At 33.9% G+C, this 57,671-nt stretch carries 49 protein-coding genes and 1 pseudogene (2 of these 50 cut by a window edge); 23 read left to right on the forward strand and 27 right to left on the reverse strand.

What is annotated here, in order from left to right:
- The 9 genes and pseudogenes from JOD96_RS08995 to JOD96_RS09035 form a co-directional block, all read left to right on the forward strand.
- A protein-coding gene (locus JOD96_RS08995) for a LysR family transcriptional regulator (RefSeq protein ID WP_209563950.1) crosses the window boundary here: on the forward strand, positions 1 to 213 show its 3' portion. It extends 687 nt beyond the left edge of the window; the window shows 213 of its 900 coding nt (coding positions 688–900); the start codon falls outside the window, past its left edge; it ends in the stop codon at positions 211 to 213.
- A 72-nt stretch (positions 214 to 285) separates the two neighbouring features.
- Complete coding sequence (locus tag JOD96_RS09000) at positions 286 to 978, forward strand: NUDIX hydrolase (protein ID WP_209563951.1); 693 nt, start codon at positions 286 to 288, stop codon at positions 976 to 978.
- Between the two features lie 75 nt (positions 979 to 1,053).
- The gene (gene prs / locus JOD96_RS09005) at positions 1,054 to 1,887 is read left to right on the forward strand and encodes a ribose-phosphate diphosphokinase (protein WP_209563952.1); all 834 of its coding nucleotides are present in this window, start codon (positions 1,054 to 1,056) and stop codon (positions 1,885 to 1,887) included.
- Between the two features lie 93 nt (positions 1,888 to 1,980).
- A complete protein-coding gene (locus JOD96_RS09010) occupies positions 1,981 to 2,517 on the forward strand; it encodes an NADAR family protein (RefSeq protein WP_209563953.1) in 537 nt (178 codons plus the stop codon).
- A 7-nt stretch (positions 2,518 to 2,524) separates the two neighbouring features.
- Positions 2,525 to 3,463: an ADP-ribosylglycohydrolase family protein gene (locus tag JOD96_RS09015; RefSeq protein ID WP_209563954.1), complete on the forward strand. Its 939-nt coding sequence runs from the start codon at positions 2,525 to 2,527 to the stop codon at positions 3,461 to 3,463.
- A 7-nt stretch (positions 3,464 to 3,470) separates the two neighbouring features.
- On the forward strand, positions 3,471 to 3,941 hold the full coding sequence (locus JOD96_RS09020; protein ID WP_209563955.1) for a macro domain-containing protein: 471 nt from the start codon (positions 3,471 to 3,473) through the stop codon (positions 3,939 to 3,941).
- A gap of 15 nt (positions 3,942 to 3,956) precedes the next feature.
- Entirely contained in the window at positions 3,957 to 4,505 is a 549-nt protein-coding gene (locus JOD96_RS09025) for an RNA 2'-phosphotransferase (RefSeq protein ID WP_209563956.1), read from the forward strand.
- Positions 4,502 to 5,233 (forward strand): annotated as a pseudogene (locus JOD96_RS09030) (metallophosphoesterase family protein). The gene JOD96_RS09025 and the pseudogene JOD96_RS09030 overlap by 4 nt, the downstream one beginning before the upstream one ends.
- A gap of 158 nt (positions 5,234 to 5,391) precedes the next feature.
- The gene (locus JOD96_RS09035; protein WP_209563957.1) at positions 5,392 to 6,858 is read left to right on the forward strand and encodes a nicotinate phosphoribosyltransferase; all 1,467 of its coding nucleotides are present in this window, start codon (positions 5,392 to 5,394) and stop codon (positions 6,856 to 6,858) included.
- Positions 6,859 to 6,911: 53 nt separating this feature from the next.
- On the opposite strand, the gene nadD is transcribed toward JOD96_RS09035, so the two are convergent.
- From nadD to JOD96_RS09060, 5 genes are all read right to left on the reverse strand, one after another.
- On the reverse strand, positions 6,912 to 7,493 hold the full coding sequence (gene nadD, locus JOD96_RS09040) for a nicotinate (nicotinamide) nucleotide adenylyltransferase (RefSeq protein WP_209563958.1): 582 nt from the start codon (positions 7,491 to 7,493) through the stop codon (positions 6,912 to 6,914).
- Between the two features lie 88 nt (positions 7,494 to 7,581).
- Positions 7,582 to 8,154 (reverse strand): guanylate kinase, encoded by a 573-nt coding sequence (gmk, locus tag JOD96_RS09045; RefSeq protein ID WP_209563959.1) that lies wholly within the window; start codon positions 8,152 to 8,154, stop codon positions 7,582 to 7,584.
- Between the two features lie 17 nt (positions 8,155 to 8,171).
- Positions 8,172 to 8,777 carry a hypothetical protein gene (locus JOD96_RS09050; protein ID WP_209563960.1) on the reverse strand — a complete coding sequence of 202 codons (606 nt, stop codon included), beginning with the start codon at positions 8,775 to 8,777 and terminating at the stop codon, positions 8,172 to 8,174.
- Positions 8,778 to 8,780: 3 nt separating this feature from the next.
- The gene (locus JOD96_RS09055; RefSeq protein ID WP_209563961.1) at positions 8,781 to 9,641 is read right to left on the reverse strand and encodes a YicC/YloC family endoribonuclease; all 861 of its coding nucleotides are present in this window, start codon (positions 9,639 to 9,641) and stop codon (positions 8,781 to 8,783) included.
- Positions 9,642 to 9,885: 244 nt separating this feature from the next.
- On the reverse strand, positions 9,886 to 10,236 hold the full coding sequence (locus JOD96_RS09060; protein WP_209563962.1) for an arsenate reductase family protein: 351 nt from the start codon (positions 10,234 to 10,236) through the stop codon (positions 9,886 to 9,888).
- Between the two features lie 76 nt (positions 10,237 to 10,312).
- On the opposite strand from JOD96_RS09060, the gene JOD96_RS09065 reads away from it, so the two are divergent.
- Complete coding sequence (locus JOD96_RS09065; protein ID WP_209563963.1) at positions 10,313 to 10,768, forward strand: DinB family protein; 456 nt, start codon at positions 10,313 to 10,315, stop codon at positions 10,766 to 10,768.
- A 33-nt stretch (positions 10,769 to 10,801) separates the two neighbouring features.
- Here the strand turns inward: JOD96_RS09065 and JOD96_RS09070 are convergent, their stop codons facing one another.
- The 11 genes from JOD96_RS09070 to uvrC form a co-directional block, all read right to left on the reverse strand.
- Positions 10,802 to 11,296, reverse strand: a complete 495-nt coding sequence (locus JOD96_RS09070; protein WP_209563964.1) for a septal ring lytic transglycosylase RlpA family protein — start codon at positions 11,294 to 11,296, stop codon at positions 10,802 to 10,804.
- A gap of 82 nt (positions 11,297 to 11,378) precedes the next feature.
- Positions 11,379 to 11,804, reverse strand: a complete 426-nt coding sequence (locus JOD96_RS09075; RefSeq protein ID WP_209563965.1) for a hypothetical protein — start codon at positions 11,802 to 11,804, stop codon at positions 11,379 to 11,381.
- 105 nt (positions 11,805 to 11,909) lie between these two features.
- Complete coding sequence (locus JOD96_RS09080; RefSeq protein WP_245188381.1) at positions 11,910 to 14,528, reverse strand: TonB-dependent receptor; 2,619 nt, start codon at positions 14,526 to 14,528, stop codon at positions 11,910 to 11,912.
- A gap of 355 nt (positions 14,529 to 14,883) precedes the next feature.
- Positions 14,884 to 16,527 (reverse strand): glucose-6-phosphate isomerase, encoded by a 1,644-nt coding sequence (pgi, locus tag JOD96_RS09085; protein WP_209563967.1) that lies wholly within the window; start codon positions 16,525 to 16,527, stop codon positions 14,884 to 14,886.
- Between the two features lie 242 nt (positions 16,528 to 16,769).
- Positions 16,770 to 17,990 (reverse strand): M23 family metallopeptidase, encoded by a 1,221-nt coding sequence (locus JOD96_RS09090; protein ID WP_209563968.1) that lies wholly within the window; start codon positions 17,988 to 17,990, stop codon positions 16,770 to 16,772.
- 24 nt (positions 17,991 to 18,014) lie between these two features.
- On the reverse strand, positions 18,015 to 18,956 hold the full coding sequence (locus tag JOD96_RS09095; RefSeq protein WP_209563969.1) for a tryptophan 2,3-dioxygenase family protein: 942 nt from the start codon (positions 18,954 to 18,956) through the stop codon (positions 18,015 to 18,017).
- Positions 18,956 to 19,726, reverse strand: a complete 771-nt coding sequence (locus tag JOD96_RS09100; protein ID WP_209563970.1) for a DUF3108 domain-containing protein — start codon at positions 19,724 to 19,726, stop codon at positions 18,956 to 18,958. Before JOD96_RS09100 ends, JOD96_RS09095 begins: the two co-directional genes overlap by 1 nt.
- A 298-nt stretch (positions 19,727 to 20,024) precedes the next feature.
- Positions 20,025 to 21,185, reverse strand: coding sequence for a 4-hydroxyphenylpyruvate dioxygenase (hppD, locus tag JOD96_RS09105; protein WP_209563971.1), 1,161 nt, complete (start codon positions 21,183 to 21,185; stop codon positions 20,025 to 20,027).
- A 176-nt stretch (positions 21,186 to 21,361) separates the two neighbouring features.
- A complete protein-coding gene (locus JOD96_RS09110; RefSeq protein ID WP_110837013.1) occupies positions 21,362 to 22,519 on the reverse strand; it encodes a homogentisate 1,2-dioxygenase in 1,158 nt (385 codons plus the stop codon).
- A gap of 212 nt (positions 22,520 to 22,731) precedes the next feature.
- Positions 22,732 to 25,101, reverse strand: a complete 2,370-nt coding sequence (locus JOD96_RS09115) for a patatin-like phospholipase family protein (protein WP_209564141.1) — start codon at positions 25,099 to 25,101, stop codon at positions 22,732 to 22,734.
- A gap of 10 nt (positions 25,102 to 25,111) precedes the next feature.
- Positions 25,112 to 26,905, reverse strand: coding sequence for an excinuclease ABC subunit UvrC (gene uvrC, locus JOD96_RS09120; RefSeq protein ID WP_209563972.1), 1,794 nt, complete (start codon positions 26,903 to 26,905; stop codon positions 25,112 to 25,114).
- Between the two features lie 137 nt (positions 26,906 to 27,042).
- Here uvrC and JOD96_RS09125 point away from each other — a divergent pair, with 137 nt between their 5' ends.
- Complete coding sequence (locus JOD96_RS09125; RefSeq protein ID WP_209563973.1) at positions 27,043 to 28,026, forward strand: succinylglutamate desuccinylase/aspartoacylase family protein; 984 nt, start codon at positions 27,043 to 27,045, stop codon at positions 28,024 to 28,026.
- On the forward strand, positions 28,013 to 28,582 hold the full coding sequence (locus JOD96_RS09130) for a 5-formyltetrahydrofolate cyclo-ligase (RefSeq protein ID WP_209563974.1): 570 nt from the start codon (positions 28,013 to 28,015) through the stop codon (positions 28,580 to 28,582). The genes JOD96_RS09125 and JOD96_RS09130 overlap by 14 nt, the downstream gene beginning before the upstream one ends.
- A 147-nt stretch (positions 28,583 to 28,729) precedes the next feature.
- Here JOD96_RS09130 and JOD96_RS09135 read toward each other — a convergent pair whose 3' ends face one another.
- The 8 genes from JOD96_RS09135 to JOD96_RS09170 form a co-directional block, all read right to left on the reverse strand.
- Positions 28,730 to 29,476, reverse strand: a complete 747-nt coding sequence (locus JOD96_RS09135; protein ID WP_209563975.1) for a tetratricopeptide repeat protein — start codon at positions 29,474 to 29,476, stop codon at positions 28,730 to 28,732.
- Position 29,477: 1 nt separating this feature from the next.
- Positions 29,478 to 31,226: a BatD family protein gene (locus JOD96_RS09140; RefSeq protein WP_209563976.1), complete on the reverse strand. Its 1,749-nt coding sequence runs from the start codon at positions 31,224 to 31,226 to the stop codon at positions 29,478 to 29,480.
- Positions 31,227 to 31,262: 36 nt separating this feature from the next.
- Positions 31,263 to 32,027: a tetratricopeptide repeat protein gene (locus tag JOD96_RS09145; RefSeq protein WP_209563977.1), complete on the reverse strand. Its 765-nt coding sequence runs from the start codon at positions 32,025 to 32,027 to the stop codon at positions 31,263 to 31,265.
- Positions 32,028 to 32,158: 131 nt separating this feature from the next.
- Positions 32,159 to 33,193: a vWA domain-containing protein gene (locus JOD96_RS09150; protein WP_209563978.1), complete on the reverse strand. Its 1,035-nt coding sequence runs from the start codon at positions 33,191 to 33,193 to the stop codon at positions 32,159 to 32,161.
- Positions 33,194 to 33,322: 129 nt separating this feature from the next.
- Positions 33,323 to 34,324 carry a vWA domain-containing protein gene (locus JOD96_RS09155; protein WP_209563979.1) on the reverse strand — a complete coding sequence of 334 codons (1,002 nt, stop codon included), beginning with the start codon at positions 34,322 to 34,324 and terminating at the stop codon, positions 33,323 to 33,325.
- Positions 34,324 to 35,952, reverse strand: a complete 1,629-nt coding sequence (locus JOD96_RS09160; RefSeq protein WP_209563980.1) for a hypothetical protein — start codon at positions 35,950 to 35,952, stop codon at positions 34,324 to 34,326. The genes JOD96_RS09155 and JOD96_RS09160 overlap by 1 nt, the downstream gene beginning before the upstream one ends.
- A gap of 148 nt (positions 35,953 to 36,100) precedes the next feature.
- Positions 36,101 to 36,964, reverse strand: coding sequence for a DUF58 domain-containing protein (locus JOD96_RS09165; RefSeq protein WP_209563981.1), 864 nt, complete (start codon positions 36,962 to 36,964; stop codon positions 36,101 to 36,103).
- A gap of 80 nt (positions 36,965 to 37,044) precedes the next feature.
- Positions 37,045 to 38,049 (reverse strand): AAA family ATPase, encoded by a 1,005-nt coding sequence (locus JOD96_RS09170; RefSeq protein ID WP_115887541.1) that lies wholly within the window; start codon positions 38,047 to 38,049, stop codon positions 37,045 to 37,047.
- Positions 38,050 to 38,272: 223 nt separating this feature from the next.
- Here JOD96_RS09170 and JOD96_RS09175 point away from each other — a divergent pair, with 223 nt between their 5' ends.
- Positions 38,273 to 39,148, forward strand: a complete 876-nt coding sequence (locus JOD96_RS09175; protein ID WP_209563982.1) for an aldo/keto reductase family oxidoreductase — start codon at positions 38,273 to 38,275, stop codon at positions 39,146 to 39,148.
- Positions 39,149 to 39,225: 77 nt separating this feature from the next.
- On the opposite strand, the gene JOD96_RS09180 is transcribed toward JOD96_RS09175, so the two are convergent.
- Positions 39,226 to 40,032, reverse strand: a complete 807-nt coding sequence (locus JOD96_RS09180) for a DUF4382 domain-containing protein (protein ID WP_209563983.1) — start codon at positions 40,030 to 40,032, stop codon at positions 39,226 to 39,228.
- 140 nt (positions 40,033 to 40,172) lie between these two features.
- Here JOD96_RS09180 and JOD96_RS09185 point away from each other — a divergent pair, with 140 nt between their 5' ends.
- Positions 40,173 to 40,928, forward strand: coding sequence for an SDR family NAD(P)-dependent oxidoreductase (locus JOD96_RS09185; RefSeq protein ID WP_209563984.1), 756 nt, complete (start codon positions 40,173 to 40,175; stop codon positions 40,926 to 40,928).
- A gap of 96 nt (positions 40,929 to 41,024) precedes the next feature.
- Positions 41,025 to 42,176 carry an ATP-binding protein gene (locus JOD96_RS09190; RefSeq protein ID WP_209563985.1) on the forward strand — a complete coding sequence of 384 codons (1,152 nt, stop codon included), beginning with the start codon at positions 41,025 to 41,027 and terminating at the stop codon, positions 42,174 to 42,176.
- A 12-nt stretch (positions 42,177 to 42,188) separates the two neighbouring features.
- Here the strand turns inward: JOD96_RS09190 and JOD96_RS09195 are convergent, their stop codons facing one another.
- Positions 42,189 to 42,932, reverse strand: a complete 744-nt coding sequence (locus JOD96_RS09195) for a DUF3298 and DUF4163 domain-containing protein (protein ID WP_209563986.1) — start codon at positions 42,930 to 42,932, stop codon at positions 42,189 to 42,191.
- A gap of 105 nt (positions 42,933 to 43,037) precedes the next feature.
- Here JOD96_RS09195 and JOD96_RS09200 point away from each other — a divergent pair, with 105 nt between their 5' ends.
- The gene (locus JOD96_RS09200) at positions 43,038 to 44,180 is read left to right on the forward strand and encodes a cystathionine gamma-synthase (protein WP_209563987.1); all 1,143 of its coding nucleotides are present in this window, start codon (positions 43,038 to 43,040) and stop codon (positions 44,178 to 44,180) included.
- An 81-nt stretch (positions 44,181 to 44,261) separates the two neighbouring features.
- On the opposite strand, the gene JOD96_RS09205 is transcribed toward JOD96_RS09200, so the two are convergent.
- Complete coding sequence (locus JOD96_RS09205; protein WP_209563988.1) at positions 44,262 to 45,053, reverse strand: THC0290_0291 family protein; 792 nt, start codon at positions 45,051 to 45,053, stop codon at positions 44,262 to 44,264.
- A 323-nt stretch (positions 45,054 to 45,376) separates the two neighbouring features.
- On the opposite strand from JOD96_RS09205, the gene gdhA reads away from it, so the two are divergent.
- The 7 genes from gdhA to ileS form a co-directional block, all read left to right on the forward strand.
- The gene (gdhA, locus tag JOD96_RS09210) at positions 45,377 to 46,720 is read left to right on the forward strand and encodes an NADP-specific glutamate dehydrogenase (RefSeq protein WP_209563989.1); all 1,344 of its coding nucleotides are present in this window, start codon (positions 45,377 to 45,379) and stop codon (positions 46,718 to 46,720) included.
- 181 nt (positions 46,721 to 46,901) lie between these two features.
- Positions 46,902 to 49,172: a T9SS type A sorting domain-containing protein gene (locus tag JOD96_RS09215; protein ID WP_209563990.1), complete on the forward strand. Its 2,271-nt coding sequence runs from the start codon at positions 46,902 to 46,904 to the stop codon at positions 49,170 to 49,172.
- A gap of 22 nt (positions 49,173 to 49,194) precedes the next feature.
- Entirely contained in the window at positions 49,195 to 50,223 is a 1,029-nt protein-coding gene (locus JOD96_RS09220; protein WP_209563991.1) for an acyltransferase family protein, read from the forward strand.
- The gene (gene recO / locus JOD96_RS09225; protein ID WP_209563992.1) at positions 50,220 to 50,933 is read left to right on the forward strand and encodes a DNA repair protein RecO; all 714 of its coding nucleotides are present in this window, start codon (positions 50,220 to 50,222) and stop codon (positions 50,931 to 50,933) included. Before JOD96_RS09220 ends, recO begins: the two co-directional genes overlap by 4 nt.
- Before the next feature lie 81 nt (positions 50,934 to 51,014).
- Entirely contained in the window at positions 51,015 to 52,907 is a 1,893-nt protein-coding gene (locus JOD96_RS09230; protein ID WP_209563993.1) for a PQQ-binding-like beta-propeller repeat protein, read from the forward strand.
- A gap of 55 nt (positions 52,908 to 52,962) precedes the next feature.
- The gene (locus tag JOD96_RS09235) at positions 52,963 to 54,882 is read left to right on the forward strand and encodes a hypothetical protein (protein ID WP_209563994.1); all 1,920 of its coding nucleotides are present in this window, start codon (positions 52,963 to 52,965) and stop codon (positions 54,880 to 54,882) included.
- A gap of 203 nt (positions 54,883 to 55,085) precedes the next feature.
- Positions 55,086 to 57,671: the 5' portion of an isoleucine--tRNA ligase gene (gene ileS, locus JOD96_RS09240; RefSeq protein WP_209563995.1), read on the forward strand. The gene runs 816 nt beyond the window's last position; 2,586 of the gene's 3,402 nt are visible here — the first part of the coding sequence; its start codon is at positions 55,086 to 55,088; the stop codon falls past the right edge of the window.

The raw sequence follows: 57,671 nt of genomic DNA on the forward strand, positions 1-57,671 counted from the left end.
GAAATGCTGGAAATACTTTCTCAAAATTCAGGAATTGCGGTAACGTGGAATTGTAACGCAAGAAGGTTCATCCAGAAAAATAAATTGCAATTGGTTTGGAACAGTTTTTATGTTCCGGAAGAAAGTGTGTATTTATTGACGGGAAAACACAACAACTTAAGTTCCGTTTTTAAAATTATGTCTGAAGAATTAAGACAGGCTTTTCGAGTTTAATTAATCGAAGTTTAAACAGGAACTTCTAATTTATTTTTCAATTATGTTCTGATTTGAAAATGATTTAAGGGTATGGAAAAATTACAAAATATTAGAATCGCAGTTGATGCAATTGTTTTTGGATATAAAAATAGTCAATTATATGTGCTTTTGATTCAGCAGAAATTCGGCACAAGTGATTCATACTGGGCTTTACCAGGCGGACTGGTAAAAAACGATGAATCTTTAAAAGATGCCGTACAAAGAGAGTTAAGAGAAGAAACCAACGTCTCGGTAGATTATTTTGAACAATTATTTACGTTTGGCGATGATATCTTTCGGGATCCTCGCAACCGTGTAGTTTCAGTTGCCTATTTTGCTTTGGTAAATCCTTCAAAATTAGAGATCAAAGCCGATTCTGATGCAGAAAATGTGCAATGGTTTAAGATAAGTGAAGTTCCGACAATGGCATTTGATCACAATTCAATTCTCAAAAAAGCTCTGGAGCGTATAAAAGCAAAATTAACTTATGAACCAATTGGTTTTGATTTACTCCCAAAAGAGTTTCTTTTTTCGGAACTGGAAAACTTGTACTGTACCATTTTGGATAAAGAAATTGAGCGTAGAAATTTCAGAAAAAAAATCCTAAGTTTCGGAATTGTAGAAGAAACTGAAAATTATTCGCCGATAAAAACCGGGCGCCCAGCTAAATTATTTAGGTTTAATAAACAGAAATACAATGATTTAGCCAAAGAAGGTTTTCACTTCGAAATAAAGTTTGCGTAATTTTTACACAAAATAAATTGTTTAATAAAAATATTGATCTATATTTGCGTATAATTAACGCAAACTAAAAAAACTATGATACTTAATTTAGACCAAAATTTCAGACCATTTCCAAATCAAAAAGAGATAGAATTCAAAAATTTTACTTTTTCAGGAGGAGAACCACACATCAAAATTAATCCTGATTTTAATGTTAATCAAAAAATAACCATTACACACAGATTAAATTCTTTTAACGATTTCGGATTGCTGTGTCTTGCAGTAGATGCTTTAAGACGAATGGATGTTAAGATTATTGATCTTTTCATTCCGTACTTTCCGGCAGCGCGCCAGGACAGAGTTATGATAAAAGGAGAACCATTGTCTGTAAAAGTTTATGCAGATATTCTAAATGCGATGCAGTTAAATAAAGTTTATGTTTTTGACGCGCATTCTGAGGTGACGCCGGCTTTGGTAAATAACTGCGAAGTGATTCCTAATCATACTTTTATTGAGCAAGTAATAAAAAGCATTGGCAACGATGTAAAACTGATTTCTCCCGATGGTGGTGCTTTAAAGAAAATATACAAAGTTTCTGAATTTTTAGGAGGAGTAGAAGTAGTGGAATGCAGTAAAAGCCGTGATGTAAAAACCGGAAAATTATCTGGATTTAAAGTTTATGAAGAGGATCTAAACGGAATGGATTGTTTAATTGTAGATGACATCTGCGACGGAGGCGGTACATTTGTTGGCTTAGCCGAAGAATTGAAAAACAAAAATGCCGGAAAATTATTTTTGGCCGTAAGCCACGGAATTTTTAACAAAGGTTTTGAAGTTTTAGACTGTTTTGATAAAATATTTACTACGAATTCTTTTAAAGATTTTGATAATGAAAAAGTTGAGGTGGTTGGTTTGGACCGATTGATATGAGAAAATTTACCAATTGTTTGCAGGCGAAAAGGAATTTTGACTTTGAAACGTTTAGATGCTTTATTACAGCATTAAAAATTAAAATTAATTGAAATGAAATATAATATAGAAAAACTCACAACCGAAAAACAGGAAAATAAATACTTGTTTTTTTGGGGACACCAGCCCAATAAAGACGGAAGTATTTCCAAAACTTGTTTCAGTCAGTGGTGGTTAAGTTCTTTTGATGTTGACGGGATAACTTATAAAACAGCAGAACACTGGATGATGGCCAAAAAAGCATTATTATTTAATGACAAGGAAATTTTCGAAAAAATTATTCAGGCCAAATCTCCAGCTGAAGCCAAGAAGTTAGGACGAGAAGTTAAAAATTATGTCGATATGGTTTGGCTTGCAAATCGTTTTGAGATTGTAAAAGAAGGAAATCTGTATAAATTCGGCCAAAACAAAGATTTAAAAGAATTTTTGTTAAACACAAATGAAAGAATTTTGGTAGAAGCAAGTCCTGTAGATCCTATTTGGGGAATCGGAATGGCTGCAGATCATAAAGAGGTAAACAATCCCGAAAAATGGCAAGGGTTAAACCTTTTGGGTTTTGCTTTGATGGAGGTTAGGGATGAATTGAGATAAATTAATTATGGAAAACAAAATAAAGTCTGGATTATTTGGAGTTGCAATTGGTGACGCATTAGGTGTTCCGGTAGAGTTTAAAACCAGAGACTATTTAAGAAGTAATCCTGTTCAGGATATGATGGGATTTATGTGTTGGCATCAACCTCCTGGAACGTTTAGTGACGATAGTTCATTGGCTTTTTGTACTGCCGAAAGTTTATGCAAAGGTTTTGATATTGAAGATATGGCAATAACTTTTGTGAAATGGATGGAAGAAGGATATTGGGGAGCTCATCATAAAGTTTTTGATATCGGAGGGACAACTAGGCACTCTTTAGCAAGAGTTTTAAAAGGAGAACCCGCCAGAACTTCAGGTAATTTTTTTGAAGAAGATAATGGTAACGGATCTCTAATGAGAATTCTGCCTCTGGTTTTCCATCTTCATAAGGAAAAAGATGTTGAGGTTATTTACCAGAAAGTAAAAGAAGTATCATCAATTACTCACGCGCATTTTAGATCGGGATTTGCTTGCTTTATTTATGTTATTTATTGCTTAGAAATTTTAAATGAAGTGGACAAAATAGAGGCGTATAAGAATATGCAAAAGATTGTTTCTGATTTTTTAAGTGCTAAGAAATTTAATCCTGTTGAAATTCAGTTGTTTGATAGGATTTTAAAAAACAATATAGCTGAATATCCGGAAGAAAACATTCACTCGTCTGGGTATGTATTAGATAGTTTGCAGGCTAGTTTATGGTGTTTTTTGAATTGGAATACTTATGAAGGAACTGTTTTAAAGGCAGTGAATTTAGGCGGAGATACCGATACAACTGCAGCTATTACCGGAGGATTGGCAGGAGTATATTACGGAATGGACAATATTCCTGAAAAATGGATTGCCACATTGGCAAGAAAAAACGATATTGATGATTTGTGCGAGCGATTGTCATTAAAGGTAAAATAAAAAAGAAATGAAAGGCATTCAATATACAAAAGGCGATGCAACATCTCCTCAATCAGAAAATAATAAAGTAATTGTACATATCTGTAACGATATTGGAGGTTGGGGAAAAGGATTTGTAATGGCAATCTCGAAAAGATGGAAAAAACCAGAAAATCAATATAGAGAATGGTTCAAATCTAAAGATGGTTTTGAATTGGGGAAAGTTCAGTTTGTTCAGGTAGAAGAAGATCTTTGGATAGCAAATTTAATTGGTCAGCATAAAATCAATAAAGATGAAAACGGAAATGCGCCAATACGATATGATGCTGTTGAAGAAGGTTTGAAAGAAGTTGCTCTTTTTGCGATCAAAAATAATGCTAGTATTCATATGCCAAGGATTGGCTGTGGCTTAGCTGGCGGAAAGTGGGAGATGATGGAACCGATTATTCTCAAAACACTTTCAAATAATGATGTTGAAGTTGTTGTATATGACTTCTAGAAAATAATAATAATAATGAATGAGAAAATAACAAAAGATGTAAGTAAGTTCCTGAGTTTGATACTTAGACATTCACCAGAAAAAATCGGATTAAAATTAGACGAAAACGGTTGGGCAGATGTTGCGGAATTAATTGCAAAATGTAATAAGAAAGAAAAAACTTTAAATTCAGAACTTCTGGACTACGTAGTAGAAAACAACGATAAAAAGCGTTTTGCTTTTAACGAAGATAAAACAAAAATCAGAGCAAGTCAGGGACACTCTATTTCTGTTGAATTAGATTTAGCAGAAAGAGAACCTTCTGAGTTTTTATATCACGGAACGGTTGCCAAGTTTATGGAAAGCATTAAAAAAGAAGGTTTACAAAAAATGAGCCGTCAGCATGTGCATCTTTCTAAAGATCGTGAAACGGCGATTAAAGTAGGAAGTAGAAGAGGAGTTGCTCAAATTTTAACCGTAAGAAGCGGTCAAATGCATCGGGATGGATTTAAATTTTATTTGTCTGAAAATAACGTTTGGTTAACAGATGAAATTCCGGCAAAATATATAGAGTTTAAATCATGAAACGAACATTAGTTTTTGGCGACATCCATGGAGGTTTAAAAGCTTTGATTCAATTGCTTGAAAAAATTGTCCTTAACCAAAATGATAGACTTATTTTTCTGGGAGATTATGTAGATGGCTGGAGTGAATCGGCATAGGTTGTTGATTTTTTGATCAATTTGTCTCAAAAACAAGAATGCATTTTTATACGCGGAAATCATGATGTTTGGTGCCATGAATGGTTGAAGAATGATGTTGTAAATAATATTTGGTTTCTGCATGGCGGAAAATCAACTATAGAAAGTTATCAGAGCATTGATGCTTTCGAAAAAGAGAAACATCTTAATTTTTTTGTCAATATGAAAGATTATTTTGTAGATGAAAGTAACAATTTGTTTATTCATGCTGGTTTTTCTTCAATGCATGGTCCAGAGAAGGAGCATTATAAGACAAATTATTCTTGGGACAGAACACTTTGGGAAATGGCCTTAACAATGGACAAACGAATCAAAAAAGATTCACTTTCCTATCCTAAAAGATTATTGCTGTATAATGAAATTTACATCGGTCATACGCCAACACTTCATTACAATATCGAAATCCCTATGCAAGGCTGTAATGTTTGGAATATTGATACCGGAGCAGGTTTTCATGGAAAGTTAAGCTGTATTGATGTTACTACAAAAGTATTTTGGCAAAGTGATGTTGTGCAGACATTTTATATAAATGAAAAAGGAAGAAATAAGTAGTTCTAAATAGGATCGAGATATAAAGAATAATACACAAAGACACACGAAGAAAAAACACAAAACTGCACAAAGAAAATTAAAACTTTGTGAGTCTCTGTGATAACTTTGTGAATCTCTGTGAAACACAAAGTTTACGAGAATTTAAATAACTAAAATATATGAACCCACTTTTACTAACAGACGGTTACAAAGTTGACCACAGAAGACAATATCCAGACGGAACTACATTAGTGTACTCAAACTGGACGCCAAGAAAATCAAGAATCGAAGGAGTAAATGAAGTTGTATTTTTCGGATTGCAATATTTCATTAAAAAATATATTATTCAGGATTTTGAACTGCATTTTTTTAAACAGCCAAAAGAAGAAGTAGTAAAAAAATACGCCCGAAGAATCAATAATTATTTGGGAGAAAACCTTGTCGGAACAAAACATATCGAAGATCTACATGATTTAGGATATATTCCGATGGTTTTTAAAGCTTTGCCAGAAGGAACAAGCGTGCCAATCCGAGTACCGATGTTTACGATGTACAATACGCTTCCGGAGTTTTTCTGGCTGACCAATTATTTTGAAACATTGCTTTCTGCTGTAGTTTGGCTTCCTTGTAATTCTGCTACAATTGCTAAAGAGTACAGAAAAGTTCTTGACAAATACGCAGACGAAACGTCATCAGTTCCGGAATTCGTAGATTGGCAGGCACATGATTTTTCAATGAGAGGAATGGGCGGAATCGAAGCTTCTTTGACTTCTTCTGCAGGGCATTTATTGAGTTTTACAGGTTCTGATACAATCCCTGCAATTGATTTTATGGAGGAATATTACAAAGCCGATTCAGATAAAGAACTAATTGCGGGTTCAGTTGCTGCTACAGAACATTCTGTAATGTGTATGGGAACGACAGAAGGAGAATACGAAACTTTCAGAAGATTAATTTCTGATGTTTACCCAAAAGGAATTGTTTCTATCGTTTCTGATACATGGGATTTATGGAAAGTATTAACCGATTATCTTCCGAGATTAAAAAACGAAATCGTTTCAAGAGAAGGTAAAGTTGTAATTCGCCCTGACAGTGGTGACCCGGTAGATATTATCTGCGGAAATCCGAAAGGAAAAACAGAAGAGGAAAAGAAAGGTGTTATTGAATTGCTTTGGGATGTATTCGGAGGAAGTACAAACGATAAAGGATTTAAAGAATTAGTGCCCCAGATTGGTGCTATTTACGGAGACAGTATTACTGTAGCAAGAGCTACTCAAATCTGCGAAAGATTGAAATTAAAAGGTTTTGCCTCTACGAATGTTGTCTTAGGAATCGGATCTTTTACATATCAATATAATACAAGAGATACGTTTGGTTTTGCTATGAAGGCGACTTATGGAGAAGTAAACGGAGAAGGAAGAGCAATTTTCAAAAACCCGATTACAGATGACGGAACAAAAAAATCAGCCAAGGGATTAATGAAGATTGATTTAGTCGACGGTGCTTATTATTTAACAGATAATGTTTCCTGGGATGAAGAAAAGAAAGGAGAACTTAAGGAAGTTTTCAGAGACGGAAAACTCTTAATCGACCAATCTCTTTCTGAAATCAGAAATAATGTCAAAAAAGAGCTTACAATAGCTTAAAAAAGTAAAGCCTAAATGTTTATGCATTTAGGCTTCTTTATTTGTGATAATTTCTATTTCTTATAAAAATTATTGTGATCAATATATTCCCAAACTTTTGGAGGTAATAAAGGCTGAATATTTTTTCCTTCCTTGATATTGTTACGAATAAAAGTAGAAGAGATTTCTACAATCGGTGCATCAATGATATGAATTTTTGGGTGTGACTTTAATTCCGTATTTCCCTCTTCAGATGAAATTCTTGGATACACATAAATGTTATAATGATCTAATAATACCTCGTAGTTTTTCCATTTATGAAGCGTCTTAAGATTGTCTTCGCCCATAATCAAAGAAAATTCGTGTTTTGGATACTTTTCATGCAAATGCACCAAAGTATTTACGGTATAATTAGGCTGAGGTAGTTTAAATTCAATATCAGACGGCTTTATTTTGGGAAAATCTTTTGTAGCCAGATAAACCATTTCTAAACGCTGATGATCGTCCAGCAGAGTAGATTTCTTTTTTAACGGATTATGAGGCGTAACAACCATCCAGATTTGATCTAAATCGGCAAATTCTGCCATGTGATTGGCAATAATCATATGACCAACATGAATTGGATTATAAGTGCCGAAATAAAGACCTATTCTCATTTTGTGTTTTGTTTCGCAGAGATTCGCCGAGTTTTCTCAAAGATACACAAAGTAATTTATTAAAACTTTGTGAATCTCCGTGTAATAACTACTTGTTTACAAAGTCTTTTACCAATTGATAAGCCTCTTCTTTTGCAGTGTCCAAATCGTAGTTTTTGATAATCGTATCAAATTGCGGAGCAGTTGCCAGTTCTACAGAAGCTTTTGCGATTCGCATATTGATTTTGTCATCACTTTCTGTAGAGCGTTCTTTCAGTCTGCGTTTCAGTTCGTCAACGCTTGGCGGTTTCACAAAAACAGCCAGAGTCTGTTCCGGGAATTTATGTTTGATACGCAATCCGCCAGCGACATCAATGTCAAAAATAACATTTTTTCCAAGAGCCCAGATACGTTCAATTTCAGATTTTAAAGTACCGTAAAAATTATCGCGATAAACTTCTTCCCATTCCAGGAAATCCTCTGCTTTAATATGTTTTTTAAACTGTTCAAGATTTATAAAATAATAATCTTTCCCGTGTACTTCTTCACCACGCGGGTCACGTGAAGCCGCAGAAATCGAAAATTCTAAATTTAAATCTTCTTTCCCAAGTAAATGTTTTACTATAGTTGTTTTTCCTGATCCTGACGGTGCCGAGAAAACAATTAATTTTCCTTTGTTCATTCTTTATTTATATGTAATCAATCATTCCAGAGGTTAAACTCCTTTTTAATGATTGATAATAATTCATTATATGAGATTAATTCATCAACTGTTGGATAAAATTTTAAATAGATAGCGGGATTGACAAAAGAAAAATCATTTTTAATGATTCCGTTTTTGATGAATACTTGATATGATTCACCATCTACTGCACGCTTTCGTTTTTTGGATATTCCATATTCTCTATCTTCTGATATTACTTTGGTAGCTTTGAGTTTATAATCAATATTTTTTTGACTTGGTAAATATTCCACATCACAGAGAAGTAAATTCAACCAAATCAGATATGCGTTTTTAGGCTTTAATTTTCCAATAACCTCTTTAGGAAATTGTATTTGATCAATTTTAGTTACGGCTTTATCTTTTTTAGAAAAAGAAAAAATATATACAATCCAATTGTCTTTTCCTTCATCATACATTCTAAATATTTCCATTGAGTTTTTAATGGAATAATCTTTATAAATGCGAATTTCTTTTTCAAATCCTAACGTATCAGGTATTTTTAAAACTTTATTTATTTCAGATATTTCTTGTCCAAAACAATTGAATATAATTAGAAAAAAGAAAATGAAATAAAGCTTCATGTTTTAAAGTACATTCAAAACCTGTTCCTTAATCTTTTCCAGTTCATCCTTCATCATGACAACGAGTTTCTGCATTTGCGCATGATTAGATTTAGAACCCATTGTATTGATTTCACGTCCCATTTCCTGAGTAATAAAACCAAGTTTTCTACCATTAGCTTCCGTTCCTTTAATAGTTTCCAAAAAGTAATCTAAGTGATTGGTCAAACGAACTTTTTCTTCAGTAATATCCAGTTTTTCAAGATAATAAATCAACTCCTGCTCAAAACGATTTTCGTCAACATTAACCTGTAATTCCGAAATTGCAGTTTGCAGACGATCTTTTATAGCCTGAACGCGTTCTGGGTCCAATGCCAAAGCATCATTCATATACTGTCGAATATTACCAATTCTAAGATTAAATTCTTTTTCAAGAGATTCACCTTCGTCTTTTCTAAAATTTAAGATATTTTGAAGAGCTTCCTCTATTATTACCTGAATCTGTTCCCAATCATTTTCGTCAATTTCCTCACGCTCAGTTTTTAGCGTATCAGGCATACGAACGGCCATTTTCATCAATTCAGTTTCATCTGCATCAGGATAAACTTCTTTAAGCTGTGCAATGTAATTTTTTACAACAGGAACATTTACTTTCGTTGAGGTTTGCTCGGCTGTGCTTTCAATGTAAATCCCAAAATCAATCTTTCCCCTTTCTAATTTGGTCGAAATCTGAGTTCTTAATCCCAATTCCATTTCACGATAAACAGACGGCATCCTGACATTCAAATCTAAACCCTTACTATTTAAAGATTTTACTTCAACTGTAATTTTTTTTGTTGGCAATTGCAAAGAAGCTTTACCAAACCCTGTCATAGATTGTATCATATAATGAATATAAAGGCGCAAAGATACTAAAAAACTTAACAGTGAAGGTTTCTAGTTTTGCAGCGCTCAGATTTTTAAAAAGCTTTTGGGCGTTTCCTTCGGTCGGTCTATCCGTTACAATCTTTTTTTGAGCAGAAAAAGCTCAAAAAAAGAATTTCCACTTCAAACGAAGTTCGTTGAAGACTAAAATAGAATTATAGGAAGTAATCCCTAACGCAAGCAGGTTCCTTACAACTTAGGATTTTTATTTTTGTAATGCTTTTGTAACCTGAAGAATATTTTGCTGGCTGTTGCCAATATAAATTTCACCATCAATAATAAAAACCGGACGGCTCAAAAAGGTATAATGTTCCAGAATATACTTTTTAAAATCAGCCTCTGTCAATGATTTATTTTTCAAATCCATTGATTTATATAATTGTGCTTTTTTGCTAAACAAAGCTTCATAACTTCCGGAAAGTTTATGCATCTCTTCCAATTCTTCTTCTGTTATTGGATTCTGACGAATATCCTGAAAAACCAAATCGTTTTCAGGCAAATTTTTTATAATTTTTCGGCAGGTATCGCAAGATGCTAAATAATATATTTTGTTCATGATTTTTGAAATTTTAGAATACAAAGAAAATCCATTTGAAATATAAAAATGACTAATTTTATAAAAAAATATAAATATGAGTTCAGTTTTTAAAGTACAGAAAACCATTCGCGAAATTCTTCTGAAGATTTTGGATAATCATTCGTTAGAACAATTGAATAAAATTCCGGCAGGATATAGTAATAATTTAATTTGGAACGTGGCGCATTGCATTTCCGCACAACAAGTTTTAGTATATAAATTATCAGGTTTGCCAATACTGGTTTCTGATGAATTTATTGATAAATATAAAAAAGGAACAAAACCGGAAGGTGATGTTTCGCAGGCAGAAGTTGATGAAATCAGAGGATTGCTTTTTTCAACTTTAGATAAAACTGAAAAAGATGTTAATGATGGCATTTTTCTCAACTATACAACGTACTTGACAAGTATGGGGTTTGAACTCACAAATGTTCAGGATGCGTTGGATTTTGTGAATTACCATGAAGGAATTCATACCGGAATTATAATGAGTATTCGAAAGTTTGTTTAAATAAAAAAAGTCCCTTAATTGGGACTTTTTTTATTATTCTATTATTCTTTCTATTGTCACTTTCATCGCGCCTGCACCTTTGCTTTTTGTTATTTCCATAAACGCTCTTTTTGAGAGATCTAATTCACGCGTTTTTACAAACGGACCACGATCAGTAATTTTTACAATTACAAATTTCCCGTTTGCTTCATTGGTAACTTTTATTCTGGTGCCAAATGGGAGCTTTTTGTGGGCTGCGGTGTATTTGTTATTGTCAAACCTGCTTCCGTTTGCTGTTTTTCTTCCGGTAAATTTATCAGCGTAATAAGAAGCATGCGCATTTTTTTTGTAAGGTTTTAATTTTAAGCCGTTGTCTGTAAAAACAGAATCAATTGGAATCACAATAATGTTTGGCTTAATACCTTTTACAGTATCCTGAATAATTTTAGGTGCTTCTGCTGTTTGTTTGTTCTGACTGCTTACATAAGTAAAACAACTTAAAAAGATCAATGTAAATAGGTTGGTTGAAATGCTTTTTTTAATTCTCATAGTTTATTTTTTTCAGACTTGGGGAGTTTGTACAAATAATATGCCGAGATAAAAAAAGTCCTACAATTTTAGGACTTTGTTTTTATTGAAACCACAGGTTCCACGGTATTCTGCTCAAGATTAATAATAATCCCAAACCATAGAAAATAGCGAATGTTTTAAATTTAGCTTCGCTATTAATCAGCTTTTTATGTTTTGACCATCCTATAGTAATTAAAACTATAGCAATAAGGTTAATAAGAGGATGTTCTAAGGAAGTTAATCTCAATTCTGCATTTGACATTTGCCCGAATGCAGCTTTTCCTAGTGGAGATACAAAATAAAGTATTATCCCGATTAAAAGCTGCGTGTGTGTTCCGATCAAAGCAAATAAACCAAGTTTACGGTCTTTTGCAGTAAATTCTTTTTTTGAAGTTAATCCGATGATGGCATTTACAACCGCAATTAATAAAAGCAGCAATGCTAAATATGCCCAGCCCGAGTGGAGTTTTTGTATAAAATGGTACATAAATTATTATTTTGTTTGAAACAAATATAGCAAAAAAGGGTATAAAAAAACGGCATTGAACTTAAAAGTCAATGCCGTTTTTGGTATTTATTTAGATTCTAAATATTAGAAGTTGTAACGTAAACTAAAGTTCCAAGTTCTGCCTAAACCGAAGAAACCATTATTAACAACATTGATTCCTTTGTAGTTAACTGAAGTCGGTGTTACAGCTGTAGCGGATGTTAATTCAGATAGATAAACCTCATCAAATAGATTGTTTACGTTAACTCTAAAGTTTATAGAGTCTTTTTTACCTTTTCCGATAAATAATCTGTAAGAAACACCTGCGTCTACTAAATCGTAACTTGGTAATTCAATATTGTCTTTAGTAACAACTGTTGAATACAATTTATCGTAGTATCTCCAATCAGCATCCAACGATAAGTTTCTAACGAATTCGTATTTGAAACCTAAACCGTATGTTACTTGGGCAGCATCTCCTACTTTCCCTCCATCAACATCTTTTACCGCTTCGTCTAAAGTATTTAAACTTTCGTCTCTTCTAGTAGTTAAAGCTTCACCTTTGTACTCATAATTTCCAATTGAAAGGAATCCAGTTACATCAAGTTTGTCTATTGGCTTTGCAATTAAATCTAATTCAATACCTGTGTGAATTTGTTCGACACCTTGATTCGTAATCAAAATTAAATCTCCAGCCTGTAGAGTTGTACCTCCAATAACTTGTCCTGCAGTTGCAACATTAGTAGTTGTAGTTACTCTGTCTTTCCATGAAGTTCTATAACCATTAACACTTGCAGTTAAAAATTTAGATGTGAAAGTATATCCAGCTTCCAAACCAAGAATTTTTTCGTTTTCAGTAAATGGATTAACTTGATTTGTAAAATTTAGATAAATGTTATCATGATATGGTTGACGGTTATAGTAACCAGCATTTAGATATACATTGTGGTTTTCAGCAAATTTATAGCTTGTACCACCTTTTACATTATATCCTACGTTGTTAACCTTATCTGATTCTTGAAACTGTGGTAAGTAATCGTATCTATCTGTTCTTTGGTGTGATTGATTAGAAAGAGATCCTTGGAAAAAAGCAGAGAAGCTTTCATTAGAATATTCTAATTGACTGAATACACCGCCGTAAGAAATAGTTTCACCGTAATCATAGTCAATCCTTTGGTTTTCAGCAAGTGTATTAAAAGTTGCTGGCCAAGGTAATGCTCTTCCTCTTTCAGTTACTTTAGTGCTTTCCATAGTACCACTTGGTTTGTCATCGTCACCTTTAAGGTTTCTTGTGTCTGTCCAGCTTGATAATCCCATGTAATCAGAAACTTGTCTGAAGTGAGTTCCTTTGTAAGTTCTTAAATCAATACCAACATTTAAAGCTAAATTATCTGTAAGTTGATTTTTTAAGTTAGATACTAAACCATACCAAGCATGATTGTTTACACTTGATCTAATCACGTATGCCCCGTTTGTGCTTCTTCCGTCACCATTACCTGTTCCGTCTACTATAGCTTGATTACTGGCAAGTATACCGTCAAAATTTATTTGACCTCCTGCGGGAGTAGTTGGTTTAGTACCATAGTTTCCAGTACCTCCACCACGTCCCCAAGATCCGTAAAGTACAGTAGAAAGTTGTGTCTTATCACTAATGTCGTAATCCCAGTTTAAGTTTACCACTGGTTTGTGGTAGTAGTTTGTTCTCTCAGATTTGTACTCTCCGTTTTGAGTACCCCAGTTGTTGTTATATTTTCTTCCGTATTTTAAATAACTATCTACCGATTTTGTAAAGTTTTGATCATGCCATTGTGGTGCACCAGTTAACAAGAAGTTAAAACTGTGTTTGTCATTAGCCTTATATCCAACAGAAACAAAATAAGTTTGTCCTTCGCCTCTTGTTCCGTCGTTGTAACCATCACCTTGCCAGTGAGAAAGCATAACACTTGTTCCCCACCCATTTTTGCTCATTCCTGTGTTGTAAGTTGCTGTAGTTTTGAAATAATTATCATTAGCAACACCCAAAGAAACAAAACCACCTTCTTTTTTGTCAGTAGCTTTAGTGATGAAGTTTACAGTACCTCCAACAGAAGAGATAGCTAATTTTGAAGATCCTAAACCTCTCTGAATTTGTACAGCATTAGCAATGTCAGACATACCAGACCAGTTAGACCAGTACATTTTTCCGTCTTCCATTCCATTAATTGGTTGGCCATTTAATAGGAAAGCAGTGTTGTCTTGTGCAAAACCACGTACTGTAATTCTTGAGTCTCCATAACCTCCTGCTTGCCCAGCTACGTATACAGATGGTGTATTCACCATTGTTTGTGTAATATCTGAAGTACCAATTTTTGCCTGAATTTCTGCTGCTTTAATTGTAGAAACGGCTATAGGAGTTTTTCTGTCTTTGGCTAAGTCAATAATTCCTTTACCCATAACTACAATTTCTTCTAGTTGGTTAGAATCAGAATCTAAAGTAATAACCCCTAAGTTAACAGTTCCTCCATTTGCAACAGTAAAAGAAATTGTTTTTGTTTCATATCCTAAGTATGATACAACAACTTCTCCAGATGTTACTGAAGTTGAAATTGTAAATTTACCATCAAAATCACTTGAACCAGCATCTGACGATCCTTTTATGGCGACATTAGCACCAGGTAAGGAATTTGAACCATCGGTAATTGTACCACTGATTTTACCTTGAGAAAATGCGGTTGAAACTATCATGAACAATAGTCCAGTTAGTAACCAATTTTTCATTGTCTTCATTTGTTATTTAGTTTATTGTTTTTGGCAAAATTATAACATTAAAATCAGATAATGTTATCAAAATGTTAAGAAAAGACAGTTTTGCCTAATCTGTTAAACATTAAAATGATTTTCCTTTTTTGTATTATATAAAACATCTTTTTTTTAAATTTCAGCGCATGTTTTTTGTTAAAATCATAATAATATGAACAGGCTTGTAATCTTAAACGTGCAAAAACTAATTGATTTAGGTTAAAAAGATAGTTGTTTATACGAAAAACCGCCTTAATTTCTGTTAAATTAAGGCGGTTTGAGTAACTTAGGAGGATATAATTTATTTATTCTTCAAAAAATGATTCAATAAAAATGAAGTTGAACTGTCATGAGTTTTAACTGTTTTAGTATTTATTTCTTCTAAAATAGAATTTGCCAATTGTTTTCCTAATTCTACTCCCCATTGATCAAAACTAAAAATATTCCAAATCACACCCTGTACAAAAATTTTATGCTCATATAAGGCAATTAATGATCCTAAACTTTTTGGCGTAAGTTTCTGAATCAAAATGGTATTAGTTGGTTTGTTTCCTGTAAAAACTTTGAAAGGACGTAAATAAGATGCTTTTTCTGGAGATAATCCTTGTTTGTCAAATTCTGCCTGAACCTGAGCTTCTGTTTTTCCGGTCATCAAAGCTTCTGTCTGAGCAAAAAAGTTTGACATTAACTTATCATGATGATCTTCATTTCCGTATAAAGGTTTTACAAATCCGATGAAATCTGTTGGAATTACTTTTGTTCCCTGATGAATCAATTGAAAAAAAGCATGTTGAGAATTTGTTCCTGGTTCTCCCCAGATAATGGTTCCTGTTTGATAGTTTACAGGTTTTCCGTCACGGCCAACACTTTTCCCGTTACTTTCCATTGTTGCCTGTTGCAGGTAAGGAGCCAATTTTTGCAAATATTGTGTGTATGGAATCAAAGCTTCACTTTCTGCTCCAAAAAAATTATTGTACCAAACACTTAATAAAGCCAGAATAACAGGCATATTTTTATCAAATTCTGCCGATTTAAAATGTTCGTCTGTTTCATAAGCCCCATTCAATAAATCATTATAATTGTCAAAACCAATTGCTAGTGCAATACTCAAACCAACGGCACTCCATAAAGAAAATCTTCCTCCAACCCAGTCCCACATAGGGAAAACATTGCCAGGATTAATTCCAAATTCAGTAACTTTTTGAATATTTGTAGAAACAGCCACAAAATGTTTTGCTACATCTTCCTGCTTTGCAGATTTCAAAAACCATGCTCTGATAGTTTCAGAATTGGTTAAAGTTTCTTGTGTTGTAAATGTTTTTGACACAATAAGGAAAAGTGTCGTTTCCGGATTTAATTTCTTAATTACTTCATTTACATGATCACCATCAACATTCGACACAAAATGTACGTTTAAATGATTTTTATAAAACTGAAGAGCTTCAACTGCCATAACAGGTCCAAGATCAGAACCTCCAATACCAATATTCACAATATCGGTAAAAGCCTTTCCGGTATAACCTTTTCTTTCTCCGGAAATAACTTCTTGCGTAAAGTTTTTGATTTTGTTTTTTACCTCATAAACTTCAGGAATTACATTTTCGCCATCAACTTTTATAGTTGCAGATTCAGGCGCACGCAAAGCAGTATGCAAAACTGCTCTGTTTTCTGTTTGGTTAATGATTTCTCCGCCAAAGTATTGAGATATTGCATCTTTTAATCCGATAGAATTAACCAATTCCAATAAAAGAGAAATAGTTTCCTGACTGATATTGTTTTTAGAATAATCTAATAAAAAATCATTCCATTGTAAATTGAATTTTTCAACACGTGCAGAATCCTGCTGAAATAATTGCTGTATTGTTGTTTCGTGAATTGCGTTATAGTGATTTTGCAGATTTTTCCACGCTTCAGTCCCGGTTGGGTTTGTTGTGTTTAAAGCCATTTGTTTGTTAAATTATAAAAGTGGTTATGAAAAGCAAAAATACTGAAATTAGTTTTAATAGGCTCCCGGTTCACAATTATATAACAAAAAGTGACGGAAACGTTTGCGAAGCTTTTAAAGGTGCAAATGCAATTATTTTGCCTCAATTTTTTCAATACACCTTTATTTTTAAATAAAAGTCATTTTGGAAAAGACATAAGGGATTAATCCGTCAGATTAAGGAAAAAGTTTCTAAACAAATCTTATAAATTTCCAATGCTATCCAATTCTCTTTTCAAAGGTTCGATCTGATTCATGAAACGGGTTCTGTCATTTCCCGTTAAAGATTCTCCGGTTGGTAAATTAAGACGAAGTGCATCTACCTGAACACCATTTTTCCAGAAACGATAACAAACGTGAGGACCAGAAGCTAATCCTGTGCTTCCGACTAAGCCAATAGTCTGTCCCTGTGTTACACGCTGACCTCGGCGAACAAGAATTCTGGACATATGTAAATATTGTGTAGAGTAGGTACCGTTGTGCTTTACTTTTACAAAGTTTCCGTTTCCGGCAGTATAGCCTGTAGCTTCTACAACTCCAGAAGCAGTTGTTGAGATTGGAGTTCCTGTTGGTGCAGCATAATCTGTTCCTTTATGTGCTTTCCAGGTGTGTTGTACAGGATGGAATCTGTTCATTGTAAATCGTGAGGTGATTCGGCTAAATTTGATTGGTGTCTTTAAAAAGAAGTTTTTCAAAGTTTTTCCCTGATCGTCATAATATTCTATTTTCCCGGAAAGTGTATCTTTTTCAAAAGGAAAAGCATAGATGATTTTGCCCTTATATTCAAAAAAAGCACCCTGAAGATCTTCAACTCCGTCATAAACTTTGTTGTTTATAAAACGTTCAGTAAAGATAAGGCCATAACGATCTCCTTTTTTAAGTTTAAAGAAGTCAATTGACCATGAAAACACTTTAGTAATTCTGTTGGCAAGTGCAGTTTCAACACTTTCGTTTCCTAAAGTTTCAGATAACGAGCTTTTTAAAACCCCGCCAATAATTTTACGTTTAAATGTAACGGGTTTTATTTTTTTGTAAGCTTTTGCAATACTATCCCTGAAATCAACAACATAATAAGTTAATGCATCGGGCTGGTAAATGAAAACTTCAAGTTTGTTGGTTTTGTTTTTTGAGCGAAGTAATGTATAAGGTTTATTGTATCGAATAGATCTTACATCAAAAGAGTCTTTTACCTCTTCTACAATATCGTAAACTTTTTTGTCTCCGATGTTCTGGCTTTCAAAGATTGATCCAAAAGAATCGCCTTTTTTTATAGTGTCCTGAACAACATTAAAATCAGCATAATTAAAACCAAATTCTACTTTTTTAGTTTTTGGTTTGGTAATTTTGGTTTCTACTTTTTCTTCCGTTTTTTTACATGAAAATATTGAAAACAATATTATAAAAATTACAACTGCTCTTTTCAAACTCTTAAAATTTTTGTTGGGAAATTATATAGCGGTCTCGTTTCCCCAATTGGACAATTCTTCTTCGGTCCACAATTTAGGAAAAAAGATGCGTCTTTGGTATTTTGGATGCATATATTTTTGCCAGTCACTTCCTCCGGTCGCTTCACCATTCCCTTTTCCGCTTTCCAATATGTATTTTCTAGCCGTATTAAGATGCTGCATTACCCATGTTATGTTTACCGTTTTATCGTAGTGGCGCATTGCAGAAATTAATTCTTCATTGTGCTGGTCTTCAATTGGTAACTGTGTGAATTTCTGCCAGATGTTTTTCGTTTTAAACGATGACATTTGTCTTAAAAACTGACCTTTATATTTTTTTTCAAATTCGTTAAGTAAATATGATTTTTGTCCGGTTTGATAATCTTTTCCGGCCGCCTGCCAATACAAATGTTCAAAACTGGTTTCAGGATCTGTGTTTGCATCAAAATCTGCCTTATATCTATGATCGGTCAAATTGATCACATCAGTAGATGCAAATTCAATCAGTCTGTATTGTGCGCTCTGAAAACCACTTGCAGGAGTAAGCGTATTTCTGAATTTCATGTATTGATCTATTTCCATCCCGTTTTCCATAATACTGAACGAATTGGTCAGCATATCAAAATAGCGTGTTATTCTGGAAAGTCTTTCACTAAAAAAATCAACCTGAATATTTTCAGTATCAGCAATCTGATCAATTTCCCATAAAATCATTTTAAAGATCAACTCATTTACCTGATGGTACATAATAAACACCATTTCGTCCGGAAGAGTAGTACGTTGTATCTGAAGGTTTAAAAGAGCATCGGTCTGAATATAATCCCAATAAGTAATTGGTTTTGACCAAAGCAAACCTTCAAGCTGAACATCTGTTTTTTGATTTATAGCTTGAAATTTAAGGTCAATTTCTTTTAAAATTGATTCAGAATTATCTGTGGTGTTCATTATTTTTTTACTTTAAATGGATTTTTCAATCCTTTGTATTCATCCAAATCTGCTTTTAACGATCCGACAGCAAGATCTGCTTTTATTCTAACAGGAATTTTGTTGTCATCGTCTGTTATCCAGAGTGTTAAGCTTTCTTTTTCTTTAAAAACCCTGCCTGTTTGCACCAGTGGTTTAAAAACCATCGTTGTAACGGTTCCAAATTTAGTTGTAATATCCTGACGACCTATATATTTTAACTTAAATTTTGTGATTTCCTCATCAAAAAACATGTCAATAGTAATTGATTCTCCTGATTTAAGTTTATCGATATTCGGATGGTTTCGTAAGTAGTAAAAAGACGAAACAATATCCTGAACATTTTCGGTTACTAAAATTGTTTTTTCTGATTTTCGTTTGTAATCCTTAACCAAAATTCTGTTTTCATTCTGGTTAAAAATACCTTCCTGATTTTTGGTGTAACCACCTTCGTTAATTTTTCTGATATAACGATATGGGTTTCCATTTTCTTTGTCAAAGTAACTTTCGTATAAATCTTCTACTTTGAAGAAAAATTTTGACATGCCGGTAGTGTAGCCTTTACCAACCGCGTGAAAGACTTTTTTATTATTTATTGTAGCCTCTTTTACCTCCAATGTTGCATACCCGGCATTTACAATTCCGTAATGAATACGAAATTTAAAATACTCGCCTACATCGAATGCATCTTCTTTAAAAGTATCAAAACTTAAGGTTGTGAGGATTATAAGGAATAGAGCAATTTTTTTCATAGGACAATTTTGACAGTTATATATATAAAGATAATGACAAATTTTATTCCAAAAGTTACTAAAACAAAAAAACTCAGTCAAATAATGACTGAGTTTTTATGCTATTAACTAACCAAAAAACTATAAATTATGAAATTTATATCAATTCGGAAGGAAACCACCCCTTCCTGATTTGCGAGTGCAAAGATAGATACAAAGTTCAGAAAATAAATAGCAAAAAGTGAGTTTAACATAACATTTGCATAAAAAGCATCGTTTTACCGCGAATTTTTCTATATTATGTAAAAATATTGCGATTTTACAAAGTTCCTCTCAATTCCTGTTCTCTTTCAATTGACTCAAAAAGTGCTTTAAAGTTTCCTGCGCCGAATCCTTTTGCACCCATTCTTTGAATAATTTCAAAAAATAATGTTGGTCTGTCCTGAACTGGCTTAGTAAATATTTGTAATAAATAACCATCTTCATCGGCATCTACCATAATGGCTAATTTTTCAATTTCGTTAATATCTTCTTTCATCATATCCATATGCACTCCCAGTCTTTCCGGAATTGCTTCGTAATAAGTATGAGGCGGAGCCGATAAAAATTCAACACCGCGTGCTCTTAACTGCGATACTGTTTTGATAATATCATCTGTTGCAATAGCAATATGCTGAATTCCGGGACCACCATAAAAATCTAAATATTCTTCAATCTGCGATTTTTTCTTTCCTTCTGCCGGTTCATTGATTGGGAATTTAATTCTTCCGTTTCCGTTTGACATTACCTTACTCATCAATGCAGAATATTCTGTGGTAATTTGTTTGTCATCAAAAGATAAGAAATTCACAAATCCCATTACGTCTTCATAAAATTTTACCCACGTATTCATCTCGTTCCAACCCACATTGCCTACCATATGGTCAATATATTTCAATCCGGTTGGTTCCGGGTTATAATCTGATTTCCATTCTTTGTAACCTGGCAGGAAAATTCCTTTGTAATTTTTTCTTTCTACAAAAATGTGAACGGTTTCTCCGTAAGTGTAAATTCCGGAACGAACTACTTCTCCAAATTCATCAGATTCCACAGTTGGTTCCATAAACGAACGAGCACCACGTTTGATCGTTTCTTCATAAGCGCTTCTTGCATCTTCTACCCAAAGTGCTGCCACTTTTACACCATCGCCATGTTTTTTTAGGTGATCGTTTATTGGAGAATCAGCATTTAATGGCGTAGTCAAAACAATTCTTATTTTATCTTGTTTTAAAACATAAGATGCCTTGTCTTTTACTCCGGTTTCTAATCCGGCGTAAGCCAATGACTGATATCCAAATGCAGTTTTATAATAATGTGCAGATTGTTTTGCATTACCAACGTAGAATTCTACATAATCTGTTCCTAATAAAGGAAGGAAATCCTGTGCTCCTTCAAATATTTTTTCTAATCCGTATTCTACTGATTTAACTTCTTTACTCATGATGTTTATTTGTTTAATCGGTTAATCGTTTATTTGATGAACCGAAGTGTTGTTTTAAGATTTGTTTTTTTTAACCGCAAAGTCCGCAAGGATTTTACGCTAGGTTCGCAAAGTTGATTATGGCGATCTTTGCGTAAAATCCTTGCGGACTTTGCGGTTAGATCGATGCCAATAATTTACTCAGTCCAAGATTTATAGTATTGTCCATCATCAAGACCCATAGCTTCCTCAGTAACCATAAGAGGCCTGAAAGTATCAACCATAACGGCCAATTCCTGGGTTTCTTTATGACCAATACTGCGTTCCATGGCGCCTGGTGCAGGACCATGTGGAATTCCTTTTGGGTGTAAAGTGATGTGACCCTGCTCAATATTATTACGGCTCATAAAATCGCCATCAACATAATACAAAACTTCGTCTGAATCTATATTGCTGTGATTGTAAGGTGCCGGAATTGCTTTAGGGTGATAGTCATAAAGTCTTGGGCAGAATGAACAAACGACAAAAGTGGCCGTTTCAAATGTTTGGTGTACCGGTGGCGGTTGGTGAACACGTCCGGTTATAGGTTCAAAATTATGAATGGAGAATCCGTATGGGAAATTATAACCGTCCCAGCCTACAACGTCAAAAGGATGTGTGGCATAAACCACTTCGTGAATCATCCCTTCTTTTTTAATTTTAATTAAAAAATCACCTTTTTCGTCGTGTGTTTCTAATTCATTTGGCAAAATAAAATCACGCTCGCAAAATGGAGAATGTTCTAAATGCTGGCCTGATTGGTTTTTATAACGTTTTGGAGTATAAAATGGAGAATAAGACTCTACATAAAAAAGTCGGTTTTCTTCAGTTTCAAATTCTATCTGATAAATAATTCCTCTTGGTATAATTAAATAATCTCCATATTCAAAAGGAATATTGCCAAGCATGGTACGAAGCTTTCCTTTTCCTTTATGAATGAAAAGCATTTCGTCAGCATCGGCATTTTTATAAAAGTAATTTCTAAGCGATTCTTTTGGCGCGGCCAGACCAATAATGCAGTCTTTGTTGACCAGCATTGCTTTTCGGCTGTCCAGAAAATCATTCTCAGGCTTTAATTCAAAACCTTTAAACAATAATGATTTTATGTTCTTTCCGATTGCAATTTTAGGCTCAACAGAATAAGAATTTAAAATTTCCTTTACCTGTGTTGGTCTGTGAACGTGGTAAGATAATGACGAATGTCCGTGAAAACCTTCTGTTCCAAATAATTGTTCGTAATAAAAACCTCCGTTTGGTTTCTCGAACTGGGTGTGTCTTTTTTGAGGAAAATCTCCAAGTTTATGATATAATGGCATGGCTTTTTCAATTAGATAATTTATAAATTAGATAATTAGAAAATGTGAATTGTGAACAGATAATCAGCCCATTTTCTAAATTGGCTAATTATTCAATTCGATAGCATTACTCCGGATTCCTCTTAATGAGAAATTGAAGATACTCCAATAAACCTGTCCATTTTGTTTTCATTATAACAAATGTCGTAATTTTTATTGATTTAAATTACAAATTAAAACAAAAATCCGATACTAAACCATGTAAAACTTTTTGACATCTCAGGAGACCACGAATGTTTAATCTCAATTGGCCCAATTATAGTTTCGAGTCCGTAACCTACAGCATACCCAGAATATTTAGGCATTGAGATCCAGTCAACAGTGCTAAAAATGTCATCGCCCAGATTGGCATAATTTGCAGAAATATTGACGTGATTTTTTTTAAGTATTTCATAATCCAGTGTCAGACCTGTTTTTATGTAACTGTTTCCCGAGATACTCAGAAAATCGTATCCATAAAAATAATTGAAGTTGTTGATTTTGTTATAGCCATATCCACCCAAAATGTAATCAAAAAACGGAACACTGTCACTGCCAATGTTGAACCCTGATTCTGCTTCAATTTTAAAAGTCGCTTTTTTGAAAAGCCTGTTTGCAAATGCGATTTCTGCTTTTGCCGTTGAGAATGGTTTAAATTTGTTTGTGTAATCTGATGATGCCAAATAAGTTTGCACGTCTGTAGAAAAATATAATCCCGAATGCGGAAAACTTTTATTGTCAAAAGAGTCATACTTTAAATATCCAAAAACACTATAATAGGTGCTTTTCTCGATTACATTATCTTCATCTGAGAGTGTAGGTGAATTTATTTTTAAATATTTATGCTCCAGACCACCGCCCATTAAGAATTTCTGAACAAATATAGTTTGAAAATAAGCCTGATTTGTCAAATCAAGAAAATCAACGTTAATCTGACTTCCAATTGGATTTTCCGAAATGAGTGAGCTAAAACTATTCGCCACATTTCGGTTAAACTGATTTAATCTGGAACGGAATCCGAAACTAATATTAAAACCATTTTCGACATAATAGTTTAAATCGTACCTGAAATTATCTCCCAAAATGACATCAACCGAGGTAACATCATTTTTTAGGAATGTTTTTTTATGAGTAAGATTTAATAAAATTCCACTTTTATAAAGACCGTCATAATGCAGTCCGAGTTTTAAATATGTTTGTGTTGGATTTTCACGAAGGACAAGATCCAAATCATCTTTATTGCCATTAGGCTGCAGACAATAAGAAATTGTACTGAAATTTTGTGTAGCGTTAAGATTGTTTATTCCGGTTTTCAGATCGTCATAAGTTATAGTGCTTCCTGGTTTAAAACGAAGTTTACCACGAATGTATTCACGGGTAAAATTTTCCAGACGGTCACTGTTTATATTTTTTATTTCAAGTGTATCTGTGCTTATTTTTAGTTTTGGTTTTTTATAAAAATGATTTTCATCTGTAAGAGATTTAATTTTTTCAAAAACGGCAAAAGCAGCTTCTTCACCCTTTCTGATTATTTCTTCGCCTTTATCAAAAGAAATTACGCCATAATCACGAATATCAGGTTTTATATATACATCGGTGTCTTTTACTTTGCTTTTCATTTTATCAATTGACTGAAGATTGGTAATCTGAACCAATATTCTTGTGGCATTTTTTAGCCCTTTTCTGTTCAGTAAATCGTCCTGAACATCAACTCCAATGATAATATCAGCACCAAGATTTCGAACTTCTTTTATTGGATAATTATTTACAACTCCACCATCGACTAATAATTTTCCGTCAATTTCTACCGGCGTAAATAACGAAGGAAAAGCCGCACTAGCCACCATGGCCTGAACCAGGTTTCCTTTATTAAGCAATACTTCTTCACCCGTTTCTATGTTGGTAGCGATACACAAAAAAGGTGTTGGCAATTTATTAAAATCACGGACGTGACGAACATTTCGGGTAAGGCTGCTCAATAAATTATAATTGTACATCCCTTTTGAAAGCGCTTCCGGAATACCAACCCTGAATTTATTAAAAGGCAAGGCAATGGCATATAATTCGTCATTTTTTTTACCATAAAAGTTCTTAGACGAACGGGGAATATAATCATTTATCAATTCGTCAAAATTTGTTTTTTTGAAGATAGAATCAATTTGAGTAGCGTTGTAACCTGAGGCATAAAGACCGCCAATTACAGACCCCATACTGGTTCCGCCAATATAATCTATTTTTATACCGGCCTCTTCTAAAACTTTCAAAACTCCGATATGGGCAAAACCTTTGGCACCACCGCCACTTAAAACCAAACCTATTTTTGGTCTTGTGACGCTATCCTGCGCGGCTTTTTTTTCATTTTCCTGTGAAAAAGAATTTTGCGGATTTACAAATAAAAGTAGAAAAAGAACCAACTGTAAGCTCCAGATGGAAATAGAAAACTGCTGGAGACAAAAAGATAATTTTTCCTGCAAAGAAAGAGCAGAAACATACGTTCCCTTTTTTGAAAAAGAAAAAAATCTTTTTGACTGAGTGTTAAAAATGGACAGCTGGATTAGGCGCATAAAAAAAGTACTAGTTGGTTTTGTAAAAGTCGACAATTTTTTTGGCTTTTGATAGTCCGACAACATCAGAAATTTCTTTTTCTGTAGCCAATTTTAATCTCTTAACACTTTTAAAATGTTGTATTAATGTAAGCATTGTTTTTTCGCCGATTCCCGGAATACTTTCTACTGAAGAACTAAGGGCTGCTTTGCTTCGTTTATTGCGATGAAAAGTGATTCCAAAACGATGCGCCTCATTTCGTAATTGCTGAATAACTTTCAATGTTTCTGATTTTTTATCTAAATACAGCGGAATAGAATCTCCCGGATAAAAAAGTTCCTCAAGACGTTTTGCAATTCCAATAATAGCAATTTTGCCACGCAATCCGAGTTCGTCTATACTTTTTAGGGCCGCAGAAAGCTGTCCTTTTCCACCATCAATAATAATCAATTGTGGCAAAGGTTCATTTTCGTCTAATAACCTTTTATAACGGCGGCCTACAATTTCGGTCATCGAAGCAAAATCATCAGGGCCTTCAACCGTTTTTACATTAAAATGGCGATAATCTTTTTTGCTTGGTTTACCGTCTTTAAACACAACGCAGGCCGCGACAGGATTTGTTCCCTGAATATTAGAGTTGTCAAAGCATTCTATATGGCGGGGCTCAACCTGAAGGCGCAAATCTTTCTGCATCTGCGCCATGATTCGGTTGGTATGACGATCGGGATCTACAATCTGTAATTGTTTGAGTTGCTCGATTCGATAGAATTTTGCATTTCTGATGGATAAATCCAAAATCTGTTTTTTATCTCCAAGCTGCGGAACTGTTGTCCGGATATTTTCACCCAAATTAATTTCGAAGGGAACAATAATTTCTTTAGACAATAACTGAAAACGTTCACGAAGTTCAATTACTGCAAGTTCCAGCAATTCTTCGTCACTTTCGTCCAGTTTCTTTTTTATTTCCAAAGTATGCGAACGAATAATCGAGCCGTGTGAAATTTGTAGAAAGTTGACATAAGCCGCACTTTCATCAGACACAATCGAAAAGACGTCAATATTCGTGATTTTCGGATTTACAATAGTCGATCTCGATTGATAATTTTCGAGTATATCAATTTTCTCTTTGATTTTTTGAGCTTCTTCAAAACGTAAATCCTGTGCATATTTTGTCATTAAGCGTTTGAAGTCTTTTAAGCTTTCTTTAAAATTTCCTTTCAGGATTTCGCGAATAGCATCAACCTGTCTTTGATAATCTTCCAGCGGTTCCAGACCCTCACAAGGACCTTTGCAGTTCCCGATATGATATTCCAGACAAACCTTAAATTTTCCGGCATTAATATTAGATTCGCTTAAATCGTAAGTGCAGGTTCGCAAGGGATACAATTCTTTAATTAAATCAAGAATAGTATAAACCATTTTGAAATTGGTATATGGACCATAATATTCAGAGCCGTCTTTGACCATTCTTCGCGTTAAAAATATTCTCGAAAAAGGTTCTTTTTTGATACAGATCCAAGGATAACTTTTATCATCACGCAGCAATACATTATAGCGTGGCTGCAGCGTTTTGATTAAATTATTTTCTAATAAAAGTGCGTCGGTTTCAGTAGGAACCACAATATGTTTTATGGTTACAATTTTTCTAACCAGTACATTTGTTTTTCTGGTATCGTGAATTTTATTAAAATAGGAAGAGACTCTTTTTTTTAAGTTCTTTGCCTTTCCGACATACAATATTTTATCATCCTTATCATAATACTGATACACGCCCGGATTGTCTGGCAAAGTTTGAATTTGAAGATCTAAAGACGGTTTTGACATTCTGTTTTGTTTCTGAAGATAGCTGAAAAACATTTTTCAAAAACTATTCCGATTTTGATAATTTGCCTTACAGTGATTTAGTTCCAAATTTACGAAATCAAAAGAATAATTTCTATATTTAGATTTTATAATTCTATATGAAAAATAACAAACCCATGATTATTTTTGGCGAGTCGATTTTGCCAGGAGAACATAGAACAATAAACGTTGAAATTGCCAGGTTACACACAACCACAAAGCTTAATATTCCGGTTATCGTACGCCGCTCAAAACTTGACGGTCCTGTGGTTTTGTTCTCAGCCGGGATACACGGAGATGAGATAAACGGAATTGAAATTGTACGTCAGATTATCAGCAAAAAAATAAACAGGCCAACCCGTGGGACTATTATTTGTATTCCGATTATTAATATTTATGGATTTGTAAATAAATCGCGTGAATTTCCCGATGGAAGGGATTTAAACCGCGTTTTTCCCGGAAGTAAAAAAGGTTCGCTGGCAAGCCGTTTTGCATTTCATATAGTGGCAGAGATTTTACCGATTTTGGATTATGCTGTCGATTTTCATGCCGGTGGAGCGAGCCGCTTTAATGCGCCACAGATTCGAATCACAGAAAATAATCCTGAACTCAAAATCTTGTCAGATGTTTTTAATGCTCCATTTACTTTGTATTCAAAAAACATCAGCGGTTCTTTTAGAAATACATCAGAAAAAGCAAATGTAAAGATGCTGCTTTTTGAAGGTGGTAAATCATTAGATATAAATAATGAAATTGCCAACGAAGGGGTGATGGGAGTGAAGCGTTTATTGAATTATCTCGATATGCTTGATCCCAACCAAGTTGTTGAGGAAGCAAAAGAGCCTTCGATTTATATTAAAAATTCGGTTTGGCTGCGTGCCAAGTGTTCCGGTTTGCTGCATGATTTTAATATGGTGAGCAAATTTGTTACCAAAGGAACAATCCTGGCCATAATAACCGATCCGTTTGGTAAATTTGAACAAAAAGTAAAAGCGCCTCACGACGGGTTTGTGATTAATGCTAATCATTCGCCAATCGTTTATGAAGGCGATGCTATTTATCACATTTCTAAAAACTCCCCAGAAGAAGATGCCGAAGAATAAAAAAGAATTACGATTACAATATAAAAGTCTCAGAAAAGAATTTTCTCCAGAAGATATTGAAGATAAAAGTCTGGCAATTGCCAATAATTTAATTCAAATGCCAATTTGGGATAACACTTATTACCATGTTTTTCTGCCGATAGAAGAACAGAAAGAAGTAAATACAGAATATGTCCTTCATTTGCTTTCCGGAAAAGATAAGGAAATTGTAGTTTCCAAAAGTGATTTTGCAACTCGTGGAATGTCTCATTTTTTATTGACGGATAATACTAAAATCAAAAAAAACGAATACAATATTCCCGAACCTGTAAATGGTTTGCCCGTTGCACCAGAAATGATAGAAGTTGTCTTTGTTCCGCTTTTGGCTTTTGACAATTTTGGAAATCGCGTAGGTTACGGAAAAGGATTTTACGATAAATTCCTGTCTGAATGCAAACCGAAAACGTTAAAAATTGGACTTTCATTCTTTGAAGCCGAAAATGAAATCGAAGATGTTTTTGAATCTGATGTAAAATTGGATTATTGCGTTACGCCCTTAAAAATCTACAGTTTTTGATTGAAGAATTAACAGTGTTATAAATAAATTTATATATGATGTAATAAAAATTTATATCATATGTTATTTAAAGACGAATTTTTATAAATGAAAAAAACCAAATACCATTTGAAATTTGGGATTTTATATTTTGAATTTTAAAAGTCTTTATTTCACTTCCTTAATTGTCGAAGAATCAATCCAGCCTTCTGTTCCGTCTGTTAATTCTATTTTTTTCCAGTTTAACAAAGTTTCTTTCACATAGACTTTTGCTCCTTCATGCAATAAGAAAATAGGAGATCCGGCTTTTTGCGGTTCGCTTCGAACTTCACTTATTTCGGCAAAAACAATTGCAGGGCGGTCATTATCAAAATGGTCCTTTTCAGACATTCCGGCGGCAACGCTTAAAAATAATGCAACCAAAAGAATAAACATTCCAATGAAATAAATTCTTTTTGAAAGTGTGAGCTGCGAAAAATAATAGCCAATAAAGCACAGTAAAAAAACAAAAGCAATTCCAACAGAAATCTTTGCCCAGGTATTGTAGTTAAAAATCCCGGTAAAGTTCTGAATCAGCTTTGCAAAACCCACTTTTGGAACTTCTTTTATCTCATCAATAGTTAGTTTTTTTGCAAACTTTAAATTATTTAATGTTTCAGGATCATTAGGTTTTAAAACCAAAGCTTTCTCATAATTGTAAATAGAAGGCGCAACCTTATTTAATTTATAATAACTGTTCCCCAGGTTAAAATACAATTCTGCCGACTGTTGTTTCTCTTCTTTTATAATACTTTCATAAACATCAATGGCTTGCTGATATTCTCCATTTTTATACAGCGTATTTCCTTTTTCAAAGCTGTTCTGAGCAAAGAAAACCTGTGAGATTAATAGAAAGAGATATAATATATTTTTCATTTTAAACAATTTGTTTTTCTAATTCAGAAATAATTACAACAGCTTTATCATAATCCTGCTGAATAGATGCGCTTGATGCCGGAGCATATCGGGCAAATTCACAGTTTTCTGTCAGCGTAATAAAACTTTGTACAGCTTCCGGATTTGCGTTTCTTGATAAAAGTAATTCCCTGATGTTATCTTTACTCATTTCTGAGGTTTCAATATGTAATTTTGCTTTTAGGAAATTATGCATTGCTTTTTCCAGCGCGATATAAAACGGTTCTTTGTTATTAAGTTGTTTCCTGGCTTCAGATAAATATTTCTTAGCCAATTTGTTGTTCATTTTAATTCTATTACCGGTTACATCACTATCTATTGCTTCTTTTTTCTTTTTGGCCAAAATAATTATTGGCAGAATAATAAAGGGTGCAAACAATAAGGCATAATAAAGGTTAGAGCCGTAAAAATCGTTTTTCTCAATACTTACCAGTGTTGTTTTTAACTTAACGTATTTGAATTGTTCTGTCTTTGAAATCACATTTTTAGATGCAGTTGCTGTGGTATTAGCTTCAGCCTGCATTGGGCCATCCAGAACATCTATCATAATTTCCTGAGATGTAATGGTTTTATAAGAACCTGTATTTAAATCAAAATAAGAAAACTGCATTGGCTTAATAGCATACTTTCCTTTATATTGCGGAATGATGGTGTATTTATCTGAAATTCTTCCGGACATTCCTGCCAGTGAAGTCGTTACTTTTTCATCATGAACCGGATCGTACATTTCCAGTGCATTTGGTACAACAGGTTTTGGTAAAGTAAATAATTTCATGTTTCCGGCTCCTGTCGCACTTACGATCAGGTCAAGACTCTCACCATTTTTCAGCGTTGTTTTTGTTGGTGTTACTGTAAAAGTAAATTTTCCAACAGCACCGCTAAAACCTTCCGGTTTACTTGCTTCTGGCAGTGGTCTTACATTAATAGTTTTAGCTCCTGCAGAAACAATTTTATTGTCATCAGAAAGTATCATCTGACCAAACATATCACGACGATTTGTTGGCAATTGAACGCCAATATCTAAAGAAAGCGGTTCAATAGTGAGTCTTCCTGATTTCTGTGGATATAAAATAGTCTTTTTCAGGACCACATAATAACACCTTTGACCCTGATAGCTTCCTTCTTCAATAGTCAATTGTTTAATGTCAATATTCTGGTTCCAGAAATCATTGTATTTTGGTTTTGCCAATTCTTTAAAACCGGTAACACCAATATTATTGAAATACAATTTATAAACTACTGTAATAGGTTCGTTTAGGTACGGATTGGTTTTAGAAATTTCCGCAACCAGATTAAGCGTTTCGCTTCCAGACCCCTGAGGTCTGTCATTAGGATCTCTTTCCTGTGCAACAGCATTTGTAACAACGATTTTTATTGGCGAGGTTTTGTAAATCTGGCCATTAAATTCAATCGATGCCTGTTTAATAGTAACCGTTCCTTTTTGAGCCGGCTGTAAAATATAGGAATATATTTTTTGAAAAGAGCTTCTCCCGTTTATCCAGGATTGGCTTACCTGCTGGCTAGGCCCGGCTACAACTCTGAATCCGTCAAATGAAGGCTGGTCAAAATTGTCTCCATCAACATTCATGATAAAGTCAATTCTAAGTCTTTCATTTAACCCAAGCGTGTTTTTGCTTACTCTGGCTTCAAATTGTACTTGAGCCAAAAGCCCCTGAAAAGTGAATAGTAATAAAATTAAATATCTTTTCATTAATTGTTTAATCGTTTTTAAAGGTTTAACTAAAAACTACCAGTCTTTTTCTGTTTTTCTAGGATTTCCTTTTACTTTTTGAGCGTTAACTTTATCTTGAATTTTCTTTTCCTCGTTATTTACGGCATCTAATAAATTTTGGACACGATCTTTTGATATTCCGCCAGGTATTGGCTTTGGCTGTCCGTTATTGTCTGATTTATTATCTTTCTTCGGATCATTTTTACCATCTTTCTGATCCTTGTCCTTATCGCCTTTGTCGTCTTTTTTATCTTGATCTTTATCCTTGTTTTTATCTTTGTCCTTGTCCTTGTCTTTATTTTTATCCTTGTCCTTATCTTTATTTTTGTCTTTGTTTTTATCGTTTTTCGGCGGATTCTCTTTTAGTTTTTGTTTTGCGTAAGCATAATTGTAACGAGTTTCATCATCTGTAGGATCATTACGCAATGCTTGTTTGTAAGCTTCAACTGCCTGCGTATAATCTTTCTCTTTCATAAAAACATTTCCAAGATTGTGGTAAGCCTTATGCTTATCAGGTCTTGTTTTTGCATTTTTTATTGCTTTGGCGTAAGCAAGTTTAGCCTCCGAAGCCTGATTTTGTCTGTAAATCGTATTTCCTAAATTATAAGAGGCAATACCGCGGTTTGGAAATTTAGATTCTGAAATTCTGTAATTTGCCTCAGCATCAACAAATTTATTCTGCTTATATTCTTCATTGGCATCAGGCAATGTCTTGTCTTTCTCCTGGGCAGAAACCGCAAAAGAAACCGTTAGTAAAATATAAAGAAGTAAATTTTTCATTCTAATTTTTTATGTTTTTTATTTGCCACGAATTGTGTTAATTATCACTAATTAGCTAATTGTGTCTGAATTTTGCGAATACTTATTAATAATTTTATTCGTGTAAATTCGTGTAATTAGTGGCAACTTTATTATTTCTTTTCGTTAAATAAATTCAATTCTTTGATCCAGTTTGTTTTTCTTTCTAAAAGGAAAATATCTAAAAACAACAGTAAAAAAGCAAAGCCAATAAACCATTGAAACTGTGATTGAAAATCGGCCATTTGTGTTGCTTCAAACTCTGTTTTCTGAATGTTGTTCAGTGCATTTTTTACATATTCTAAAACTTCTTTGGTATTGCCGCCGTATATATAACCACCTTTAGTAGCCTTTGCAATAGCTTTTAATCCGTCCTGATTTAGTTTTGTAATTACTGTTTCACCGTTTTGATCTTTTTGATAATTTTTTACAACACCATTTTCTTTTAACGGAATTGTAGCTCCTTTTTCAGTTCCAACCCCTATAGTAATGATTTTCATTCCCAATTTATTGGCTTCTTCCGCAGCTGCAGGAGCACCTTCAGAGTGATCTTCTCCGTCTGAAATCAGAATTAATAATTTACTGGTTTTGCTTTTTTCATCAAAATAAGTAGAAGACAACCTGATCGCTTCGTCAAGCGAAGTTCCCTGTGAAGAAACCATATCCGGAGTCATACTTTGAAGAAACATTTTGGCAACACTATAATCTGTAGTAATTGGCAAAACAGGAAAAGCACTGCCTGCATAAGCAACAATTCCGATTCTGTCGCTTCCTAAATTATTAATGATTTGCGAAACCAATTGCTTACTTTTATCTAAACGGCTTGGTGCCACATCTTCGGCAAGCATACTTTTAGAAACGTCAACAGCAAAAACGATATCTATACCTTCGCGTTTTACGGTTTCCATTTTAGTCCCAATTTTAGGGTTTACTAACCCGATAATTAAACAGGCAAGGGCAAGAAGAATTACCGATAATTTTAATACAGGTTTAAAAACAGAACGTTCAGGGCTCAGTCTTTTAACCATTTCGATATCACCAAATTCACGTTGCTTTTTTCTTTTCCAATACATATTGAAAAGGAAAATACACACCAAAATCGGGAGTAAGAATAAAAGGTAAAAATATTTTTTTTCGTCTAATTCCATATAATTTTTAAAATTCCAATCCCGATCGTTACGGGGGATAAATTCCAAATTCCACTTTTTTGTTTGTCTTCAATTTTTAAATCCAATTCAAATTGGAATTTTAAAATTGAATTTTTTTGATTTGAAAAATCAAATGAAGCTTCTGTAAACCGTATTTCTTAAACCAACTTCTAACAATAGTAAAAAGGCTGCCAATAAAACAAAACCTCTGTATTTTTCGTCGTAATCATAGAATTTTAATTCCTGAATTTCAGTTGTTTCTAATTTATTGATGGCGTTATAAATCTGAGCCAGCCTGTCATTACTCGTCGCTCTAAAATAGGTTCCTTCGGTTTTACGGGCGATACTTTTCATTAATTGTTCGTCAATTTCAACCTTCTGCATTTTAAATAAAAAACCTCCGTTTGGAGCGTATGCATAGGGAGAAGGGGCCATTCCGTTGGTTCCAATTCCAATTGTATATACTTTTATGCCGTATTGTTTTGCAATATCTGCAGCCGTTTCCGGCTCAATAAAACCGGCATTGTTAACACCGTCTGTCATCAGGATGATTACACGGCTTTTTGCTTTACTGTCTTTAAGGCGGTTTACAGCTGTTGCCAGTCCCATTCCGATTCCTGTTCCGTCCTGCAAAGCGGTGTCATATTTAACGTCTTTTATAGCCTCAAGCATGATGGCTTTATCACTGGTAACAGGCGTTTTTGTATAAGCTTCAGAAGCATACAAAACCAATCCTATTCTGTCATTTGGTCTTTCTTCAACAAAATCGGCTGCTACTCTTTTTAAAGCTTCCATACGGTTTGGCTTCAAATCTTTTGCCAGCATACTTCCCGAAACGTCTATTGCCATAACAATGTCAATTCCCTTTGTCGTTTTTGTCTGATTGCTGATGTCTACAGTCCTTGGCCTTGCCAGTGCAATGATTAAAGATGACAAAGCAATAACCCTGAAAACATATAAACAAGGTTTTAGTTTTACAAGCAGCGATTCACTATTCTTAAAACCCTGAGTAGAACTCATTTTTAAGGTAGCCGACTGTTGGTTGCGTTTTAGTAAAAACCAAATGATTGCAATTGGAATTAACAGAAACAACCAAAAAAATTCCGGATTTAAAAAAGTTATTTTACTCATTAGTTATTAGCTTTTCTAAGTTCAACAGAATTTAAAACTCGGGTTGTGATATCATTTGCATAAGTGTCACCTTCTTCATGCAGGATTATGATTTGTTGTAATCCCTGATCTTGTTTAAAAAGCAGAATTTCATAATAAGCCTTTTTACTTGTTTTATCTACAGGATTTAAGACTGTCATTGTTCCGTAGCCTTTTAGCCCCTGAACACCTTCGTTAGTTTGAAAATCTTCCTGTTTTACAATTAAATTTTGCCCGCCCTGAACTTCAATAACTTTTAATGAACCTTCTAATGCTTTTGCTAAATCTATTTCAACAGGATTTTTGAATTTACTGGTAGAAACTGCGATATAAAAATCGTCAATCATACTTCCGTACACAAAAAGCTGCATTTCCTTAATCAAAGCCATAGTTTCTTTTGGCAGTACTTTTTGAGTATCCATACGTTTCAATACTTTTGGTGTTTCAATTAGAACACCGGGGTTTCCGTACTCACTTTTAACCCATTCTCCTTCCAATAATTCTTTAGTAGGATGACCAATAAGATTGTCTTTTACGTAGTTGAAACCTTTAGTAATGACAAAGAAAGTTGTAGTTCCCAATAATAAAAGGAAAACAGTTCCAACCGCAATTGCAATACGTTTGTTGCGTTTTTTTAGTAATTGAAGTTTGATTTGTTTTTGTCTTTGTGCTTCATTCAGCAATTCGTCTTCTTCGTTAGGAACTTCTGCCGGAATTGCGTTATCAAACGTTAAGATTACTTTCTGAATTTTATTTCTGTCTTCGGTAATTTCGAAATCCAAAGGTTTGGATTTTGCAAATTTCACTAAATCCGCCTGACGCAAAACACGCTCTAAATTCTCCACAATTTCTGGAGTAAGTGCCATTTTCTTTTTGGCAGAAGCAGTTCTGATTGCCTGAATTAATTCAGAAGTAGTACTTTCCATTGCTGGAATATGAATAGCTTCTTCGATATAATTTCTTGCAATATCAGTCAATTCACTATAATATTCTTTTATCTCACCTTTTTGCCAAAGTTCTTTTTGTTCCAGATTGTTCAACAAACTTGTTGCTTTTTCAATAGGCGTCTTGTAAACTTCTTCTTCGATTTTTTTCTTCTGATTTTTTTTAACAAGCCAGTAAACAAAAATACCTATAGCGATTATCAGAACTATAGCTAAAACGTATATCCACCAATTGCCCGCACCGCTTTCAACAGTCGTAATGTCTTTAATGTCATACATTTTCTGTTGTAAGGTGTCTACTTTTATATTGGTAACTTCAACTGTAACAAAATCGGATAAAAAAGGTTTTTTGTCAATCAAAATTTTAACCGGCGGAATTGTATATCTTCCTGAATCAAATTGAGTTAAACCATATTTTTTGATAAGTTCATAAGTGTCGTTTTTCTTAACCGTATCAACCGGGTAAGATTGAATAACTTCTAATGAGCCAATGGTTTTTGGATTGGGAAAAACTACCTTAGATTTTGAGCTTACAACCGTTTTAAGCGTTAACTTAAATTCGGCTCCAATTTTATTTTTTGTTGTATCAATGCTTGTCTCCACTGGTTTTTGTGAAAAAACAGCAGAAGAAAGTAAAAATAAAAATATGTAAAACTTTAATTTCATTTGATTTTTTTGATTTCAGATTTTATTCTAAAATGAATACTTAAATATGAACAGATGATATCTAAGCGGGTTTATTTGGGTAAAGCAGAAATCTTAAATTTTGATTTAAAAAAAATCTAAACTCTGAATCTGCAATCTAAATTTGTTCTTATCTCGATTTAAAATAACCTAATAATTTAGTAACGTAATTTTCATCAACCCTCGTATTTACGACGCCTGCTCCGGATTTACTAAAAGTTTCCTTGAAATAATTTACTCTTTCCTGATAATGTTTTTCGTAATTTAATCGTACTGTTTTTGAGCCCGTATCTACTAATTGTGTTTTTCCGGTTTCAGCATCAAGCATCGTTACCATTCCTAAATTTGGAATTTTTTCTTCGCGAATGTCATACACGCGAACACCTGTAAGATCATGCTTTTTAGAAGCAATTTTCAGTGTTTGTTCATAATTCTCAGACATAAAATCTGAAATCATAAAAACAATAGCTTTTTTCTTTTGTGTTCCCGATAAAAACTTCAAAGCCTGACCAATATCAGTTTTTTGGCTTTTAGGCTCAAACTCAATCAATTCTCGGATGATTCTCAAAACGTGAGAACGGCCTTTTTTTGGCGGAATGTATAATTCGACATTATCCGAAAATAATATCAAACCAATTTTGTCATTATTCTGTGTAGCCGAAAAAGCCATTGTTGCCGCAATTTCGGTTACAATGTCTTTTTTAAACTGGCTTTTTGAACCAAAACTTTCAGAACCCGAAATATCAACCATTAAAACCATGGTCAACTCGCGTTCTTCCTCAAAAACTTTTACATGAGCTTCATTGTAGCGTGCCGTCACATTCCAATCGATATTACGAATATCATCACCATATTGGTATTGGCGCACTTCGCTAAATGTCATACCCCGCCCTTTAAAAGAAGAATGATATTCTCCGGAAAAGATATGATTGCTCAGTCTTTTGGTTTTGATTTCTATTTTTCGTACTTTTTTTAAAAGCTCTTTTGTATCCATTTGATTTGTTTAAAGTTTAAAGTTTAAAAGTTTCAAGTTTGCTTTACAACAACCTGAAACTTGAAACTTGAAACAAATTTTTAAGGTACTTCAATCTCGTTTACAATTTTGTTGATGATGTCTACAGAAGTAATATTTTCGGCTTCAGCCTCATAGGTTATCCCGATTCTATGACGTAAAACATCATGTACAACTGCACGGACATCTTCTGGAATTACATATCCACGACGTTTGATGAAAGCGTAACATTTTGCAGCATTTGCTAAATTGATACTTCCACGTGGTGATGCTCCAAAACTAATAAGAGGTTTTAAGTCTGCAAGTTTGTATTTTTCCGGATAACGGGTAGCAAAGATGATATCTAAGATATATTTTTCAATTTTTTCGTCCATATAAACTTCGCGAACCGCTTCCTGCGCACGCAAAATTTGTTCTACAGAAACAACCGGATTTACTTTTTCGTAACTTCCTTTCAGGTTTTGACGAATTACAAAACGCTCTTCATCAATTTTTGGGTAATCAATAACCGTTTTTAACATAAAACGATCGACCTGAGCTTCAGGAAGCTGGTATGTACCTTCCTGCTCAACCGGGTTTTGTGTTGCCAAAACTAAAAACGGACGGTCTAACTTGAATGTAGTGTCACCAATCGTAACTTGTTTTTCCTGCATCGCCTCCAAAAGTGCAGATTGTACTTTTGCAGGAGCACGGTTTATCTCATCGGCAAGTACGAAGTTGGCAAAAACCGGCCCTTTTTTTATAGAGAATTCATTTGCCTTGATGTTGTAGATCATTGTTCCTATAACATCGGCAGGTAATAAATCTGGTGTAAACTGAATACGGCTGAAAGAACCCTGTACCGCCTGTGATAAAGTATTTATGGCTAAAGTTTTGGCCAGTCCAGGAACTCCTTCCAATAAGATGTGTCCTTGTCCCAAAAGCCCGATTAATAAACGTTCGACCATGTGTTTCTGGCCCACAATAACTTTGTTCATTTCCATTGTAAGAAGGTCTATAAAAGCGCTTTCTCTCTCAATTTTTTCATTTATCGCTCTAATGTCTAAAGTCGTTGTATTTTCTTCCATATAAATATTTTTAAAACCTTTTTGAAACGTTGATTTTTAAGCCAAACTTTTGAGAGTGCAAATTGAATATTTTTTGAGAAGTAAGATGTTAAAGAATGGTTAAAACTTCGACCAATGACCTAATTTTAAGGACGAATTGGGAATCTATTTTTATATTTTTAAGAACTTTGGTGATTATGTTTTACAAAAGCATAATTAATACCAAAAATAACATAATACAACCATGAGCAAAACAACATTATCGCCAATAATTTCGGGCACTATGAATTGGGGTGTATGGGATAAAAATCTTACACCAAAAGAAATGGAACACACGATACAAGTCTGTATCGAAAATAAAATCACCACTTTTGACCACGCCGATATTTACGGATCTTATACCACAGAAGCAGATTTTGGAAAAGCATTTCACGCCAGTAAAATTGATCGCGAAAAACTACAATTAATTACCAAGTGCGGCATTCAGATGATTGCTGAAAAACGTCCGGAAAACAAAATCAAACATTATGAATATTCTAAGGAATATATAGTCTGGTCTGTTGAAGAATCATTAAAAAAATTAAAAACAGATTATGTTGATGTTTTTTTATTGCACAGGCCAAGTCCGTTGATGCAGGCAGATGAAATTGCAGAAGCGGTTGAAAAATTAAAATCAGAAGGAAAAATTATTGATTTTGGACTTTCTAATTTTACCAGCTCACAAACAGAATTAATTCGAAGCAAAACAGAAGTAAGTTACAATCAGGTACAATTTTCGGCAACCCACTTTGAACCAATGGTAGACGGAAGTTTAGATTATATGCAGACACATAACATCAGGCCATTGTCATGGAATCCGCTTGGGACTGTTTTTAGAGAAGATACTAAGAAAACACGCCGACTGAAAAAACTGCTTTCGGCTCTGGTTGAAAAATATCATTTAGGCTCAGATACACTTTTGCTTTCCTGGATTTTAAAGCATCCGGCCAAAGTTATCCCTATTGCCGGAACAGTTAATATTGCCAGAATTCAGTCTTTAATGAAAGCGGTAGAATTAGAAATGGATAAAGAAGACTGGTTTACTGTCTGGACAGAAAGCATGGGCGACGATGTGCCTTAATAATTTTAAATTAATAATGAAAAAACAGCTATACTACAAAATAGAATAGCTGTTTTTTTTATGGTTAATTGTTTTATTTATTGTAAAACGAGAGTGTTCATGTTTGAGATTTGTCCATTAACAACGACTACATTAGGAACTACCAAAGCTGGCAATTCTGAACTTGCAGCTGGTGTAATTGTTACAGAATAAGTTCCTGCCGGTATACCGTTTAGCTGAAATGCCCCCGACTCATTTGTATAAGCAGACACAGTTGTGTCTCCAACCTGAACTGATACTACAGACTGGAAAGTGAAAGGAGTTATAATTCCTTTAATTATCCCCGATGTTGCGTTTGTAGACACTCTGATTACCGGATGTAAATTGAAGCCGCCAGAATTACCTGCCTCTACAACAACAGAATGTTCTACATCAAAATCTAATAAAAAATCATAAGTTGCACCAGCTGTCAATGTTTGATTGACTTTTAATTTTAATCCTGATTGTTGGGCACTTGGTGTTTTTAGCGGATATGTTACACCATCTTTAACAACAGTATTATGCTCGCCAAGAATTAATCTAATTTGGCCCAAATTTCCTGAAGGCACTTCGTTATCTGCCAAAAGTACATTTACACCACCGGTTAAATCAAGTAAGTTGTATATTCCCGGTTTAATATTTCCTATACTAACCCATCCTTCTTCATTTGTATCTGCATTGCTTTTAATCTTAACGTCTAAAACTTCAACGTTTACCTCATCATAATCACCAGGTGCATCCGTCATTCTTACACTAATTTTGGAAGTTTGAGAATCATTATCGTCACTGTTATTGCAACTTGTTACCAATACACATAATGAGAACATTAAAAGAAACATTCTTAAATTGAGATTTACTTTTTTCATATCTTTCTAGTTTAAAAATTAGTAAATTAATAACGCAGATTAAATTCAAAATAGTATGATAAAAATGTATTTTTGAAAAATATTAATCAAATATTAAGCGAAAAATTTGATTATTTATTGAAATAATTAGTTTAAAAATCATGAAAAAAACAGTTTTAATTACTGGAGCAACAAGCGGAATCGGAAAAGCCACGGCCCAAATATTTGCCCAAAACAATTTTAAAGTTATTATCTGCGGAAGAAGGTCAGACCGTCTTACCGAACTCAAGAAAGAACTTTCTGCTTTTACAGAAGTGCATACGCTGTGTTTTGATGTTCGTGATAAACAGGGAGTTTTTGAAGGGATTAATTCTTTGCCTGAAGAATTTTCAGATATTGATGTTTTGATAAATAATGCAGGAAATGCACATGGTTTAGACCCTGTTCAGACAGGAGATTTAGAAGACTGGGATGCGATGATTGACATTAATGTAAAAGGACTTTTGTATGTTTCTAAAGCCATTATTCCGAAGATGACTGCAAAAGAGTCCGGACATATTATTAATATTGGTTCAACAGCCGCGAAGGAAGTTTATCCGAATGGAAATGTATATTGCGGAACCAAACATGCTGTAGATGCGATCACTGCCGGAATGCGAATAGACTTGAATCCGTTTGGTATTCGCGTAGGCGCAATTCATCCGGGAATGGTGGAAACAGAGTTTAGTGAAGTCCGTTTTAAAGGTGATGCAGACAGAGCATCAAATGTTTACAAAGGGTTTGATCCATTACAGGCAGAAGATATTGCAGATATTATTCATTTTGTGGTGACCAGGCCTTATCATGTAAATATTGCTGATTTGGTCGTGATGAGTACGGCACAGGCATCATCTACGATTGTCAAGAAAAATTTATAATTATTTATAATGCTCGCAATGTCACTAATTTTCAAAGTGTTTTGCGAGTTTTTTATTTAAATTTAAAAATTAGAAATAAAATAATCAAAAGTCCAAATGATCAACAAACGTCTTTTAATCAAAAACTTACTTGCCCATAACGACGAGAGTAGTTTTTATGATAAAAAAAGACAGTTGAATCTACACACCCGGGAGGGAAAAGGAAAATTCCTGAAACACATTTGTGCATTGTCAAATTCAAATCCGACGAATAATTCGTATATCGTTGTTGGAGTAGAAGATCAGGATAACGAAATTGTTGGAGATGATTTCTTTGATGATAGCCGGATTCAGAATCTGGTTAATGCCTTCTTAGAAAATCCCCCTAAAATTCAGTACGAAAATGTTCCTTTTCCGAATCTTCCAAAAGACAAAGTAATCGGATTGGTTACCATAAAACCCAAAAACAAAATATCATATTTCAAAAAAGGCATTCATACTATTCCCGCGAATAGTGTTTTTGTAAGACGTGGCAGTAACTCTATTCCGGTTGAAGGTGAATTTGAAAAAAATTATCAGAATACCGAAACTGTTATAGGTATTGAAAACAGTTCCCGAAACAGTATTCAGTATACACTTGACGGCGTTATTGATTTTATGAATTTCCGTCACAAGGATATGTCGCCAAAATACAATGTATTCAAAGAATTATTTGTGATTTGCTGGGCAGGAGTTCCTAAAAAGTCAAGAGATAAAACCTTTTTGTCCCGTGTTGATATTGAATTAATTAATGAACAAATTAAGCTTTTTTATTCGGCTCAGGATGTTGTCACTATTACATACGATGATGATAGTTTTATAATAACAGAATATGTTCCGCTTGGATTAAATGATAAGACGAGTTATTATCCTCTTGAGGAGCAAACGATTCGTTTTTTTGATAATGGTTATTATAAAATTGACCGTAAAATGCTTTTTCAGCCCCCGGAGTTTAATAAAAGAATGTTGTTTCATATTTACAATTCAAATATAGCCTTACTCCAAAAACTGCAGAAAGGGTTCGCGCTTACTGAACGCGAAATGACAGATCTGGAAAATCTTCCCTCTACTTTTATGATTTGTTATCTGAATGGGTTTGATGATGCCAAACAAAAATTAATCGATTCTAAGTTACTTTTGAAGCCTTTTGGGCAAGTATATTTATCATTTAAGGAAGCATTGCGTATTTTGAGAAAAATGAAATATGATTTTCAGGAAAGTACAAAGTAGAAGAGCAAAAGGTTACTGATACAATAAATATTGACTGATTTTATCATAAGGAAATAAAATTTCTTTTGCGCCGTCAGCGTATGAAGCAGCTTCGTATGCGTTGTAATATAAAAGCAGCCCTTCATCTGTATAAAAAATATTTTGAGGCAATTGAAATTTATCATTTTCAAACATTAATCCGGTGGCATTTATGTTTGCTTTTTCAGGAATATTATATTTTGCCCTGAATTCTCTTTCGGCGAAAGCCTTAAAATCTTTTGGATTCTTAAAGATCTGATCATTAAAAATTATTTTCCCCGTTTTCGGGTTAAATAACAAAGAACGGAAACCCTGATAACCGTGAGCACCTCCGGTAAAGGTGTAATGGTCTATTTTTATATTTAAAATCTGATCCGATTGAAATTCTACATTTCCGGTAATTTTGGCTTCCCACCCAAAAGTTTCACCCGGAAAATTTGTATGCATTTCTTCATATGAAGCAATAAATGATGACACCAGCACATTGTAATCAGTTGATTTTAACGGTTTCTCTCCAAAATAAACAATGTCTTTTACCACAGAAAAGATTTTTTTATTGATGCTGTCAGCTATAAGCCCTTTTTGTTTTGCTATAGGGATGTCAATAGAAATTTCAGGACAATCTTTATCACAGCCTAAAGAGGTTTTTTTATTAAATGTTTCATTCTCAAACGAAAGCTCTTTGTTGCAGCTTACAAATGCTAAAAATAAAGAGAATAAAAATATATATAGTTTCATGTCTGAAGTGTTAATTATATTAAAATGTGAGGTATAAGGGCAGGAAAAATAAATTAAACGGTAAATTTGTAATCTAAAATTACGATTTTTAAAATATAAAACAATATGAAATTCGATACAAAAGTAATACATGGCGGTCAGCATCATGATCCAAGTACAGGAGCAGTGATGCCTCCGGTATATCAAACTTCAACTTATGTTCAGACAAGCCCAGGGCAGCCTTTGGGTGATTATGAATATAGCCGTGCATCAAATCCTACGCGTACAGCTTTAGAAAATGCTTTGGCTAGTATTGAAAACGGTACTCGCGGACTGGCTTTTTCTTCTGGTTTGGCAGCAACAGATTGTATCTTGAGATCTTTTAAAGCCGGAGATGAAGTAATTGCAATGGATGATTTATACGGAGGAACATATAGAATGTTTTCAAGAGTTTATAAAGATTCAGGGATTAAATTTCATTTTGTTGATATGACCGATATCGCCAAATTGAAATCATTAATTAATGAAAATACAAAATTAATCTGGGTTGAAACTCCAACCAACCCGTTAATGAAACTTGCCGATATACAGGAAATTGCAAAAATTACTAAAGAGCATAAAATTTGGCTTGCTGTAGATAATACTTTTGCAACGCCTTATTTGCAAAAACCTTTGGACTTGGGCGCAGATATTGTCATGCATTCTGCCACAAAATATTTAGGAGGACATTCTGATGTTATTGCAGGCGCCTTAATTGTAAAAGATGAAGCTTTGGGAGAACAATTGCATTTTCAGCAATTTGCAACAGGAGCAACACTTGGGCCAATGGATAGTTTTTTGGTTTTGAGAGGAATTAAAACACTTTCGTTGAGAGTTCAGAGACATTGTGAAAATGGGGAAAAAGTGGTTGATTTTTTACTGAATCACCCCAAAATAAAAACAGTTTATTATCCTGGATTGCCAAATCATCCTTTTCATGAAATTGCTAAGAAACAAATGAAATCTTTTGGAGGAATGGTATCTTTTACTTTTGTTTCAGGGAAAAAAGAAGATTCAATTGCTTTTTTAGAAAAACTAAAAGTTTTTACTTTGGCAGAATCTTTGGGAGGAGTAGAGTCTCTTGCAAATCATCCTGCTTTGATGACACACGCCTCTATTCCTGCAGATAAAAGAGCCGAAGTTGGTATTACCGATGACTTAGTCCGATTGAGTGTAGGTATTGAAGATGCTGAAGATTTAATAGCCGACTTAGAACAGGCATTAGCATAAAATCAAATCCCAGAATAAAAAAAATCCCAAATTCCAATCTTAATCATTTTGGAATTCGGGATTTTTTATTTTAATATCTTTTTAAAATTCTAAATACATAATGTATCCTAAGTTGAACCAAACTTGTGAATCGTTTGATTTATTTTCTTTGTAAATCTTTTTGTTTGGATTTAAACCATCAACCCAGTCAGAATTAAATCCCTGATAACGAATATCAAACATTAAATCGCTCATTTCGGTTAGTTTGTAGTGAACTCCAACACCTGTAACTACAGATAATACAACTCCGTTTTCGTTTGAGAAGCCGTGTGCACGACCGTCAGATGGAGTAAGGTATTTTGGAAAAGTTGTTTCCGTAAGCCCTAATGGTCCTAATTGTGATTCTGCTTTTGTTGAGTAATAACTTGCTTGAAATCCTAAGCTTACATAAGGACTAAAACTACCAACAGAGTTTTCAAAATCGTGAATTTTGATAAAAGAAAATTCTAATTGAGATCCGAAGTTTACTAAAGTCGTTTTTCCGTTCATTGCCCTTAGGTGTCGGACAACTCCTTTTTGTTTTTCTCTGTCAACCCATTCCCCAAAATGATGCAAATTGATTTTGTTGAATGACAGTTCTGATCTAACTTTAAAGTGTTCTGTAAAGAAACTTTCTCTGTTATTATTGGCAGAAAAGTTAATAAAGTGAACTAGTCCTACACCGAAACCTGTGTTTTTGACATTGTTGTTCATGTCGTGGCGTTCACCATAATCAGACTGAAAAGATACGGGACCGAATATTATTCCTACTTCGTGTGCTAAGTCTGATTGGGCAGACATTGTTGTAGCGAATCCTAAAAAGGCGAATAATGTGAGTGCTATAGGTTTAAACATGAGTTTGGGCTTTCAAATCTTGGCAAATATATAAAAAACATATACGATTCAAAATTTAAAATTAAGCTATTAGAAAATAAGTATCAAAATACTTAATTTGTTAACTTTAATTCGGTTGTTTATATGTTATATCAGAAGTGTAAAATACTATTTTTCCGATTGTTTGAAAAATATACAAATCGGTCAGGAAAACGAAAAAAAATAACATTCGATTATCATTTTACTATATCTTTGTGTGTCAAAACGAAAACGTTTTCTTAAACGTGTTTTCTGAGTTAAGGGAGTGAAAATAAAATAATTTACTAGAATAATTTATTTAAAAAATGGAACAAAAAATAAATGAATTTATGGCTCTTGTTGAGTCAAAAAATCCAAACGAGCCAGAATTTCTTCAAGCCGTTAGAGAATTTGCAGAAACGGTAATTCCATTTATTGCAGAAAGAAAAAAGTATGATGGAAAAAACTTACTTCTTAGAATTGCTGAGCCAGAGCGTTCAATAATTTTTAGAGTTCCATGGGTAGATGATAAAGGAGAAATAATTGTAAACAGAGGTTTTAGAATTCAAATGAACTCTGCGATAGGACCTTACAAAGGCGGAATTAGATTTCACCACACAGTAAATTTATCTGTATTGAAATTTTTGGCTTTTGAGCAGGTTTTTAAAAATAGTCTTACAACACTTCCTATGGGAGGTGGAAAAGGAGGTTCTGATTTTGACCCGGAAGGAAAATCTGATGGCGAAATAATGCGTTTCTGCCAGTCGTTCATGACAGAATTATGCCGTCATATCGGACCGGACTTAGACGTTCCTGCCGGAGATATTGGTGTGGGTGCCAGAGAGATTGGTTATTTATTCGGTCAGTACAAAAGAATCAGAAATGAATTTACAGGAGTTTTAACCGGTAAAGGTTTGGCTTATGGAGGTTCATTAATTCGTCCTGAAGCTACAGGATACGGAGTAGTATATTTTACAGATCAAATGCTGCGCACAATCGGGCATGAGATTAAAGGTAAAAGAGTTGCGATTTCCGGTTTTGGAAATGTTGCCTGGGGAGTTGCTTTAAAAATCAATGAACTTGGTGGTAAATTAGTTACTATTTCAGGACCTGATGGGTATATTTATGATGAAGAAGGAATTTCTGGCGAAAAAATCGATTATATGGTCGAAATGAGAGCAACCGGAGACAACAGAGCAGAAAGATATTTAGAGAAATACCCAAATGCTGTTTTTCATAAAGGAAAAAGCCCTTGGGAAGTAAAAGTTGATATTGCTATTCCTTGTGCTACTCAAAATGAGTTGAACGGAGAAGATGCTAAAAAACTAATTGATAATGGAGTATTATGTGTAACCGAAGCTGCAAATATGCCTTCTACATTAGACGCCATTAAACTTTTCTTAGATAATAAAGTATTGTTTGCTCCCGGAAAAGCGGCAAACGCCGGAGGGGTTGCAGCATCAGGATTAGAAATGACCCAAAACTCAATTCGTCTTAACTGGACAAGTGAAGAAGTGGATTTGAGATTAAAAGATATTATGGTTGGAATCCATAACCAATGTAAAAAATACGGTGCAGATGAAGATGGATATGTAAACTACGTTAAAGGAGCTAATATAGCCGGATTCGTTAAAGTTGCAGACGCTATGCTTGCTCAGGGTGTAGTATAATCTTTTTGCAAAACAATAAAAAGAGCCTTCATTCATCTTGAATAGAAGGCTTTTTTATTCTTGTACATTAAGGAGGAGAAGAGAATTTTGTGTATTCAGGTCAGAATTTTATCGAATTATTTCAGAAGAAAATTCAAATACTGGCGTTTGTAGTATATTTGTCTATCTGAACATATTTATAATGAAGAAAAGGGTTTTCTATATTTTGTTTTTATTACTGACGCAATTCAGTTTTGCTCAGAATGGATTGTCCTGGCAGGGATATTTTTCTTTTAACGAAATAAAAGACATTTCAGAAAGTCCTACAACTGTTTTTGCCGCTTCAGAAAATGCATTGTTTTCTAAAAATACCGCTACCAATCTCTTAAAAACAACGACAACTATCGAGGGGCTTTCGGGACAGACCATTTCTGCCATCTATCACAGTGAAACTGCCAAAAAAACCTTAGTCGGTTATGAGAATGGTTTATTGATAGTTATTAATGAAAGTGATGGAAGTTTGGTAAAAAAAGTAGATATCATCAATAAACAGTTAGCTCCAAATCTCAAAAAAATTAATCATTTTATGGAGTATAATGATTTGGTTTATGTTTCCTGTGATTTTGGAATTGTACAATTTAATCTAAAAACATCACAATTTGGCGATACTTATTTTATAGGAGATAATGGTGCAGAAATCAGTGTAAAACAAACCGCATTTTTTAACGGATTTATTTACGCCGCCACTTCAAACGGAATCAGAAGAGCAGACATTACCAATGCTAATTTAATAGATTTCAACCAATGGATTCAGGTAAATTCCGGGGATTGGTCAAGTGTAGAAACGCTCGATACAGAATTAATAGCCATAAACTCATCCGGTTATATTCATCGATATAATTCAAATACATTTATTGGCCTTTTGCAGCTTCCGCAGCCTTCAACAGATATGCGGGCAAGAAATCATAGCCTATTGGTGACCACTCCAAATACGATTTTCATCTATACCAATCAGATGGTTCTAAGCCGCCAAATTAGTAATACCCAGGTTCTCAATGATCAATTGAGTTTTACAAGCACAACAGCAATTGGTGATTTAATTTTTATTGGTACAAAAGAAAATGGAATGTTTTCTTCAAGCCTTGCCTCAGTTTCTACATTTAAGAATAGCACGCCAAGCGGACCTATCCGAAATAGTGTCTTTGCACTTCAGGCCACAACAAATTCGCTTTGGACAGTTTTTGGAGATTATTCAGGAGTATACAATCCCTATCCAAAAGATAGTTACGGGATAAGTAAATTTAGTCAGTCACAATGGACAAATATTCCTTATGAAGAAGTTTTGGGAGCAAAATCTTTAGTACGTATTGCTGTGGATCCCAACAATGAAAATAAAGTTTATATAGGTTCTTATGATGCAGGTTTGCTAAAAGTAGAAAATAATGTTCCGACGTATCTGTATGGTACAGAAAATAGCCAGTTAGATGCTGTTCCAAATACAAGCGATGTCTGGGTAAACGGAACTGTATTTGACAATGCCGGAAATTTATGGATGAATAATAGTTTGGTAGATAACGGTCTAAAAGTGCTTAAGCCAAATGGCGACTGGGTTGTTTATCCGACAAAACCAATAATAAGCAATGTAGCAAGTTGTCCTTTTGGCAGAATGTCTATTGATAAAAACGGAACAAAATGGATGGCAACCTTTAACAACGGTATCGTAGGCTTTAATGAAAAAGGAAATCTTTTAAAAAAAATCACATTGGGTACAGATACCGGTAATCTTCCCTCTATAGATGCACGTGTAGCAACACCGGACAATAATAATCAGCTTTGGATAGGAACTACAAAAGGATTAAGGATTTTATCTAATGTGAATACTTTCTTAACAGATGGCCAACTGACCACAAAATCAATTATTATCCTTGAAGATGGCCTGGCCCAGGAATTATTATATGAACAATTTATCACAGACATTGTTGTAGACGGAGCAAATAACAAATGGATTGCAACAGCAGATTCGGGTGTGTTTTTAGTTTCTCCGGATGGACAGGAAACCAAATATCATTTTACAATAAACAATTCGCCACTGCCAAGTAATACTATAAACGATATTGATATCAATAGCGCAACAGGAGAAGTTTTTATCGCGACAGACAAAGGATTGATTTCATTTAAAGGAACATCTACTGCGGCAAATGATGATTTAAATAATGTATATGTATATCCAAATCCGGTACGTCCCAATTATGGCGGAACTGTAAAAGTTGCAGGTTTAATCGATAAGGCTAATATAAAAATTACAGACATAGAAGGAAACCTTGTGTATGAAACGACTTCGCAAGGCGGAACAATAGAATGGGATACAACAGCTTTTGGGAGATATAAAGTAGCATCAGGAGTTTACATGATTTTTATTTCGGCTCAGGATGGAGGCGAAACAAAAGTTAAAAAAGTAATGATTATTAGGTAATGTGACACTTGTCAGTTCGACTATGAATAATAAAAATTGTTTTGACTTTTTAAGGTTCTTTTTTGCTGCAAATATTCTGTTGGCACATATTAGTGAACTTTCCCAAAACAAAAGCCTTTATTTTTTGTCTAATTTCTCTAATGCAATTATAGGCATCAAGGGTTTTTTTATTATTAGTGGTTTTCTGGTTGCAAAGAGTTATGCCAATACTTCTTCTCTAAAAACATATTTTATTAAAAGAGCCAAAAGAATTTTGCCAGCGTATGTAGTTGTTATTCTGCTGTCGGTTTTTGTTTTTGCTTATTTTAGTACTTACAGCTTTTCAGAATATTTTTCAGCATCAGCTACATACAAATATTTAGGCTGGAATTTAATTTTTATGAATTTTATGCAGCCCTGCTTGCCGGGCCTGTTTGAAAATAATCTGATTTGTGCCGTAAACGGAGCCTTATGGACTTTAAAAATTGAAGAAGGTTTTTATCTTATTTTGCCGTTGATATTTTATGTTATCAGAAAAACAAAAAAAATATCTTTGGTTCTTATCAGTCTTTATGTTTTGTCGTTATTATATTGGTTTGTAATGGATTATTTTAACAAACCTGTTTTGGCTAAGCAGCTTCCGGGATACCTTTCGTATTTTGTAACCGGAATTTTTCTCTTTTTGAATTTTGAGTTTATAATGCTGCATAAAATCAAGCTTTTCTTTTTATCTATTTTGTTTTTAGGGGCATATTATCTTTCAGTTCCTTATGCAAACTTATTTTATCCGGCAGCTTTTGGAACAATTGTGATCATCTTTGCGTATAATTTTAGATGGTTTAATAATTTCGGCAAGTATGGAGATTTTACTTATGGCCTTTATATTTACCATTTTCCGGTTATTCAGCTTTTCAGGCAATATAACTTATTCGAAAAATATAATCCTTTTATTATGGGTGCAGCTGTGATTTTGGTTTCGCTGCTTTTTGCAGTTTTATCGTGGTTTATAGTTGAAAAACGTTTTCTGGACAGATTTAAAGAAAATAAAGCAATACAAATTCCGGCTGTATGATAGTCAAAACAAAAGCAATCGTAATTTCATCCTTAAAATTTCAGGAAAAAAGCCTGATCGTAAAATGTTTTACGCTTTCAAACGGCCTGAAATCTTATTTCGTCCGTGATGCTTTTTCAAGCCGAAAAGCAAGCCAGAAAATTGCTTATTTTCAGCCATTATCCATTCTGGAGATAGAAGCAGTTCATAAAAACAAGGGGACTTTAGAAAATTTCAAGGAAATAAAAACCGCCGTTCCTTTTCAGAGTATTCATACCGATATTATAAAAAGTACAATGGTAATGTTTCTGTCAGAAATGCTTCATTATTCAATTCAGGAAGAAGAAAAAAACGAATCACTTTTTATCTTTCTGGAGACCGCTTTGACATGGCTGGACCATCATGACGATATTTCTAATTTTCATTTAATACTTCTTTTAGAAATTACAAAATATTTAGGGTTCTACCCGGACACAACGGAAATAGATCTGCCTTATTTTGAAATAAACAATGGTGTTTTTTCTCTTTTTCAGGGTTTTAATACACTTACAGACCACGAAACAAAACTCTTTAAAAAACTCATTGATTTGAAATTTGATAATAATCAGAAAGTATTTCACGTAATCGAAAGACAGATTTTGTTAAAAATATTAATAGATTATTATGCTTCTCATTTAGAGGGGTTTAAGAAGCCTAAATCCTTAGATGTTTTGAAAGAAATATTTTCTTAAATAGAATATAATTTCTATATATTCGCAGACAAATATTTTAATCAAAATATACCAATTTACCAATTCAAAACAAAATTTACTATGAAGAAATTTACTTTTTCTATTATTTTGATTCTTGTAGTTTGTATTTCGGCATTTTCTCAAAGAAAATATGACGAGATTGTAACTACTGAGAATAATGTACAGGACCTCGTACAAAACGAAATCACAGGGGTTGTAGTTTTTAAGGAAGGCGGAACTGTAAAAGGTTTGGACCCTGAAACTAAAAAAGTTGTATGGACTTTAACCAAAGATGATTTTGGAGCAACATCAGCAGGAGATATCCTGAGCGATCCTGACTTTGGAAAAGTCTTCAAAGATAAAAGCGCTTTAACAAGTGTTCCGGGAAGTCCTTATGTTGAGGCTTATATCAATAACAAATACATTATCATCAATACAGATTCAGGAAAAATTGTTTACAATTCATCTAAAGAATCTTTTTGGGTAACACAATCAGATTTTATTCCAGAAACAGACGAGTATTTACTTACTTTGAAAAAAGATGGCGACATGGCAATTGCTTTGTTGGATATGAAAACTGGACAATTAAAATGGAATACAACAGTAGATAAAGCAAAATCATTATTTAGTTTTTCTTTCAAAGAATCTGCAAATACAAATATTGCTACAGTACACGGATCTGTTATTTACTATTTACTTTACGGAAAATTGTATTCGTTTGACAGAGCCTCAGGAAAATTAAACTGGAAAGGAGAAGAAGATTATTCAAAATTCTTTTTAACTCAAAATGACAAAAATATTGTTGTGGTTAATAATGCCGGAACTTTTTCTACAAAACAATATTTAAATGTATTAAATACTGAAACCGGAAAAAGTATCTGGAAAGAATCTATCAAAACAAAAAGAGTTGTTTATCTGGAAGACTGGGGATCAAAAATATTAGTGGCACACTATAGCGGCTTTAATTTTTATGATTTAACCTCAGGAGAAAAAATCTGGAAAAAAGACGCTCGTGGTGATGGTTTGAAAAGAGTTATTCCGATTGAGCAGGATTTCTTATACGTTGCTGAAAACGAAATGATGCTGATTAATAAAGACGGAGAAAAACTTTGGAAAAAATTCATCGAAATTTCTGATGATAAAGAAGATCCAATTTATTATTTAGGAAAAGTTGGAGAAAAAGTAATGTATCTTACAGGTACTTACGGAAACATGGTAGACTATAAATCAGGAGTTAAACTTTGGAAACGTAACATTCAGTTTGATAAAGACCGTCCTGTATTGCCTGCTTATGATGAAGCTACTAATTCTTATGTAGTATATAATGATGAAAAATTATACAAATTTGATCCAAGCATTAGCGATAAGCCAGAGCCGTTTGCAAAAGTAAATATCAAGAAAGAAAAAGAATTAAACAGTATAGAACAATTTCCTTGGGGAGTTGTGCTTTCAGGTCCTGTTGAAGTAATGGGTGTTAATTTGGACGGAACAATTAAATACCACCGTATTTATTCTCAACCAGGAGAAGGTACAAGACGTCTTCTAAAAAGTGCAGCAATTGCAGGAAGTATTGGTTTAGGAGTTGGTTCAGCAGTTAGTTCAGTAAAAGGAGCAGAAATAACAATGACTTACCGTGACTCAGAAGGTAAAATGAGAACTTCGGTTGTCAAAGATGCAGACAAGACAAATCAGGATCAGGCAAAAGCTTATGCAGCAGGATCTGCGGCTCTTGGAATTGTAGCAGCTAAATTTAACTCTCGTTTTAAAGCAATGAAACAAAACAGAGACTACTCTTATATTTTTGCAAAAGCAGATACAGGAGAAAAAGTTTTAGTGAAAGTAAGCAAAGTTGATGGAGTTGAGGTTGATAAAATTATTTTCAACAACAACCAGCCAGTTTATGAAATTGACCCGGCAACTCAGAATATCTTTTATGTTTCTGACAAGTCAATTCAGATTTTCAACAAAAAGTAAAAAATAAAAAATCTCAGGGCCATCAGGATTTATTCTGGTGGCTTTTTTTATGTCTATGAAAAAAATAATATTCTTAATCGCTTTACTTGTAATTGGTTCAGTTCAGTCACAAGAAAAAATAAGCTCCAAAAAAAAGAAGTTCTATATACCGGTAATCCGATATTCAGATTTCCCTGTTCTTGATAATGCATTAACACAAACCACTTTTTATCAATTGGATAAACAGTTAATTCAGGAAGAAGCAATCTTAAAGAAAAAATACTTCAATATAGAAGGATATATAAAAGATCCGGCAAATGGGAAGCTTAGAATTTATTTAACCATTGCATTGCCCAAATACAGCGCAACAAAAGTTGATAGTGTTTATGATAAGAAAAAAAATGCATGGCAGTTTCAGGTCTATTCTAATTATGATGTTAAGATAAAAGTAGAAGCCAAATGTGCTGATAAAATGATACTATCACAAGATTTTAATAGCATAGAATCACATATTGTTGGTGCTGAATATAATAAAGGAAGTATCAAAGCAGTAATAGAATTAAATAACAAAAGAGTTGCAGATGCTGAAAGAGATGATAACTACACTGTTGCAGAACTGGGAATCGATCAAATGATTTACCACTCTGTAGAAAGAATTCAAAACTATCTTAACTACAAGTTAGCTTACACAACAGATGAATCTAAAGAAAAATTTGAATTTGTAACTTCAAAAGGGCATCCGGAATATAAACAAATGCTCGATTTTGAGACTGAAATTACAGCTCAAATGGAGAAAGTGACACTCGAAAAAGGTTTGGATGAAAAACTGCTGACACCACATTTGCAATATTTAGAAAGCCTGTTGGTTAAATATCCGCCTTCACCGGCAAATGAAAACATTCGGTTTATAGTTACAAATAATTTGGCAGAAACGTATTTCCTGCTTGAGAATAAGGAAAAAGCCTTGTTATATGCGAACTTACTTATTGAAAATGATAAACAGGACTCGAGAGGTTCGGCTATTATTAAAAGATTAAAAAACAGTGTTTTTGCAGATAAAAAGATAAGAAGCCATACAACACGTTTTGCTGATCTTAAAAAGTTAGGTCTTAAAATTGCCGAAGAAAAAGAAGAAAAAAGATTGGCCTTTTTTGAGAAAATAGAGCAGCAGGATGCAGCGTGGGAAATTGAAAAATCAAATCGCGAAGCAAGTTTAGAAAAAGCAAAACTGCAGAGATTTAATCTGCTGGATTCAATTCCGTATCAGGCAAATGCCAATTTACTGGCAAAAATTGTAGATAATTTAGGCGGAAGTCAGGCTTTGAAAAAAATTGAAAAAGCACATCTCCTGTCGAAGCTTTCTATAGAAGGAACCAATATTCCTCAAATGGAAGAAAAGTGGGCAACGACATCTAATTATCTTTTAAAGAAAAAAATGCCTGAAACCTATTATGAAATTGTAAACGGGGCCGAAGCATGGAGTCATGATGACCGCGAAAGCGGAGTAAACGCAAAATGGGCAAGATTGTCAACATACGATTATGGTAATTTGTCTAAAAATGTTGATTTAGTAAATTTTCTTACCGATTTAAGACTTGATTTATGGAATAATCTTGAGGTTTTACAAGATGAAATGTATGAAGGAAGATTATGTTATCACTTAAATTATTTTGAAAAAACGTTAAGTACAGGAAACAGAACAATCCCAAAAACAGATTATCATGTTTTTATCGATAAAGAAAATTATAATATCGTTTCTACGGAAAAAACGGAATTTGATAATGGAAATAAAAGCTTTTTTGAAAGAAAACTTTTTGGAGATTATCGTCCTGTTGCAGCATTAAATTCCGGAAAAATTCCGCATAAAATTAATTATGAAATCGAGGATTTTAATGGAGAAACGCTTTATCAGGAAAACCGTGAAAAGATAGAAATAAACCCTGTTTTTGGAAACAGGATTTTTATGAAAGAAGTATATTTCGGAGGGTTTAAATAATCTACAGCTTCTCTGAATTAAGCAAATTAAATTTGATTGGTTTTCGGTCTATACGCTCAATATTTTGAGAATAGTATCGGAAACTAATCAAATTTTTTGTTTTTGTATCTATTCTCTCAACAAAAGTTTGTGAAATTTAAAGAAATTGGTGTACAATAATCCAAAATTCCTTACTTTCGCACCTCGATTAAGAAAAGGATAAAATGAGTACAAAATTTACTGAATACAAAGGACTTGACTTGCCAACAGTAGCATCAGAAGTTCTTGATTTTTGGAAGAAAGAAAATATATTTGAAAAGAGTGTAACAACCCGTGAAGGTGCTGAGCCTTACGTGTTTTTTGAAGGTCCGCCTTCAGCAAATGGATTACCTGGAATTCACCACGTGATGGCACGTGCGATTAAAGATATTTTTTGCAGATATAAAACCCAAAAAGGTTTTCAGGTAAAAAGAAAAGCCGGATGGGATACACACGGTTTGCCTGTAGAATTGGGTACAGAAAAAGAATTAGGCATTACAAAAGAAGATATCGGTAAAACTATTTCTATCGAAGAATATAACGAAGCGTGTAAAAAAACCGTAATGCGTTATACCGACGTATGGAATGATCTGACCGAAAAAATGGGGTATTGGGTAGATATGGAAGATCCGTATGTGACTTATAGACCAAAATATATGGAGTCTGTTTGGTGGCTTTTGAAACAAATCTACGATAAAGGTTTGTTGTACAAAGGGTACACAATTCAGCCATATTCACCAAAAGCCGGAACAGGATTATCTTCTCACGAAGTAAACCAGCCGGGAGCTTACCGTGATGTTACAGATACTACCATTGTAGCGCAATTCAAAACATTGCCAGAAACACTGCCTTCCTTTTTGCAAGGTTTTGGAGATATCCACATTTTAGCATGGACGACAACTCCATGGACTTTGCCATCAAATACAGCTTTGACTGTTGGGCCAAAAATTGATTACGTTTTAGTGAAAACTTTTAATCAATATACTTTTGAGCCAATCAATGTTGTTTTGGCGAAGAATTTAGTTGGAAAACAATTCGGAAAAGGATTTGTTGCCAGTACTGATGAAGCAGATTTCGTCAACTATAAATCTGGCGATAAAAATATCCCGTATATAATCTTAGCAGAAGCAAAAGGAACTGATTTAGTCGGAATAAAATACGAGCAGTTATTGCCTTATGTCCTGCCATATCAAAATGCCGAAAATGCATTCAGAGTAATTTCAGGAGATTTCGTGACTACAGAAGACGGAACAGGAATTGTACATACCGCTCCGACCTTTGGTGCAGATGATGCGAAAGTTGCGAAAGAAGCGATACCGGAAATTCCGCCAATGTTAGTTTTAGATGAAAATGGTACAGCTGTGCCGCTAGTAGATTTGCAAGGTAAATTTACTTCGCATTTGGGAGATCTGGCCGGGAAATATGTTAAAAACGAATATTACGATGCGGGTCAAGCTCCAGAACGTTCTGTAGATGTTGAAATTGCAATTCGTTTAAAAGAAGAAAATAAAGCTTTTAAAGTTGAAAAATATGTTCACAGTTATCCACACAGTTGGAGAACAGATGAACCATTATTATATTATCCACTAGATTCCTGGTTCATCAAAGTAACCGATGTAAAAGATAGAATGTTCGACCTGAACGAAACTATCAACTGGAAACCTAAATCTACTGGTGAAGGACGTTTTGGAAACTGGCTTAAAAATGCCAACGACTGGAATTTATCTCGTTCTAGATATTGGGGTATTCCATTGCCAATCTGGAGAACAGAAGACAAAAAAGAAGAAGTTCTTATTGGTTCTGTCGAAGAATTGTACAATGCGATTGAAAAATCTATCGAAGCAGGCTTTCAAAAAGAAAATCCATTTAAAGGTTTTGAAATCGGGAACATGTCAGAGTCAAACTATGATTTAATCGATTTACATAAAAATGTAGTCGATCAAATTACTTTGGTTTCTGCATCAGGACAGCCAATGAAACGTGAGAGCGATCTTATAGATGTTTGGTTTGACTCTGGAGCAATGCCTTATGCACAATGGCATTATCCTTTTGAAAACAAAGACAAAATTGACGACAATAAAGACTTTCCTGCGAATTTTATCGCAGAAGGTGTAGATCAGACCCGTGGATGGTTTTATACGCTTCACGCTATTGGAACTTTGGTTTTTGATAAAGTAGCTTATAAAAACGTAGTTTCAAACGGTTTGGTTTTAGATAAAAATGGGATTAAAATGTCTAAGAGTAAAGGAAATACGATAGACCCTTTTAAAACCATCGAAGAATACGGACCCGATGCCACACGTTGGTACATGATCATGAATGCAAATCCCTGGGACAACTTAAAATTTGATCTTGAAGGAATTGCTGAGGTTCGCCGTAAATTTTTCGGAACTTTATATAATACCTATTCATTCTTTTCGTTATATGCTAACATAGATGGATTTAAGTACGCTGAAGACGAAATCCCGCTAAATGAAAGGCCAGAAATAGATCAATGGATTATATCTGAATTACATACGTTAATAAAGTTTGTTGACGAATGCTACGAAGATTATGAGCCGACAAAAGCAACAAGGGCGATTTCTGATTTTGTTCAGGAAAATTTGAGTAACTGGTACGTTCGTTTATGCCGACGTCGTTTCTGGAAAGGTGAATATGCCAAAGATAAAATTGCAGCTTATCAAACACTTTATACTTGCTTGCTTACAATCAGTAAATTAAGTGCTCCGGTCGCTCCTTTTTTCATGGATAAATTATACCGCGATTTGACA

Source organism: Flavobacterium sp. 1355 (assembly GCF_017833415.1).
Taxonomy (GTDB): Bacteria; Bacteroidota; Bacteroidia; order Flavobacteriales; family Flavobacteriaceae; genus Flavobacterium.

Coding starts and splice junctions, on each gene's coding strand:
- JOD96_RS09000 (WP_209563951.1), top strand. CDS start 286: ATGGAAAAATTACAAAATATTAGAATCGCAGTTGATGCAATTGTTTTT.
- prs (WP_209563952.1), top strand. CDS start 1,054: ATGATACTTAATTTAGACCAAAATTTCAGACCATTTCCAAATCAAAAA.
- JOD96_RS09010 (WP_209563953.1), top strand. CDS start 1,981: ATGAAATATAATATAGAAAAACTCACAACCGAAAAACAGGAAAATAAA.
- JOD96_RS09015 (WP_209563954.1), top strand. CDS start 2,525: ATGGAAAACAAAATAAAGTCTGGATTATTTGGAGTTGCAATTGGTGAC.
- JOD96_RS09020 (WP_209563955.1), top strand. CDS start 3,471: ATGAAAGGCATTCAATATACAAAAGGCGATGCAACATCTCCTCAATCA.
- JOD96_RS09025 (WP_209563956.1), top strand. CDS start 3,957: ATGAATGAGAAAATAACAAAAGATGTAAGTAAGTTCCTGAGTTTGATA.
- JOD96_RS09035 (WP_209563957.1), top strand. CDS start 5,392: ATGAACCCACTTTTACTAACAGACGGTTACAAAGTTGACCACAGAAGA.
- nadD (WP_209563958.1), bottom strand. CDS start 7,493: ATGAGAATAGGTCTTTATTTCGGCACTTATAATCCAATTCATGTTGGT.
- gmk (WP_209563959.1), bottom strand. CDS start 8,154: ATGAACAAAGGAAAATTAATTGTTTTCTCGGCACCGTCAGGATCAGGA.
- JOD96_RS09050 (WP_209563960.1), bottom strand. CDS start 8,777: ATGAAGCTTTATTTCATTTTCTTTTTTCTAATTATATTCAATTGTTTT.
- JOD96_RS09055 (WP_209563961.1), bottom strand. CDS start 9,641: ATGATACAATCTATGACAGGGTTTGGTAAAGCTTCTTTGCAATTGCCA.
- JOD96_RS09060 (WP_209563962.1), bottom strand. CDS start 10,236: ATGAACAAAATATATTATTTAGCATCTTGCGATACCTGCCGAAAAATT.
- JOD96_RS09065 (WP_209563963.1), top strand. CDS start 10,313: ATGAGTTCAGTTTTTAAAGTACAGAAAACCATTCGCGAAATTCTTCTG.
- JOD96_RS09070 (WP_209563964.1), bottom strand. CDS start 11,296: ATGAGAATTAAAAAAAGCATTTCAACCAACCTATTTACATTGATCTTT.
- JOD96_RS09075 (WP_209563965.1), bottom strand. CDS start 11,804: ATGTACCATTTTATACAAAAACTCCACTCGGGCTGGGCATATTTAGCA.
- JOD96_RS09080 (WP_245188381.1), bottom strand. CDS start 14,528: ATGATAGTTTCAACCGCATTTTCTCAAGGTAAAATCAGTGGTACAATT.
- pgi (WP_209563967.1), bottom strand. CDS start 16,527: ATGGCTTTAAACACAACAAACCCAACCGGGACTGAAGCGTGGAAAAAT.
- JOD96_RS09095 (WP_209563969.1), bottom strand. CDS start 18,956: ATGAACACCACAGATAATTCTGAATCAATTTTAAAAGAAATTGACCTT.
- JOD96_RS09100 (WP_209563970.1), bottom strand. CDS start 19,726: ATGAAAAAAATTGCTCTATTCCTTATAATCCTCACAACCTTAAGTTTT.
- hppD (WP_209563971.1), bottom strand. CDS start 21,185: ATGAGTAAAGAAGTTAAATCAGTAGAATACGGATTAGAAAAAATATTT.
- JOD96_RS09110 (WP_110837013.1), bottom strand. CDS start 22,519: ATGCCATTATATCATAAACTTGGAGATTTTCCTCAAAAAAGACACACC.
- JOD96_RS09115 (WP_209564141.1), bottom strand. CDS start 25,101: ATGCGCCTAATCCAGCTGTCCATTTTTAACACTCAGTCAAAAAGATTT.
- uvrC (WP_209563972.1), bottom strand. CDS start 26,905: ATGTCAAAACCGTCTTTAGATCTTCAAATTCAAACTTTGCCAGACAAT.
- JOD96_RS09125 (WP_209563973.1), top strand. CDS start 27,043: ATGAAAAATAACAAACCCATGATTATTTTTGGCGAGTCGATTTTGCCA.
- JOD96_RS09130 (WP_209563974.1), top strand. CDS start 28,013: ATGCCGAAGAATAAAAAAGAATTACGATTACAATATAAAAGTCTCAGA.
- JOD96_RS09135 (WP_209563975.1), bottom strand. CDS start 29,476: ATGAAAAATATATTATATCTCTTTCTATTAATCTCACAGGTTTTCTTT.
- JOD96_RS09140 (WP_209563976.1), bottom strand. CDS start 31,226: ATGAAAAGATATTTAATTTTATTACTATTCACTTTTCAGGGGCTTTTG.
- JOD96_RS09145 (WP_209563977.1), bottom strand. CDS start 32,027: ATGAAAAATTTACTTCTTTATATTTTACTAACGGTTTCTTTTGCGGTT.
- JOD96_RS09150 (WP_209563978.1), bottom strand. CDS start 33,193: ATGGAATTAGACGAAAAAAAATATTTTTACCTTTTATTCTTACTCCCG.
- JOD96_RS09155 (WP_209563979.1), bottom strand. CDS start 34,324: ATGAGTAAAATAACTTTTTTAAATCCGGAATTTTTTTGGTTGTTTCTG.
- JOD96_RS09160 (WP_209563980.1), bottom strand. CDS start 35,952: ATGAAATTAAAGTTTTACATATTTTTATTTTTACTTTCTTCTGCTGTT.
- JOD96_RS09165 (WP_209563981.1), bottom strand. CDS start 36,964: ATGGATACAAAAGAGCTTTTAAAAAAAGTACGAAAAATAGAAATCAAA.
- JOD96_RS09170 (WP_115887541.1), bottom strand. CDS start 38,049: ATGGAAGAAAATACAACGACTTTAGACATTAGAGCGATAAATGAAAAA.
- JOD96_RS09175 (WP_209563982.1), top strand. CDS start 38,273: ATGAGCAAAACAACATTATCGCCAATAATTTCGGGCACTATGAATTGG.
- JOD96_RS09180 (WP_209563983.1), bottom strand. CDS start 40,032: ATGAAAAAAGTAAATCTCAATTTAAGAATGTTTCTTTTAATGTTCTCA.
- JOD96_RS09185 (WP_209563984.1), top strand. CDS start 40,173: ATGAAAAAAACAGTTTTAATTACTGGAGCAACAAGCGGAATCGGAAAA.
- JOD96_RS09190 (WP_209563985.1), top strand. CDS start 41,025: ATGATCAACAAACGTCTTTTAATCAAAAACTTACTTGCCCATAACGAC.
- JOD96_RS09195 (WP_209563986.1), bottom strand. CDS start 42,932: ATGAAACTATATATATTTTTATTCTCTTTATTTTTAGCATTTGTAAGC.
- JOD96_RS09200 (WP_209563987.1), top strand. CDS start 43,038: ATGAAATTCGATACAAAAGTAATACATGGCGGTCAGCATCATGATCCA.
- JOD96_RS09205 (WP_209563988.1), bottom strand. CDS start 45,053: ATGTTTAAACCTATAGCACTCACATTATTCGCCTTTTTAGGATTCGCT.
- gdhA (WP_209563989.1), top strand. CDS start 45,377: ATGGAACAAAAAATAAATGAATTTATGGCTCTTGTTGAGTCAAAAAAT.
- JOD96_RS09215 (WP_209563990.1), top strand. CDS start 46,902: ATGAAGAAAAGGGTTTTCTATATTTTGTTTTTATTACTGACGCAATTC.
- JOD96_RS09220 (WP_209563991.1), top strand. CDS start 49,195: ATGAATAATAAAAATTGTTTTGACTTTTTAAGGTTCTTTTTTGCTGCA.
- recO (WP_209563992.1), top strand. CDS start 50,220: ATGATAGTCAAAACAAAAGCAATCGTAATTTCATCCTTAAAATTTCAG.
- JOD96_RS09230 (WP_209563993.1), top strand. CDS start 51,015: ATGAAGAAATTTACTTTTTCTATTATTTTGATTCTTGTAGTTTGTATT.
- JOD96_RS09235 (WP_209563994.1), top strand. CDS start 52,963: ATGAAAAAAATAATATTCTTAATCGCTTTACTTGTAATTGGTTCAGTT.